General features: G+C 64.9%; 45 protein-coding genes. 21 read left to right on the top strand and 24 right to left on the bottom strand.

The window, feature by feature from the left end:
• The 4 genes from NOF53_RS26000 to NOF53_RS25985 all read right to left on the bottom strand — a co-directional run.
• Positions 1-461 (bottom strand): Hsp70 family protein (locus NOF53_RS26000; RefSeq protein ID WP_255974309.1); only part of this gene is annotated, 461 nt, incomplete at its 3' end.
• A 214-nt stretch (positions 462-675) separates the two neighbouring features.
• On the bottom strand, positions 676-1,395 hold the full coding sequence (locus NOF53_RS25995) for a GAF and ANTAR domain-containing protein (RefSeq protein WP_255974307.1): 720 nt from the start codon (positions 1,393-1,395) through the stop codon (positions 676-678).
• Positions 1,396-1,451: 56 nt separating this feature from the next.
• The gene (locus NOF53_RS25990; protein ID WP_255974305.1) at positions 1,452-3,044 is read right to left on the bottom strand and encodes an FAD-dependent monooxygenase; all 1,593 of its coding nucleotides are present in this window, start codon (positions 3,042-3,044) and stop codon (positions 1,452-1,454) included.
• Between the two features lie 38 nt (positions 3,045-3,082).
• Positions 3,083-4,045: an MBL fold metallo-hydrolase gene (locus NOF53_RS25985; protein WP_255974303.1), complete on the bottom strand. Its 963-nt coding sequence runs from the start codon at positions 4,043-4,045 to the stop codon at positions 3,083-3,085.
• Positions 4,046-4,160: 115 nt separating this feature from the next.
• Here NOF53_RS25985 and NOF53_RS25980 point away from each other — a divergent pair, with 115 nt between their 5' ends.
• From NOF53_RS25980 to NOF53_RS25965, 4 genes are all read left to right on the top strand, one after another.
• Positions 4,161-4,697, top strand: a complete 537-nt coding sequence (locus NOF53_RS25980) for a MarR family winged helix-turn-helix transcriptional regulator (protein ID WP_255974301.1) — start codon at positions 4,161-4,163, stop codon at positions 4,695-4,697.
• A gap of 4 nt (positions 4,698-4,701) precedes the next feature.
• The gene (locus NOF53_RS27810) at positions 4,702-5,637 is read left to right on the top strand and encodes an AraC-like ligand-binding domain-containing protein (RefSeq protein WP_255974299.1); all 936 of its coding nucleotides are present in this window, start codon (positions 4,702-4,704) and stop codon (positions 5,635-5,637) included.
• 89 nt (positions 5,638-5,726) lie between these two features.
• The gene (locus NOF53_RS25970) at positions 5,727-6,173 is read left to right on the top strand and encodes a DUF6114 domain-containing protein (protein WP_308213875.1); all 447 of its coding nucleotides are present in this window, start codon (positions 5,727-5,729) and stop codon (positions 6,171-6,173) included.
• Positions 6,174-6,197: 24 nt separating this feature from the next.
• Positions 6,198-6,845, top strand: coding sequence for a nucleoside/nucleotide kinase family protein (locus NOF53_RS25965; RefSeq protein ID WP_255974297.1), 648 nt, complete (start codon positions 6,198-6,200; stop codon positions 6,843-6,845).
• 53 nt (positions 6,846-6,898) lie between these two features.
• Here the strand turns inward: NOF53_RS25965 and NOF53_RS25960 are convergent, their stop codons facing one another.
• Positions 6,899-7,087 (bottom strand): hypothetical protein, encoded by a 189-nt coding sequence (locus NOF53_RS25960; RefSeq protein ID WP_255974295.1) that lies wholly within the window; start codon positions 7,085-7,087, stop codon positions 6,899-6,901.
• A 539-nt stretch (positions 7,088-7,626) separates the two neighbouring features.
• On the opposite strand from NOF53_RS25960, the gene NOF53_RS25955 reads away from it, so the two are divergent.
• From NOF53_RS25955 to NOF53_RS25950, 3 genes are all read left to right on the top strand, one after another.
• A complete protein-coding gene (locus NOF53_RS25955; protein WP_255974294.1) occupies positions 7,627-8,418 on the top strand; it encodes an SDR family NAD(P)-dependent oxidoreductase in 792 nt (263 codons plus the stop codon).
• 79 nt (positions 8,419-8,497) lie between these two features.
• On the top strand, positions 8,498-8,848 hold the full coding sequence (locus NOF53_RS27995) for a hypothetical protein (protein ID WP_374212675.1): 351 nt from the start codon (positions 8,498-8,500) through the stop codon (positions 8,846-8,848).
• Positions 8,823-10,061: a GAF domain-containing protein gene (locus NOF53_RS25950; RefSeq protein WP_255974313.1), complete on the top strand. Its 1,239-nt coding sequence runs from the start codon at positions 8,823-8,825 to the stop codon at positions 10,059-10,061. Before NOF53_RS27995 ends, NOF53_RS25950 begins: the two co-directional genes overlap by 26 nt.
• Here the strand turns inward: NOF53_RS25950 and NOF53_RS25945 are convergent.
• The 6 genes from NOF53_RS25945 to NOF53_RS25920 form a co-directional block, all read right to left on the bottom strand.
• On the bottom strand, positions 10,040-10,282 hold the full coding sequence (locus tag NOF53_RS25945) for a DUF3263 domain-containing protein (RefSeq protein WP_255974292.1): 243 nt from the start codon (positions 10,280-10,282) through the stop codon (positions 10,040-10,042). The two genes, NOF53_RS25950 and NOF53_RS25945, sit on opposite strands and share 22 nt — an antisense overlap.
• Entirely contained in the window at positions 10,275-11,291 is a 1,017-nt protein-coding gene (gene lipA / locus NOF53_RS25940; protein WP_255974290.1) for a lipoyl synthase, read from the bottom strand. Before lipA ends, NOF53_RS25945 begins: the two co-directional genes overlap by 8 nt.
• 68 nt (positions 11,292-11,359) lie before the next feature.
• A complete protein-coding gene (gene lpdA, locus NOF53_RS25935) occupies positions 11,360-12,769 on the bottom strand; it encodes a dihydrolipoyl dehydrogenase (RefSeq protein ID WP_255974288.1) in 1,410 nt (469 codons plus the stop codon).
• A 9-nt stretch (positions 12,770-12,778) separates the two neighbouring features.
• The gene (locus NOF53_RS25930) at positions 12,779-14,344 is read right to left on the bottom strand and encodes a dihydrolipoamide acetyltransferase family protein (RefSeq protein ID WP_255974286.1); all 1,566 of its coding nucleotides are present in this window, start codon (positions 14,342-14,344) and stop codon (positions 12,779-12,781) included.
• A 1-nt stretch (position 14,345) separates the two neighbouring features.
• A complete protein-coding gene (locus tag NOF53_RS25925; RefSeq protein ID WP_255974284.1) occupies positions 14,346-15,377 on the bottom strand; it encodes an alpha-ketoacid dehydrogenase subunit beta in 1,032 nt (343 codons plus the stop codon).
• A gap of 13 nt (positions 15,378-15,390) precedes the next feature.
• Positions 15,391-16,356 (bottom strand): thiamine pyrophosphate-dependent dehydrogenase E1 component subunit alpha, encoded by a 966-nt coding sequence (locus tag NOF53_RS25920; RefSeq protein WP_255974282.1) that lies wholly within the window; start codon positions 16,354-16,356, stop codon positions 15,391-15,393.
• 223 nt (positions 16,357-16,579) lie between these two features.
• On the opposite strand from NOF53_RS25920, the gene NOF53_RS25915 reads away from it, so the two are divergent.
• Positions 16,580-18,088, top strand: coding sequence for a protein adenylyltransferase SelO (locus NOF53_RS25915; RefSeq protein ID WP_374212674.1), 1,509 nt, complete (start codon positions 16,580-16,582; stop codon positions 18,086-18,088).
• 231 nt (positions 18,089-18,319) lie between these two features.
• On the opposite strand, the gene NOF53_RS25910 is transcribed toward NOF53_RS25915, so the two are convergent.
• A complete protein-coding gene (locus NOF53_RS25910; protein WP_255974311.1) occupies positions 18,320-19,204 on the bottom strand; it encodes an AraC family transcriptional regulator in 885 nt (294 codons plus the stop codon).
• 109 nt (positions 19,205-19,313) lie between these two features.
• Positions 19,314-20,057 (bottom strand): SDR family oxidoreductase, encoded by a 744-nt coding sequence (locus NOF53_RS25905; protein WP_255974278.1) that lies wholly within the window; start codon positions 20,055-20,057, stop codon positions 19,314-19,316.
• 439 nt (positions 20,058-20,496) lie between these two features.
• On the opposite strand from NOF53_RS25905, the gene NOF53_RS25900 reads away from it, so the two are divergent.
• Positions 20,497-20,652: a hypothetical protein gene (locus tag NOF53_RS25900; protein WP_255974276.1), complete on the top strand. Its 156-nt coding sequence runs from the start codon at positions 20,497-20,499 to the stop codon at positions 20,650-20,652.
• A 5-nt stretch (positions 20,653-20,657) separates the two neighbouring features.
• Here NOF53_RS25900 and mddA read toward each other — a convergent pair whose 3' ends face one another.
• Positions 20,658-21,440, bottom strand: a complete 783-nt coding sequence (mddA, locus tag NOF53_RS25895; RefSeq protein ID WP_255974274.1) for a methanethiol S-methyltransferase — start codon at positions 21,438-21,440, stop codon at positions 20,658-20,660.
• 221 nt (positions 21,441-21,661) lie between these two features.
• Here mddA and NOF53_RS25890 point away from each other — a divergent pair, with 221 nt between their 5' ends.
• A complete protein-coding gene (locus NOF53_RS25890) occupies positions 21,662-21,868 on the top strand; it encodes a zinc-ribbon domain-containing protein (protein ID WP_255974272.1) in 207 nt (68 codons plus the stop codon).
• A 138-nt stretch (positions 21,869-22,006) separates the two neighbouring features.
• Here the strand turns inward: NOF53_RS25890 and NOF53_RS25885 are convergent, their stop codons facing one another.
• Entirely contained in the window at positions 22,007-22,447 is a 441-nt protein-coding gene (locus NOF53_RS25885) for a MerR family transcriptional regulator (protein WP_308213873.1), read from the bottom strand.
• Positions 22,448-22,678: 231 nt separating this feature from the next.
• A complete protein-coding gene (locus tag NOF53_RS25880) occupies positions 22,679-23,398 on the bottom strand; it encodes a TetR/AcrR family transcriptional regulator C-terminal domain-containing protein (protein WP_255974268.1) in 720 nt (239 codons plus the stop codon).
• A 116-nt stretch (positions 23,399-23,514) separates the two neighbouring features.
• On the opposite strand from NOF53_RS25880, the gene NOF53_RS25875 reads away from it, so the two are divergent.
• The 5 genes from NOF53_RS25875 to NOF53_RS25855 all read left to right on the top strand — a co-directional run bounded on the left by NOF53_RS25875 (position 23,515) and on the right by NOF53_RS25855 (position 28,198).
• Positions 23,515-23,979, top strand: a complete 465-nt coding sequence (locus NOF53_RS25875; RefSeq protein WP_255974266.1) for a hypothetical protein — start codon at positions 23,515-23,517, stop codon at positions 23,977-23,979.
• Between the two features lie 409 nt (positions 23,980-24,388).
• Positions 24,389-25,648 carry a fatty acid desaturase family protein gene (locus NOF53_RS25870; protein WP_255974264.1) on the top strand — a complete coding sequence of 420 codons (1,260 nt, stop codon included), beginning with the start codon at positions 24,389-24,391 and terminating at the stop codon, positions 25,646-25,648.
• Positions 25,641-26,504, top strand: coding sequence for a DUF1206 domain-containing protein (locus NOF53_RS25865; RefSeq protein ID WP_255974263.1), 864 nt, complete (start codon positions 25,641-25,643; stop codon positions 26,502-26,504). Before NOF53_RS25870 ends, NOF53_RS25865 begins: the two co-directional genes overlap by 8 nt.
• Before the next feature lie 282 nt (positions 26,505-26,786).
• Positions 26,787-27,227: an SRPBCC family protein gene (locus tag NOF53_RS25860; RefSeq protein WP_255974261.1), complete on the top strand. Its 441-nt coding sequence runs from the start codon at positions 26,787-26,789 to the stop codon at positions 27,225-27,227.
• 146 nt (positions 27,228-27,373) lie between these two features.
• Complete coding sequence (locus NOF53_RS25855) at positions 27,374-28,198, top strand: dienelactone hydrolase family protein (protein WP_255974259.1); 825 nt, start codon at positions 27,374-27,376, stop codon at positions 28,196-28,198.
• A gap of 60 nt (positions 28,199-28,258) precedes the next feature.
• On the opposite strand, the gene katG is transcribed toward NOF53_RS25855, so the two are convergent.
• The 3 genes from katG to NOF53_RS25840 form a co-directional block, all read right to left on the bottom strand.
• Positions 28,259-30,490, bottom strand: coding sequence for a catalase/peroxidase HPI (gene katG, locus NOF53_RS25850; protein WP_255974257.1), 2,232 nt, complete (start codon positions 30,488-30,490; stop codon positions 28,259-28,261).
• Between the two features lie 33 nt (positions 30,491-30,523).
• Complete coding sequence (locus NOF53_RS25845) at positions 30,524-30,970, bottom strand: Fur family transcriptional regulator (protein WP_255974255.1); 447 nt, start codon at positions 30,968-30,970, stop codon at positions 30,524-30,526.
• Between the two features lie 202 nt (positions 30,971-31,172).
• Positions 31,173-31,511, bottom strand: a complete 339-nt coding sequence (locus NOF53_RS25840) for a histone-like nucleoid-structuring protein Lsr2 (RefSeq protein WP_255974253.1) — start codon at positions 31,509-31,511, stop codon at positions 31,173-31,175.
• 236 nt (positions 31,512-31,747) lie between these two features.
• Between NOF53_RS25840 and NOF53_RS25835 the strand changes: the two genes are divergently transcribed.
• Complete coding sequence (locus tag NOF53_RS25835; RefSeq protein WP_255974251.1) at positions 31,748-32,230, top strand: carboxymuconolactone decarboxylase family protein; 483 nt, start codon at positions 31,748-31,750, stop codon at positions 32,228-32,230.
• Between the two features lie 4 nt (positions 32,231-32,234).
• Here the strand turns inward: NOF53_RS25835 and NOF53_RS25830 are convergent, their stop codons facing one another.
• From NOF53_RS25830 to NOF53_RS25815, 4 genes are all read right to left on the bottom strand, one after another.
• Complete coding sequence (locus NOF53_RS25830; RefSeq protein ID WP_255974249.1) at positions 32,235-33,128, bottom strand: LysR family transcriptional regulator; 894 nt, start codon at positions 33,126-33,128, stop codon at positions 32,235-32,237.
• Between the two features lie 90 nt (positions 33,129-33,218).
• Positions 33,219-34,490, bottom strand: a complete 1,272-nt coding sequence (locus tag NOF53_RS25825) for a glucarate dehydratase family protein (RefSeq protein ID WP_255974247.1) — start codon at positions 34,488-34,490, stop codon at positions 33,219-33,221.
• Positions 34,490-35,425 carry a 5-dehydro-4-deoxyglucarate dehydratase gene (locus NOF53_RS25820; protein ID WP_255974244.1) on the bottom strand — a complete coding sequence of 312 codons (936 nt, stop codon included), beginning with the start codon at positions 35,423-35,425 and terminating at the stop codon, positions 34,490-34,492. Before NOF53_RS25820 ends, NOF53_RS25825 begins: the two co-directional genes overlap by 1 nt.
• A gap of 26 nt (positions 35,426-35,451) precedes the next feature.
• Positions 35,452-37,047, bottom strand: coding sequence for an aldehyde dehydrogenase (NADP(+)) (locus NOF53_RS25815; RefSeq protein WP_255974242.1), 1,596 nt, complete (start codon positions 37,045-37,047; stop codon positions 35,452-35,454).
• 476 nt (positions 37,048-37,523) lie between these two features.
• Between NOF53_RS25815 and NOF53_RS25810 the strand changes: the two genes are divergently transcribed.
• The 4 genes from NOF53_RS25810 to NOF53_RS25795 all read left to right on the top strand — a co-directional run bounded on the left by NOF53_RS25810 (position 37,524) and on the right by NOF53_RS25795 (position 42,255).
• Complete coding sequence (locus NOF53_RS25810; protein ID WP_255974240.1) at positions 37,524-38,120, top strand: GNAT family N-acetyltransferase; 597 nt, start codon at positions 37,524-37,526, stop codon at positions 38,118-38,120.
• A gap of 104 nt (positions 38,121-38,224) precedes the next feature.
• Positions 38,225-39,535, top strand: coding sequence for an MFS transporter (locus tag NOF53_RS25805; RefSeq protein ID WP_255974238.1), 1,311 nt, complete (start codon positions 38,225-38,227; stop codon positions 39,533-39,535).
• Positions 39,536-39,601: 66 nt separating this feature from the next.
• Complete coding sequence (locus NOF53_RS25800; protein WP_255974236.1) at positions 39,602-41,455, top strand: AMP-dependent synthetase/ligase; 1,854 nt, start codon at positions 39,602-39,604, stop codon at positions 41,453-41,455.
• Between the two features lie 38 nt (positions 41,456-41,493).
• On the top strand, positions 41,494-42,255 hold the full coding sequence (locus NOF53_RS25795; protein ID WP_255974234.1) for a MerR family transcriptional regulator: 762 nt from the start codon (positions 41,494-41,496) through the stop codon (positions 42,253-42,255).
• 62 nt (positions 42,256-42,317) lie between these two features.
• Here the strand turns inward: NOF53_RS25795 and NOF53_RS25790 are convergent, their stop codons facing one another.
• Positions 42,318-42,578, bottom strand: coding sequence for a hypothetical protein (locus tag NOF53_RS25790; RefSeq protein WP_255974232.1), 261 nt, complete (start codon positions 42,576-42,578; stop codon positions 42,318-42,320).
• Between the two features lie 203 nt (positions 42,579-42,781).
• On the opposite strand from NOF53_RS25790, the gene NOF53_RS25785 reads away from it, so the two are divergent.
• Positions 42,782-43,168, top strand: a complete 387-nt coding sequence (locus NOF53_RS25785) for a DUF5313 family protein (RefSeq protein ID WP_255974230.1) — start codon at positions 42,782-42,784, stop codon at positions 43,166-43,168.
• The last annotated feature ends 270 nt before the right edge of the window (positions 43,169-43,438 follow it).

Here is a 43,438-nt window from a genome sequence, read left to right as displayed (position 1 = left end):
GCCAGTGCCGCCGCGGTGGGCTCGTTCACGATGCGCAGCACGTTCAGGCCGGCGATCTGACCGGCTTCCTTCGTGGCCTGACGCTGGGCGTCCTCGAAGTATGCGGGGACGGTGATCACGGCATCGGTGATGTCCTCACCCAGGTATGCCTCGGCGTCACGCTTGAGCTTCATGAGCGTGCGCGCGCTGATTTCCTGAGGGGTGTACTTCTTGCCGTCGATCTCCACAGACCACGGCGTGCCCATCTCACGTTTGACCGATCGCACCGTCCGGCTCACGTTGGTGACCGCCTGGTTCTTCGCGGGCTGGCCGACCAGCACCTCACCGTTCTTCGCGAACGCCACTACCGAGGGCGTGGTCCTTGACCCTTCCGAGTTGGCGATCACCACCGGATCGCCGCCTTCCAACACGGACACGACCGAGTTGGTTGTACCGAGGTCGATACCAACCGTGCGTGCCATCTCATCCTCCTCGAGCTTTGGAGTTGTCAGACTTGAGCCGATTCGACTCAATTTTCCGACTGATACGCTGGTCAGTCAAGGGTTTCCATGACGTCACATCCACAGCCGGGAAAGGTGGCCGGACAGCAAGTTGAGCGCACCACGCTCAACCCGCACGGGCGTAGGAACCGAACTCGACGGCCGCTTAACCGCCTTCAACGCCCGGCACACAGGCTCATCTGGCCCCATTACCGAATTCGTCGGGTGAGAATGTTCGACGAGCGGCGATGATGTCTTCCGCGAGCGCGGTGATCCTGCGCTCTTCGGCGAATGCCATCGCCCGCAGCCGGGAGACCGCATCGGCCGGGGAGATACGCAGCTGGCCTGCCATCATGCCCGCCGCGACGTGCACGTTGCCGTGCGGGAACAGCGCCGGATCGGTCCAGGTCGACGGGTAACGGGTGGGGTCGAGCTCCTCGAGCACAGTCGGGCCGAGGATCGCGGCGCAGTCCTCGGCGGCCCCGCACTGGGCAACGTCGAGAGATCGCGGCTCGGCGCAGTACAGCTCGAGGACACCGACACTTCCCCCGTTCCACGGACCGAGCGGGAGAGCATAGATTCCGCGGACCCCGAGGGCGATCAGCTCCGGCACGAAGACCGGCCACTGCGTAGAGACAGCGGGGTCGGCCACATCGGAGTGAATCTCCGGCCTGTGTGAGCGGTACGCGGCGAGGCAGGGCCCCTCACCGAGGGTGAACTGCAGCTCGTCGATCCGCTCGGCGGTCGAGTCGGTGGCATACACCAGGTCACGGGTTGTGTCGCCGGCGAACACGGCGACCGCCGACCCGTCTACACCTACCGTGTCCAGGCAGTCCTCGCACAGAGTGCGAGTACGGCCGAGCAAGACCAGCGTGGGATCGTCGTTGCGACGAGCGGGATCCTCTCCGGGCGTCATTGCTGCAGCGTGCCCCGGCTAATGGTTTGGCAAACGCGAAGATCGACTACCGGGTTTTACGCACCGCGCCCGGTAACCCGACGTATCGCCGAGCGCAGACCCGCCGCGTCCGCACCGTCGATTACCGCCGAAACGTAGGCGTCGGGGCGGATCAACCACACATCCGTCGAACCGGACGACAACGTCGTGGCCAGTGCGCCGCCGATGTCGTGTACCTGGGTGGGGGCGGCGGTGGCTTCGGCGGCAATACGGCGGACGGATGCGACGTCCACGTCGGGGCCGCACAGCAGGAGAACACCGGACCGTGCCACCTCACGCAGCCGGACAGCCGAGCAATCCGCAAGAGGTATGGGCACATCGGGAATCAGGATGCCCGGCCCGGCGTCGGGGACGAAACCCCGGGCGGGCCGACCCGGGAAGGGCCGCGCGGGGTCGAGAGTGGTCAGTGTCGAGTCGACGTACCAGAACGGTTCCGCCAACCGTCCCGAATCGACCTGTGCCCGCGCCTGCGCATCGTTTACCGCCGCTTCGAGGATCGTGAGGCGACGCCGGCTCTGGGACTCGTTCTGGGGGACGAGAAAGTCCATCGTGGCCGTGGTGATCGCGATGTTCTCGAGTGCGGCGGCGTGGCGCTCGCTGTGATAGCTCTCGAGCAGTTCCTCGTCGGCCCAGCCCTTGATGACGAAGGCGAGCTTCCACGCGGCGTTCTCGGCATCGGCCACCCCCGAGTTCAAACCCCGGGCACCGAACGGGGACACGATATGCGCTGCATCTCCCGCGAGGAGAACCCGCCCCACCCGCATTCGGCTCGCGACCCGCGAGTGGAATCGATAAACCGATTTCCACACGATCGAGTACTCGGTGTCCCCGATGATGCGGCGGATCCGGGTGTCGAGGGCCCCTGATGCCACCTCTTCGTCGAGGTCGTACTCGCCGGGGACCTGCCAGTCGATGCGGAAAGTGGAGTCCGGGCAGGGGTGGATCAGCACTTGCCGGCCCGGGTTCCATTCCGGATCGAAATAGAATCGGCGTTCGTTGGCCCAGCCCGGAATGTCGGCGCGGATGTCACAGATCAAGAACTTGTCGTCGAACGAGCGGCCCTCGAACCTGATACCGAGCTGCTCGCGAATCCGGCCGGCTCGCGAACCGAGTGCGACCACGCTGTAGTCGGCGCGCACCACGACAGGCCCGCCCGGGTTCTCGCAGCCGATGGTGACCCCGTCGTCGTTCTGCTCGACGGCGGTCACACAGTGACCCCACCGCACGTCGATGAGCGGGTTGGACGCGATGCGCTCGTCGAGCAGTTCCTCCGTCCGGGCCTGCGAGATGTTGACGAACGGCGGGAACGCCGAACGTCCCCGATCGACGAAGGTCTGCGCGAACAGTTCCTCACCGCGGTGGAATGTCCGGGCACATTCCCAGGTCACGCCCTCCTCTGCGAGCTGGGAACCCACTCCGATGGCGTCCCAGACATCGAGAACATCACGTTGCTGGCAAATCGCTTTGGAACCGACCGGGTCGCGCTCGGCCCGCGCATCCAGCAGGATCACCCGTATTCCCCAGCGCGCCAGCAACAGCGCTGTCGTCTGACCGACGGGCCCGTTGCCGAGCACGGCGACCGTGCCGGCAGGTGCCTTCTTGGTTGTCATGAAACCCTCTACAAGTGATAGTCGCGACGCCGGCTCTCTCAGTCCTGCAGCTGATTCCAGACCTCACGGTCGCGTTCGGCGGTCCAGATGACCGGACGTTCGATACCCGAGAGCTCGTCCCACACGCGGGAGACGTCGAAGGGCAGGCAGTGCTCGAAGATCGGCCAGTTGCCGTACTGCTCATGCAATGCGGCGTGAGTGGCCTCGAAGGCCTCCTTCAACGTCCCGTCCCGCTCTTGCACGGCGGCGACCTCCCGCAGCATCACCTCGATGAAGTGCCGGGTCTGCTCGATGGCGGCATCGACCTCCTCGCGTCCCCGCGACACAGCGCCCCGACCGCCGACGAGCGCCTCGGCGTTCAACGCCGCGAGGCCGTCCAGGGTCCCTGTCGACCAGTCACGGTGGAATGCATCACCGGTATACAACGCTGCCTGCGCCTCGACGAGGTCGCCGGCGAAGAGAATGCGGTGCTTGGGCAACCACGCCACGATGTCGCCCTCGGTGTGGCCGCGTCCGTGGTACTGCAGCTCCAGCGTGCCCCGGTCCCCACCGAGGTCGATGGACAGAGTGTCGGAGAAGGTCATGGTGGGCCAGGTGAGACCGGGCACGGAGTCGGCACCCTTGGCCAGGCGCGGCATGCGGCCGAATTCGCTTTCCCAGTCCTCTTTTCCGCGCTCGCGGATCAGAGCCAACGTGTTGTCATGGGCGATGATGGTCTCCGCGTCGAACGCGGACGCCCCGAGCACGCGGACGGCGTGGTAGTGCGAGAGCACCAGGTATCGCACCGGCTTGTCGGTGTGCTCGCGCAGCTTCGTCAGCCAGCTCTGCGCAGCCACGGGCGTCGCCAGCGCCTCGAAGCAGACGACGAAGTCCTCGCCCTCGACCGCCCCGATGTTCGGATCGCCCTCGGCGGTCAGCGCGTAGACGCCGTCCGCCAACACTTCGAGGGTCTGTTGCTTGTCCCCCAGGTCGGCCGAGGATGCGAAGGATGTTGTCGCCATGGAAACCACCTCAATAGTCAAAGCATTGATCATCCGGTGCAACCAATGTAACCGCCCTCACAGAAAATGCAAAGCTTTGATCATTACGCGCCAGATCGGCGCTATCGTGACAGCCATGACCTCGACGACTCCGCCCGCCGACGAACTCGACTTTCTGTCCTTCGTCGACTTCGCCGTGAAGCAGACGGCCGCGGAACTGCCCGAGGTCGATCCCATCTCGATGCGCCTGGTCCTCGCGCTCCATCGGGTGACGAGCGCCCTGGTGTACGACCTCGAGTCGAGCGTGCACCGACCCAGTGGGTGGAGTTGGCCCGGCTTCCGAGTGATGTTCGTGTTGTGGCTCGCCGGCCCCTGCGAGTCGAAACGGGTCGCGCAGTTGTCCGGCATGAGCCGTGCGGCCGTGTCCGCCCTGGCGAACACCCTCGAACGGGACGGACTCCTCAGGAGGGAACCATCGATGGCCGACCGGCGAGCGGTCCAGCTGAGCCTCACCGACGCCGGGCACGACGCGATCGTCAGCACCTACACTGTGCACAACCAGCGCGAGCAGCAGTGGACGGACGCGCTCAGCGAGCCCGAGCGCCTCGTGCTCATCGGACTGCTGGAGAAGCTGGCCTCGGGTTCCGCAGCGCGGTCAGCCGTCCGACGGTAAGCAGGTGAGCGGCGCGAGCGAAGTAGTGAAGATAGTCGACCTCGAAGCATTCCGAGCCACGGTGGTCGACAGCTTCGTCCCGCTCGACACGTCGACGGAAGCCGGCGAATTCGAAGGCTCCATCCGGAGGATCGACCTCGGCTCCGTTCAGTTCTCCGAAGTGGTCGCCACGGCCCACACCGTTCGCCGGACCCCTCGAACGATCCGTGCGAGCGACCCCGGTTATTACAAGGTCGGCCTTCAGGTTCGGGGTTACTGCGTACTCACCCAGGACGAACGAGAGGCGGCGCTGACGCCGGGGGACCTCGCGATCTATGACACGACGCGCCCCTACCAGCTCTCGTTCGACGACCGGTTCCGCATGCTCGTCATGATGTTCCCGCGGACACTTCTCCGTGTCCCCGAGTCCGGGATAGCGCAACTGACCGCCCGCAAAATCTCCGGCAGGCAGGGGCTGGCCACCGTCGTCGCACCCTTCCTCCAAGGACTCGGAAGGGACGTCTTCACCACCACACCGTCGGTAGCAGCGCATCTCAACGAAGCCGTTCTCGACTTACTCGCCGCCGCGTTCGCTGAGCAACTCCAACTCACGGACAGCCTGCCGCCCGAGACACGCCATCAGGCAATGCTATTCCGGATCCACTCCTTCATCGAGTCGAACCTCTCCGACCCCGAGCTCAGCGTGGCGCGCATCGCCGCGGCGCATCACGTGTCGACTCGGCAACTACAGAAGCTGTTCGAGGCCGAGAACTCCACCGTCAGCGGGTGGATCCGGCAGCGCCGACTCGAGCAGAGCCGACGCGACCTGAGCGACCCACACTATTCGCACCTCCCCGTGGCGACCATCGGTGCACGGTGGGGATTCACCGAGGCAACGCACTTCTCACGTCTTTTCAAGGCCAATTTCGGCCTCACTCCCGGCAGCTTCCGCACCGAGTGAGACACGTGCGCAAATAGTCAATACTTGTACCGTTCCGGTCAATCGATTACCCCTCGACATCCCGGCATAGTGAGACCCACGTCGCGTGGCTGCCGCTGCTGACACCTGAAGCACCGCTCAACCGACGGGAACGCTTCCGGCAGTGGCGCGGGGTGCGCCCGTTCTGGGGCGCGGTCATGCTCGTGGTCTCCGGTGTCTTCCTCCTGCTCCCGGCTTACACCACCGCAGAGGTCGGTGACCTTCTGATCTCGATCAGCACCATTTCGGGAGTGCCGACGTTGTTCCTCGGTGCGTCGATGCTGGTGTGCGCCGGGTCGGTGCTGGTGGGGCCGAAGACGCGGATTCCGGCAGGGGTGGGCGCCCTGCTCCTCGCTCTCGTCGCCCTGCCTGCGGCCAATTTCGGCGGCTTCGGAGTCGGAACGCTGATGGGCGTTCTGGGTGCCGCCGCTACCCTCGCCTGGGCGGAGCATTCCGGGGATCGGTCACCGGCCGCGACAGCGACACGGAAGCTGCCGACTACTCTTATCGCAGACTGACCGCACGATCAGACGGGCGCCGGCATGGACAACCACGCGATCGCAGACTCGGCGGACCCCGAGAGGCTGGCCCGTCGCGTGCTCGAACTCCGTGTGCCGGGGCAGCGGCTGATCATCGGGGTCACGGGACCTCCCGGCACCGGGAAATCGACGCTGGTCCACCAGGTAGTCGCCGCCCTGCCGGGTCGTGTTCCGACGGTGGTGGTCCCGATGGACGGTTTCCACCTCAGCAACACCGTGTTGCGTGCACTGGGGTTGGAGGATCACAAGGGCGCTATCGCGACCTTCGACGACGCCGGGTACGCGGTGCTTCTGGAGCGGCTGCGCCGCCGCGACGAGGACGTCGTCTACGTACCCGACTTCGACCACGCCGTCGGCGATCCCGTAGCTGCCGCGATCCCGGTGCCCCGCGCGGTCGACGTGGTGTTCACCGAAGGCAACTATCTGCTCGCCGCTTCAGGGGCATGGCCACGCGCACGCACGATGATGGACGAGGTCTGGTACCTCGACACGCCCCGAGAACTCAGGCTGTCTCGTCTGATCGATCGGCACCGGGCGGCCGGCAAATCGGGCCCGGCCGCCCACGCCTGGGCCCACGGCACCGACGAGATCAATGCGTCGATGGTCGCCGAAACGCGGGGACACGCGGACCTGGTCATCGTCAACAGGTAATGGAGATCTCCGCCGGGGTGCTCCCCTCAGAGTTCCCTCATGTCCGACGGCGATCAGTACGCCCGCGTGCTAGTGATCGCTCCACGGTCGTCGACTGTCATGGCGTCGATGGTTTCATCACTTGTTTCCGTTTCTCGGTTGCGGTGCCGGTGCGGTAACTCGGCGAGGTAGCGGTCGACAGTGCCGTACTTCTCGGCGAGCCTAGCGGTGGCGTCGACGAAGCTCCGGTTCATCTCCTGCATGAATGCCACCGCGTCGGTGGCGACTTCAGTTGCGTTACTGCAGCACCCAGGTCACCGGACAGAAGGGGTATGTCGAGGTACCGCGGTCCGGCAGAGAGCCGGTTCGCGGCGGACCTTGCGCATCGAGACATGAAGAGCCTTTCGTCGGGTGTCGCGGAATCCGCCCCGTCCGGCTTGCGCGAAACGTCAGCGGGTAACCACATCACAGTGCCCCGCCGTTTCCCGTGGCTACGAGCTTCTCCGATGACCGGGAGAGCCCGTTCCCGGGGCGGAGACGCCCGCAGCAGACTCGGCCGTCGGCACCGGCGTGCCCGACGAACGAAATTTTCCACGAGACGAGGATGTGAGCTGAGATGGCCGAAATCCCACAGCAAGCAGCAGGTCCTCGACGACGTGGGACGCGCCACCGTCGAAAAGCTGGGCGCACGGGCCCGGTACGTTCCCCTCCGGTGGCTGGGCCGCGGGGCCGGCAGAAAATGTAATGGGCCAACGATTTTTTACCGATCAACACGATCCGACCACAACGAGGAGTGATCGACATGAATCGTTTCGCAGAGCGCCGGGTCCTGGTGACGGGCGCCGCGTCCGGAATCGGGCAGGCCACGGTTCTCCGTCTGCTCGAGGAAGGCGGCACCGTCGTGGCCGCCGACGTCTCCGACGACGGCCTGAAGCGCACCGTGACATTGGCCGCGGCCGCGGGCAGCGCCGAGCGTCTCGACACCACGACCATCGACATCGGTGACGAGGCGTCCGTGATCGACGGCGTGAGTGAGAGCATCGACAAGCTCGGCGGCCTGGACGTGCTCGTGAACGCGGCGGGCATCCTGCGCGCCTCGCACACCCACGACACCTCCCTCGACCTGTGGAACCAGGTGATCGGCATCAACCTGACCGGCACGTTCATCGTCGTCCGCGAATGCCTGCCCGCGCTGCTGCGGTGCGAGCGCAGCGTGGTTGTGAACTTCAGCTCCACCTCCGCCACGTTCGCCCATCCGTACATGGCGGCCTACGCGGCGAGCAAGGGCGGAATCCAGTCGTTCACCCATGCCCTGTCGCTCGAATACGGCAAGCAGGGCCTGCGCGCGGTAAGCGTCGCTCCGGGCAGCATCAAGACCGGAATCACGGATGCCACAGCCGGTTACGTGCCCCCAGACGCCGACTGGACCCTGTTCGCCAAGCTCTCCCCCATCTTGCCCACCACCCTCGAATCCGGTGGCGCCGCCATGGGTGGACCCGAACAGGTAGCCGGCGTCGTCGCCATGCTCGCCTCGGACGACGGCGCCTTCATCACCGGCACCGAGATCCGCATCGACGGCGGCACGCACGCCTGAGCACCGAATTCACGGACGACGGTTGCGGCGCGGTCAGCTTCGTTATCGACTGACGCTCTCCTAATCCAGAGGACTTCCCGTGACGCTCCCCCACCCTCTCGATTTCCGTGGCCAGCGCCGTGGTCGTCACCGGCGGCGCCGACGACGCTGCCACCGTCTCTCACGCTTCGTGGAGAAGATCCTTGCCCTGAACCTGCAGGCGCCGTTCACCGTTGCCGAGGCAGCCAACACTTGTGATGCAGCAGCAGTCGGAGGGCGGCGCCATCATCAACATCGGATGCCTCTCCGCCCACGACCCACAACCCGGCACCGCCGCAAAAGCCGGATTGCTCGTCCTCACCAAAAGCGCTCGCACTCGAATGCGGCTCGAGCCCCGGTGGCGATGTCTCGGTCAGCGGGAGGTGATGGTCGCAGGTACCTTCGGCGGTAGGCTCGGTGGTGTGAGTACGACCAGTTCGAGGCGCGAAAGGCTCCTGGCTGTCGGTCGCGGTGTGGATCTCCCGCGGCACGCACGATTGTTGAGCGAGGTGCGCGACGCGGTACTGTCCGGCCAGAAACCGCCGATGCTTCCACGTGATGTCGTCGCTCGGTCGTGGTCGCGACTGCAGGCCGGTGGTGTCAGCCCCGCCCGCTGTGAGGATGTTGTTCTCGCGGACTGCTCCGAACTCGAGTCTCGCCGTACACGAACCTCTCTCCGCTCGGTTCTTCCGGAACTTCGGAGCACGTTGACCGAGGTAGCAGACGATGCGAATTTCATCGTGGTGATCGCCGACACCGACGGGGTTGTGTTATGGCGAGAGGGTTCCCGTGCTGTGCGCAAGGCAGCTGATGCTCTCGGCTTCGTGGAAGGCGCCCGCTGGTCCGAGGATCTGGTCGGTACCAATTCCGTCGGCACCGCCCTGGTTGAAGAAGCCCCCGTGCAACTATTTTCGGCCGAGCATTATGCGCGGTCACACTACGGCTGGTCGTGCACCGGGTCGCCGGTACACGATCCACGGACCGGCGACGTGATCGGCGTGGTCGATATCAGCGGTTCGGCGATGTCGGTGCATCCGACCACCGTGGCGCTTGTGCAAACTGCGGTGCGATTGGCCGAGTCGACGTTGTGGCGCGAACACACTGTCCAACGCGACAAGATCCGCGCGCAGGCGGCACCGGTGCTCGCCGCGGTGGGTGGGCGCGCACTCGTTGTAGACCGGCACGGCTGGGTCGTGGAAGCCAATGGGGTCGGTGTCCCCGAACGTTTGACACCTCCGTGTGCCGACAAGCCAATGCTGGTGCCGGGGCTGGGCTTATGTGTGCCCGAGCCGCTCGGTGAGGGGTGGTTGGTGTGTCGCCGAGACGAGCGGGCGGTCATCGAACTCGAGCTCGATCTCGGTGGGGCGCCGCGAGCGACGGTGCGGGGAGATGTGGACTGGACGCGGGCTTTGTCGCCGCGGCATGCGCAAATTCTGCGGGTGCTTGCGAGCAGAGCGCCCGCCGGCATCGACGCCGCCTCCATGAGCGAGGCATTGTTCGGTGACCGTGACCACGTGGTCGCCGTCCGCGCCGAGATCTCGCGCCTGCGAAAGACTTTGGGCCCCGTCTTGACCACCCAGCCGTACCGGTTCGCGAACGATGTTCAGGTACGGATGATCGGCTGAAATCCTCGTGCGGTGACGAATTCGCAGAGGTCGGCGCGCAGTTGCGGATCGAGTCGCCAACCGGCGGGACCGTCGAGAATCTCGCGGAGTCGCGCGAGGTAACCGGCGGGTGTCATGCCGAACTCGACGAGAAGGTCACCGGTGTTCCCGCCCCCGTAAGGCAGCCAGCGACGGGCGAACTCGATGACTCGTGCATCTTCGATAACCGAACTGTTATTCATGGGTGAGGCTCCTGGCAGGGGGTGTGGAGGCGAGGTGAGTGAGGCGGTCCGCGAGTTCGCGGTGATGATGCGCCATCGCCTGCGCGTAGAGGCGACCGGCGCGGTACGAGGAACGCACGAGCGGTCCGGCCATGACCCCGGCGAAACCGATCTCCTGTGCAGCGTTCGAGTGCTCGACGAACTCCGCTGGTAGAACCCAGCGTTCGACGGGATGGTGCCTCGGCGACGGACGCAGATATTGGGTGAGGGTGATGATGTCGCAGCCGGCCGCGTGCAGATCGACCATAGCCTGCTGCACCTCCTCGGGGGTCTCACCCAAGCCGAGAATCAGGTTCGACTTCGTGACCAAACCGAAGTCGCGGGCGGCGGTGATCACGGCGAGGGACCGCTCGTATCCAAACCCAGGCCTAATCCGCTTGAAGATCCTTGGCACGGTCTCGAGATTGTGTGCGAGAACCTCGGGGCGGGAGTCGAACACCTCGGCCAGCAGGTCCGGCTTGCCACCGAAGTCCGGGATCAGATTCTCGACACCGGTGCCGGGATTGAGCCGGTGAATCTGCCGCACGGTTTCGGCGTACAGCCAAGCGCCGCCGTCGGGAAGGTCGTCGCGGGCGACACCGGTAATCGTGGAGTACCGCAAGCCCATGGCCTGAACGGACACGGCGACCCGGCGAGGTTCGTCACGGTCGAGATCGTCCGGTTTGCCGGTATCGATCTGGCAGAAGTCGCAGCGACGCGTGCACTGCTCACCGCCGATGAGGAACGTCGCCTCACGGTCTGCCCAGCATTCGTAGATGTTGGGGCAGGCGGCTTCTTCACACACGGTGTGCAAGCCCTCACGTTTGACGAGGTTCGCGAGCTCGGAGAGTTCCGGGCTCATCATTGCTCTCGTCCTGATCCAGTTCGGTTTGCGTTCGATCGGGGTCTCCGCATTTCGGCGCTCCAGTCGAAGCAGCTTCCTGCCGGGTGGAGCCTGCGCGGCGTCGGACGATCCTGGTGTGGCAGTCACGTGTCGAATTCCTGGGGTGATTCCCGCCGAATCGCGGCGCCCGAGGGCACCGCGATTCGGGCGGACGGCTACATGTTGATCGGACGACCCAGCGCCGCGAGCACCGATTCGTGCATGGCCTCGGACAACGTGGGGTGGGCGAACACGACCTCGGCGAGATCGTCACTGGTGGCTTCGAGCGATCGCGCGATTCCGAAGCCTTGGATCTGCTCGGTGACATCGGGACCGACCATGTGCGCGCCGAGAAGCTCACCACTGTCGGCATCGAAGATCGTCTTGACGAACCCGTCGGCCTCGTCGATGGCGAGAGCCTTGCCGGACGCCTGCAGATCGAACTGCCCGATCTGCAGGCGTCGCCCCGTCGCCCGCGCTTGACCTTCGGTAAGACCGAGACTGGCCACCTGCGGGCGGGCGTAAGTGCACCCGGGGACATAGTCCTTGTCCAGCGGTGCCACGTGCGGGGCGCCTGCGAGTTTGTCGACACACAACACGCCCTCATGACTGGCCTTGTGTGCCAGACACGGAGCGCCGGCGACGTCACCGATCGCGTAGATCCCGAAAGTGGTGGTCCGGCACCACTCGTCGGTGGTGACGAATCCGCGGTCGACCTCGACGCCGAGTTCGTCGAGCCCGAGGTTCTCGACGTTGCCCTGGATGCCAGCGGCGACGAGTACCCGGTCGACGATGGCTTCTTCCTCCGTCCCGTCTGCCGACTTCACTGTCACCGCGACAGAATCAGTTCCGACCACCAGTTCGGACACGGAAGCGCCGGTGTGGATTCTGATTCCTCGCTTCTCGAATTGCCGCCGAACGTGGCCTGCGACCGCGGCATCCTCGACTGGCAGGATCTGCGGTGCCAGTTCGACGAGAGTCACCTCGCTGCCGAGGTCACGATAGAGGCTGGCGAACTCGACACCGATGGCACCGGATCCGATGACCAGCAACGACTTCGGAAGCTCCTTCGGGACCAGGGCATCGAAGTAGGTCCAGACCCGATCGCCGTCGGGCGTCACTCCGGGCACCGACCGCGGGCGCGCACCCGTGGCCAGGATGATGTGATCGGCCCGGTACTCCGTGAGCGGCGCCGACTCGTCCTCGGCCGACCTGACGCCGACAACGCCCTTCCCGATCAAGCGGGCGGTGCCGGTGATCACGTCGATGCCGTTCTTCTTCATCAGATAGCCGATGCCGTCGGACAACCGACCCGACACCCCACGGCTGAATTCGACGAGCTGATTGATGTCGAATTCGATTCCGCTGGCGGTAAACCCGAGCGGTCGTAAATTCGCCAGCGTGTGTGCGACATCGGCACCGTGCAGCAGGGCCTTGGTGGGAATGCATCCCCAATTCAGGCAGATGCCGCCGAGTCGGTCCCGTTCGATCATCGCGGTGCGGAGTCCATGTTGAGCGGCGCGGATGGCGGCGACGTAGCCACCAGGACCACTTCCGATCACCAGGACATCGTATTTGTCAGTCATGGATTCTCCCTAGACCAGCATCAATGCGGGTGACTCGACGAAACGCCGCAGCTCTTGCAGGAACGTCGCGCCGAGGGCGCCGTCGATCACCCGGTGGTCACAGGACAATGTGACCGTGAGCATTGTGCGGGGAACCACCTGACCGTCGACGACAACCGCACACTGATGTCCGGCACCGACTGCGAGAATGGCGCCCTGCGGCGGGTTGATGATCGCGTCGAATTCGCGGACCCCGAACATCCCGAGGTTGGACACGGTGAAGGTTCCGCCCTGGAACTCGTCGGGGCTCAGCTTTCCTGCCTTGGCCTTGGTCACCAATGAGAGCACTTCGCTGGAGATCTCCGCGAGGGTCTTGCTCTCTGCGCCCCGGACGATCGGCGTGATCAGACCCGACGGGAGAGCCACGGCCACCGAAATGTCCGCGCTCGCGTACCGCAGCAACGACTGGTTCGCCTCGTCGAACTGAACGTTGACATCGGGCACCTTGCGCAGCGCCGCCGCACAAGCCTTGACGATGAAGTCGTTGACCGACAATTTGACCGCGGGCACGGTCGCGTTGATCTCCTTGCGCAGTGCAAGAAGGTTGTCGATCTGCAGGTCGGCGGTGAGCCGGAAGTGCGGGGCGTTGCGCTTCGAATCCTGCAACCGCTGCCCGATCGCCTTGCGCATTGCGGTGAAGGGAATAGTCTCGTATTCCGGTGCAGTGTCCACGTTTTCCGGGACACCGAGGGATGTGGTTGCCGCCGCATCCGGCAGCAGGCGGAACTTCCGTTCGGCCTCCCGGATGTCCGCTTCACACACCCGGGAGCGGGAACCGGTCGCCCGGCAATCGTGCAGATTGATGCCGAGATGTTTCGCCAGTCGGCGTGCCACGGGGGTGGCGTCGACCGCGCTGTCGTCCTCGGTGGAACGTCCGGGCACACCCGAACGCGCCGGCGCAGGCACTTGCGCGACGGTTCCGCCCGACGCACGGATCGCGTCGTGAACGTCCTGGACGGAGATTCTGCCCTCGCGTCCGGTTCCCTTCACCACACCCAAGTCGATCGACAACTCGTCCGCCAATCGGCGCGCGTGCGGGGTGGAGAACACGTCACCATTCGTCTGACCCCTGAGCGATTGCGGTACGGTCGTCGTCCCGTTCGCCCTCGTAACGGTGTTCGTGCCCGTAGCCGGCACCGATTCCTGTGCCGCCGGCGCGGAAGGGGTCCGCTCGAGGTCGGGTTCCGCGGGTGTGGGCTGCCCACCCGGTGACCGCTCGGACTCGGCGGGCGCCGGGACCTGGGCTGCCCCGCTGCTGGTCAGGAATTTCTCGATCTCGTCATCGGAGACAGCGGCATCGGCCGATACGGCCAGCACCGCACCGACCGGCAAGGTCTCGCCCGGCTTGGCTACGACCCGCCTGAGCACGCCGTCGAACGGTGCCTCCAACTCGTTGGTGATCTTGCTGGTCTCGATCTCGCAGAGCAGGTCGCCCTTCGCGAAGGGCGTTCCCTCCTCGATCAACCACCCCGTCACGGTGCCTTCGTCCATGGACAGGCCCCATTTGGGTACTTCGATCAGTCTGATGTCGCTCATGTCAGGCACTCACGACCTTGCGGATGGCTGCCTCGATGCGCGCCGCGTTCGGCAGCCACGCCTGCTCGAGGACGGGAGAGAACGGCACCGGGGTGTGCGGCGGGGTGACCAGCTCGATCGGGGCCTTCAACGAACCGAACGCTTTCGTCGCAATCAGGGCGGCGACGTCGTGCCCGAACCCGCATCGGGCCGCGGACTCGTCGACGATCACTACCCGGCCGGTTGCGGCGACCGATTCGAGGATCCCCTCCTCGTCCAGCGGTGAGACGGTCCGGGGGTCGACGACCTCGACCGAGATGCCGTCGGTGGCAAGTTTGTCGGCGGCGGCGTTGGCCGCGTTCACCATTGCCGAGAGCGCGACGACCGTGACGTCTGTGCCTTCACGGGTATAGTTGGCGACGCCGAACGGGATCGTGTACGGCGCGTCGGGCACCTCACCCTTGAGGTCGTACAGAGTCTTGTGCTCGCAGAACACGACGGGGTCGTCGTCTCGGATCGCCTGGATCAGAAGACCTTTCGCGTCATACGCGTTGGATGGTGCGACGACCTTCAGACCCGGGACGGCGGCGAACACGTTGTACGGAGACTGCGAATGCTGGGCGGCTGCGGAGAATCCGGCGCCGATCATGCCACGCACCACCAATGGGGTGCGGGCCTTGCCACCGAACATGTACCGGAATTTGGCGGCCTGGTTGTAGAGGGCGTCGTAGCAGACTCCGAAGAAGTCCATGAACATCAACTCCGCGACCGGGCGCAGTCCCGTGAGCGCTGCACCCGCCGCCATGCCGATAATGGCGGACTCGGTGATCGGAGTGTCGATGACACGGTCGGAACCGAACTCCGTCCACAATCCCTTCGTCACCCCCAGCACACCACCGAATGCCTCGACCTTCCCGGACTCGAGTTCGGGGTTGGTGCCGGCCTGGCCACCGCGCAGATCCTCACCGATCTGCACCACCGTCGCATCACGCTCCATTTCCTGAGCGAGTGCGGCCTTGATCGCTTCGCGATATGTCGTCTTCGACGTGGTCATCTTCGTTCTCTCCTCAGTACGACACGTAAACGTCGGTCAACAGGTTCGCCACCGGCGGGTACTCCGCGGCCCGCGCCTTAGCGACGGCATCGTCGACCCGGGCTCGGGCGTCGGCCTCGATTGCGTCGAGTTCCTTCGCCGACACCTTCTTGCTGTCTTCGTGGTTGCGGAAATTCAGCAGCGGATCCTTGGTCTCGCGCAGCTCGGCGACCTGGTCCGCCGTGCGGTAGAGCTGAGCATCGCCCTCGAAGTGCCCATGCCAGCGGTACGCGACGGCCTCGATCGTGGACGGTCCCCCTCCCCTGCGGGCACGCTCGACGGCATCACGGGTTGCCTCGTGCATTGCGAAGAAATCGGTGCCGTCGACGGTGGTCGCCGGCATTCCGAACGACGACGCCCGCCCAGCGATACTCGGTGCGCCGACCGCGTAGTCACGTCCGGTCGCCTCGCCGAAACCGTTGTTCTCGATCACGAACACAATCGGGAGCGAGAGAACGACGGCCATGTTCATCGCCTCGAAGACAGTTCCCTGGTTGGAGCCGCCGTCTCCGGTGAATGACGCTGCCACGCCGCCATTTCCGAGGGTCTTCGCGCTCAACGCGGCGCCGATCGCCAGAGACGGGGCACCGCCGACGATCGCGTTCGCGCCGAGCATGCCCACCGACAGGTCGGCGATATGCATCGACCCGCCCTTGCCGTGGCAGAGGCCGGCGTCCTTACCGAAGATCTCTGCCATCATGCCGTGGAGGTCGCAGCCCTTGGCGATGCAATGACCGTGCCCGCGATGCGTCGACCCGATGTAGTCGGTGTCCTCGAGGTTTTCGCACACCCCGACAGCAATCGCTTCCTGACCGGAGTACAGATGGATGAACCCTGGGATGTCACCCGTGGCGTTCTCCTCGTGCAAACGGTCTTCGAACGCCCGGATTTCCGCCATCTTCCGATACGCGCTCAGTAATGCACTCTTGGTCAGCGCCATTGCTCTCCTCTGTTTTCTCCATTGGGACCTCTGTGCTGGGCCCACCTACGATTACGACGACGGTCCAACCTCTTGTTGCCTCGTGGCTCGTGTGACCCGGGTCATGAATGTAGGGCGATATGACACACGCAATAAAGGTTGCAGCCGATTGCAATCAGTACGCCGCAGCCGGACGACGCGCCGGACCCGAACCTCGAACACCGCCGTTGGTTACCCTCGAATGATGGCTGCAATCCCAGATCCCTCGGTGGGCACGAACACCGCGGTGGCCGGCCTCGAGAGCACTTTTGCCGACGAGCTGGGCGCCCTGACGGTGCCGTGGCAGGGCACTCATGCGCCTGACCCCAAGTTGCTCGTGCTCAACGAGCAGCTCGCGGCGACGCTGAAGTTGGACGCAGCGACACTGCGTAGCGAGGACGGGGTCGGCATCCTGTCCGGATCGACAGCGCCGGCCGGGGCCAAGCCGGTGGCGATGGCGTATGCGGGCCATCAGTTCGGTGGGTACGCACCGCTCCTCGGGGATGGTCGAGCGTTGCTGCTCGGCGAACTGGCGAACAGCGATGGTCAGCGAGTGGATCTGCATCTCAAGGGTTCTGGGCGCACACCCTTCTCGCGGGGCGGCGACGGGTTCGCGGTTGTCGGCCCGATGCTGCGCGAATACCTGGTCAGCGAGGCCATTCATTCCCTCGGCATCCCCACTACGCGCGCGCTGTCGGTGGTCGCGACGGGCCAGCTCGTTCGCCGATACGGCGCCGAGCCCGGTGCCGTCCTCGCACGGGTCGCGGCCAGTCACTTGCGGGTGGGCACCTTCGAATACGCGGTCCGACAGGGCGAGGTCTTACAGCCGCTCGCCGACTACGCGATAGCCCGCCACTACCCGGAGCTGACCGGGCTGCCGGTGAAGCTCGAGAGCGACCGCTACCTGGCGTTCTTCGAGGCGGTGGTCGAGGCGCAGGCGTCACTGGTGGCGAGGTGGATGCTCACCGGTTTCGTGCACGGGGTGATGAACACCGACAACACGACCATTTCCGGGGAGACCATCGACTACGGTCCGTGCGCCTTCCTCGACGCGTTCGACCCGGCCGCAGTGTTCAGTTCGATCGACCACGGCGGCCGCTATGCGTTCGGCAACCAGCCCGCTGCCATGAAGTGGAACCTAGCGCGTTTCGCGGAAACGCTGCTCACACTGATCGATACCACGCCGGATGACGCGATTGCCGCGGTCTCGGCAGTCCTCGATACCTTCGACGAGCGTTACGACAGCCACTACGCGGCCGGTATGTCGGCAAAGCTCGGTGTGGCCGGCAAGCTCATCGATCGAGCACTGGTCGACGACCTGCTGACCCTGATGGAGGAACACGGTGCCGACTGGACGGGTAGCTTCCGTGCTCTCGCGGATGAACTACGCGGAAATTCGACGTCCCTCGACGGCCTCATGCCTCGCGAGCGCATCGAGCCATGGTTGGAACGCTGGCGCGGCACCCTGACGAAGCATGGTCGCGGGGCAGCGGAGACGGCGGACGCGATGGACCGCGTCAACCCGCTGTACATCCCGCGCAATCATCAGCTCGACGCTGCATTGCGCGCCGCGACCGACGGTGAGCTCGCCCCGTTCGAGAAGCTGCTGGAGGTCGTCACGCATCCGTTCGACCGCCGCGACGAGTGGTCCGACTACACCACACCCGCACCGCGCTCATTCGGTACGACCTTCCAAACGTTCTGCGGCACATGAGTTGGGCGCACGATTTCGGGCCCGGCGCGTCGCCCAGGGCCCCTCGGCCCGTCGCCCTCGGTAGACCTCCGTTGCATCCTGCATCCTCCGACGAGCCCCGATGACATCGATGATGCCGTGGCGAGAAGGTCAGCTTCCGAGGAAATCATCGAGTTCTGGCGGATGCACGATAGTGCTGAATTATTCACAGGACCGGAAGTTCTCGGCGGTTTCCAACTGCGGTGCAGCGTGTCACTCGGACCTCGCGAACTTCCTCGGTGAGTTCCCGGTAAGTCGTGTGAAAGCGTTGGTGAATGCGGTTGCCGATTGATATCCGACGCGCCGCGCCACCTCGGTCATCGACAGGCTCTCGGCCCGGAGCATGTCCTTCGCGGCAGTCATGCGCCAATGGAGCAGGTACTGCATGGGCGGCATACCCACTGCGCGGCTGAATCTTTCCGCGAAGACCGCCCGCGAGACGCTCGCCTCCCGCGCGAGGCGCTCGACAGTCCAGCCGTACGCCAGGTCGGCGTGCATTGCGCGCAACGCCGGAGCCAGCGCGGGGTCTGACAGTCCCGCGATCAAACCGCGCTCCGCACCCGGTGCCGGCGCGGTGCGCAGTCGCATCGCCTCGACCAACAGCACTTCGACAAGCCGTTCGAGAATCAAGCCGTTGGGCGCCTCTGAGTCTGCCTCGTCAGCGATGAGCTCGACGATCCGGTGCAGTCGCGTTGCTCTCGGTTCATTCCGGCGAACCAGAACGACGCGCGGCAACAGTGGCGCAAGAAGGGACGCATTCGCAGGCTCGAATCGGAAGTACCCGCCGAGCATGCTCATCGTGACGGTGCCTTCACCGCTGCCGTGGCGCGTTTCCCTGGCCTGCGGCTCCAGTGGCAGGACGGTCGGTTCGACGTCGTGTCCGCTGGCGAGGACGAATCCGGGCATATCGGGAAGGAGAAGGAAATCGCCACGCTGGAGTTCGATCGTGTCGAGTCCGTCGAGCGAAAGCAGGCATGCGCCTTCGAGCATCAGGCAGAATGCCGGATCTGCATACCGCGGTTTGCGCACACTCCATTCGCCGGCTCCGCTGATGATCTTCGACGAGACCGTCCTGGGACGCAGTAGGGAGATCAGCATTTCGACCGGACCCAGGCGGTCGGCGGGGGACGGCTCCACATCCTCGGAGCGGCGTGTCTGCACACCGTCAAGCTACCCAAGACCCGCCACCCCCGCTTCGCGATTTGCCTCAGGCGGACTGGGCCAGCGCCACCGCGTCTTCCCCAGCCGGGAATCTCAACTGTTCGGAGGTGTCGTTCGCAGCCCGTAGGACCACCTCGGCGACGTCTTCCGCGGTTGTGGTCGGCCGGGGTCGGCCGAAGGCGGCGAAGATGGGATCTGCGAACGCCGCGTAGTCATCGGGGACCATCCCCTCCATACGTTGACTCCCGTTCGCGGTGAATTGCGTCGACGGACCATATCCGGGCTCCACGAGCCTGGCCCGGACATTGAAGTAGTCGAGTTCCAGCGCCAGCGATGCGGTGAATCCTTCGATGGCCATCTTGCTCGCGGTATAGACCGCCGCGAGTGGCATTGCGGTCAGCGTCACGCTGGAGGTCACGTTCACGACCACACCCGCGCGCCGTTCGCGCATTTGAGGCACGACCGCCTGGGTCATCGCCATCACGCCGAACGTGTTAGTTTCGAACAATTCTCGCGTGACGGACATCGGCGTTGCCTCGAACGCCCCTACCGCGCCGATACCTGCGTTGTTGACGAGCACGTCGATGGGCCCGCTGGATTCCACCGCGGCCTCGATGCTCGCTGCATTCGTCACATCAAGCGGCACGACGGTCAGTCGGTCGGCCGGCGGCAGCACGTCCTCACGGGGCGTACGCATCGTGGCGATGACATTCCAGCCCTCGCGGTGGAACCGCTGCGCGGTCGCAAGTCCATAGCCTGAGGAGCATCCGGTGATGAGCACTGTTTTCATACGGCAAAGCTATCGTCGCCACACACGGCGCTTCAATGCCGAAGCGTCTGGGATTCTTCATCAATCGTCTGACCGGATCCGAGAACGCAAGAAGGCCCCGTCACGGCCGCGAGGGCGGGCATCAGTTCGCTTCGGCACTGTTCTCGTCGGCCCGTTACACAGGCTCGACGGCAGCGAAGGAGCCGCGGCTCATACGACGCAACGCTGCGCATCCCGTGGGCAGGTGAGCCCGAAATCTCAGGAGAGTCAAGGGTATTTCGGGTCCTGTGGAGATTCTGGCGAGCCCTCGAGCCGGACAGCTGCGGGGAGTGTCCGCCGGGGAGCGGCGTTTGTAGTTTGATCTGCTGTGGTGCCTGTGAGCCTGTCATGGTCAGTTTCGCCTGACCATTTTCGAGGCTGGAGTCACGGTGGAGTCGAAACCAGAATCTGGCCCCGCTGTATGCGGCTCAGATACAGCAACGTGGGCGCAGGCGGCCAGCTGGTTGCACTCTCCGCTGCGCGTCGCGGAAGGCCTGCACTGTCTCGGTGGGATGCGGCCGCGGGAGGAAAGCTCGTAGCCCTGCTCGAGACCATCGACATCGCCGGCTGCCTCTGAGGACGCTACCGCGCTCGCGAGCCGATCCGCGGGACGAGCATCGGCACCCGCGAGCGGTAGGTGCGATAGTCGTCACCGAACGTATCGACGAGGTCATGCTCCTCGAAGCGCACCGCCACCAGGATGAATCCGGTGGTTCCGACAGCGAACAACAATCGGCCCCAGGTCATCGTCGGCGCCACCCAGAACGCGATCACGAAACCGGCGTACAGCGGGTGCCGGATCACCCGGTACAGCATCGGTGTCCGAAAGCGACTGGGAAGAGCCGACTTTCCGCTCTGATTCCGCAGCACCTGGCGCAGCCCGAACAAATCGAAGTGGTCGATGGCGAACGTCGCTGCCAGCACCAGGGCCCATCCGCCGAGTGACACGGCATACAGTGCGACGCGGACCCAGGTGACCTCCACATTCCAGATGTGCCCGGGTAACGGACGCCACTGCCACATCAGCAGCGCCAGCGCCGCCGTGGCGAACAATACGTATGTCGAGCGCTCCATCGACTGGGGGACGATCCTGGTCCATCGTTTCTTGAACCAGGGCCTGGCCATCACCGAATGCTGCATGGCGAAGACCGTCAGTAGCGCCACGTCGATGACCACGGCGATCGCGACGGGAGCGTCGGGACCATCGTTGATCGTGTCAGGCACGACGAGGCCCTCGACCCATCCGATCGCGTACAGGAACACGACCAGGAATGTGGCGTAGACGACCACTCCGTACCCGGTGACCAGGGTGCGGACGACCGCAGGTGTGTGCGGCGCCCGCGGTGCTTCGACCGTCTCGGCCATGGTGTCTTCTCCGATCGCTGGGTTTTCTCCGACGCACCGAAGTCTCCGATCGAGAGAGGAGCGGAACAAGGAACCCTTGGGTGCGACTCACCGCACCCCGAGCGGCGGCGGCACTGTCGCAACGGTCTGCTACGTCGTAGCCGTGCAGCCCGAGGAGTGCCGCAACATCGATCGGGTATTGCCAACCGATGACCGTCTACTGACGATCGCTCTATGCTGGCGTGGTGTTCTTTCTATTCGGCTACGGCACCAAGCGGCAACACCTTGGCTCGGGGCAGACCCGAACGTGCCCGCACTGCCACAACACCACCCAGTGGGCACGGATGCGGGAATTCAAGCAGTTCACATTGTTCTTCGTTCCGCTCGCACGCTGGCAGCGCCGGCAGCTAGAGGAATGTGGCATCTGCGGCACCGCCGTCGAAGTCTGAGCGCCTTAATTCCGGCGACGCAACCCTCCTGACGGAGCGCCGTCGCCATCGCCCGAACAGAAACGACACCTGTCAGACCCCATGAATGCGACCTGGCCGGCGACCTCGATTGGCATTCGGCAAGGGTCGGTGGTGTTTTCAGCCGAGTGCAGGGCCGGGCCCGCCCGTCAACGGGCGGTGGGTGTGCTGGAGTTCGGCGTTGATGCGTCGGGCCTCGGCGAGTTGGTCTTCGAGGATGATGATGCGGCACGCGGAATCGAGTGCCGTGCCCTGGTCGATCAGTTCGCGGGCTCGGGCGGCGAGCCGGAGCTGGTATCGGGAGTAGCGGCGGTGGCCGCCCTCGGAGCGTCCGGGGGTGAGCAGCTTCGCGGCGTCGAGGCTGCGGAGGAATGCCTGTGTCACGCCGAGGATCTCGGCGGCGTGGCCCATGCTGTAGGCCGGGTAGTCCTCGTCGTCGAGCTTCCCGGCCGGGTTGCGGTCGGGTGAATCGTCCTGAATGGGATAACACCTTTCACACGGACAGGGCCCCCGGCGCCGTGAGGCACCGGGGGCCGGAGCGGTTTTCACTTCCTTGTTCACTGCACTTTTTCCGGATGTGCCGGGGCCTCACACACTCACATCAACTCTTGCCCCGTCACGCCCGTGTCTTGCGGTACTTCTCTGCGGGCAGTTCATTCTCTCCCGCACCTCGTGAACTCTTTCCTTGCAACGACAGGAACTCTACAACGGAGATGCCTCAATGTCTACAGCCGCGACTATAGAAATTTTGGAACCGGTTGACCAGGGATTTCAGACGCTATCGGGTTCAGCTCACCGCAGGGGCTGAGCTGCCGAGGTCTGTGTTGCGGTCAGGCCGGAGAAGAGGATGTCGAGGCCGCGTTCGAGTTCGGCGGCGCCGTCGTAGGCGGCCAGGACCGGCGCGAGACCGCGCAAGAGCGGGAAGTCGCCGATAGGTAGCCGGTGCAGTCCCAGGCGCAGCAGGTCGTCGGTTTCATCGGGCTGTTCGACAAGTTCCTGTAGTTCGTTGAGGACATGACCGTGCAGGAAGCCGAACAAGGCCCGATAGACGTGCAGGGCGTCGGCGCCGGTGAAGCCGGCACGGGTGAGCAACCTGAGGATGTTCTCGAGCGGGCGCAGACTTCCCAGCGGCCGCAGCCCGAGGGGCGTCGCCAGAGGCCTTGTGACCAGCAACGGGACGACGTGGGGATGATCGAGCGCCAGACGGCGGAAGCTCCGGGCGACGGTACGTAGTTGGGTTACCCAGTCACCGTCCTCGGTATCGACGACGAGTTGCTCGAGGACGATTTCGGCGATGCCGTCGAGGAGGGCGGCCTTGTTCGGCGCGTGCCTGTACAGGGTCATCGGGTCCCGGCCGAGGGCCTTGCCGAGGCGGCGCATCGTGAGTCCGTCGATGCCGTCGCGGTCGAGAATATCGAGCGCGCACGAAAGGATCAGATCCCTGGTCAGCGAACCACTTTCTGAACCGTTTTCGGCGGGGTCGGCCGTGCGACGAGCGGGCACCTTCGCCATCACAAACTCCTTTTCGCTCTTCCTCTACTGTAGGCCTAAAGCGTAGTCCTACACCGTTGACAACCTGTGCGCTCAGGAGTTGACTGGGTACTACAACGTAGGCCCGGGAGGCCGCCATGATCATCATCTTCGGACTCGTCATTCTGCTCGCCGCCGTGATAATCGGCCTCGCGGGCGTGTTGACCAACAGCGGCGACGGGCACGCGCTGACCGACGATTTCGCCGTGTTCGGGTATCACGTCACCGGCTCCACCGGAACCCTATTTCTCTACGGCATCGTCGTCGGCGCAGTCGGCCTACTCGGACTGAGCCTGCTGCTGGCCGGGGCTCGACGGACCGCCCGTCGCGGCCGCCTCGCTCGCCACGACCTGAAGGATTCTCGTCAGGAGACAGCGGACGCCTACCAGGACCGGGACCGCCTAGCCGAGCAGCGCGACATGGTCGCCACGGACCCGGACACAGGCGACAGGACGCCACACGCAACAAATCCCCGTGACCAGCGGGATGGGCGACGTGACTGGCGGCATCCGTTCGGCCACCGCGCGGATCGAGTTGCCACCAGCCACGGCGTCACACATTGACCGGCGGTTGAAACCGCGATCGTCTTCAACCGACGAGTCCGCGCCGGGCGAGACACCAGAGGAAGAAGAACCCGCCATGAGTATGGGTAAGAAGGTTGCGCATACGGCCGAGGCCGCGAAGGGTTCGGTGAAGAAGGGGCGTTCGGCATAGCCACCCACAACCTCGAAGCCGCAGGCCGGTGTTGATCAGGCCGAGGGCAACCTCGAGCAGTCCGGCGCGAAGATCGCGGACGCGTTCAAACGCTGAACCCTTTCACCCCTGCCGATGTGCCCTGCGCCGCACGGCACATCGCCCCCCATGAGTGCAGTCCCGACGCCGAGGCGTCCGATTAATCATCCTCGCCGTCGTCGGCGTGGTCATCCAGCCGCGCCGGACATGCCCCACACCCGTCAGAATCTGGAGCACACCATGGCGATTTCCGAAATCAAGGAGTACGCGCACCTCACCAGCGAGGACGTCGAAGCGCTCAGTGACGAACTCACCAGAATTCGCCGTGACGTCACCGAGTCGCTCGGCGCCGCCGACGCCACCTACATCCGCCGGGCCATCAGCCTCCAGCGACTACTCGATGCCGCTGCGCGGCTGGTGATCTACGGCAGCAGGAGACCGGCGGGCTGGGTCCTCGGGACGACTGCGCTCGGTGTGGCCAAAAGTGTGGAAAACATGGAGATCGGCCACAACGTCTCCCATGGTCAATGGGACTGGATGAACGACCCCGAAATTCATTCCAGCAACTGGGAATGGGACATGGCCGGCCTGTCATCGCAGTGGCGTTACTCCCACAACTACCGCCACCACGTGTACAGCAACGTCGTCGGAATGGACGAGGACCTCGGCTACGGTGTCCTCCGGATTACCCGCGATCAACCGTGGAAGCCGGAACACCTGCTGCAGCCATTGCGAAACATACTGTTGGCAGCGACGTTCGAATGGGGCATCGCCCTCCATGACCTGTATTCCGAACATGCCCGGGCCGGCACCGCCGCCGAAAGATCTGCCCACTCCCGAGCACTGATCGGGAAGATCACCCGCCAGGCGGGCAAAGACTACCTCCTCTTCCCCGCCCTCAGCGGACACCGATGGCGACGAACCCTGACGGCGAACCTCACCGCGAATCTCCTGCGAAACGTGTGGGCGTACGTGGTGATTTTCTGCGGGCACTTCCCCGACGGTGCCGAGAAGTTCACCCTCGCCGAACTCGAGAACGAAACCCGGCCGGAGTGGTATCTGCGGCAAATGCTCGGCGCGGCCAACTTCCGGGCCGGCCCGGTGTTGGCGTTCCTGAGCGGCAACTTGTGCTATCAGATCGAGCATCACCTGTTTCCCGACCTCCCCAGCAACCGTTACGCGGAAATCTCTACCAAGGTGCAAGCATTGTGCGAAAAATACGACCTGCCGTACACCACCGGCTCCCTCGCCCGGCAGTACCTGCTGACGCTGCGCACCATCCACAAACTCGCACTGCCCGACCGGTTTCTGCGCGCGACCGCCGACGATGCCCCGGAAACGGCCTCCGAACTGAAGTTCCGCGCCTTGCGTGAGCCGGTCGGGGTGGCTCCGGGTTCCCGCATCGGGCTACGGACGGCCCTACGAGCCCTGCCGGCGAACCGTCGCACCCGCCGACGGCGGATTCCACCACTACCAACAAGGGACGATCGCCATGTCTGACACCACCCCTTCCCGTGCACACGCCGCCAACTCTTCGCGGGCGTCGCAGGACAACTCGTCCTCCACCGCAGGCCGACTGGCACAGAACAGCTTCTTCGAACGGTTCGCCCGCGCAGGTTTCGTCGTGAGCGGCATCGTGCACCTGATCATCGGCTACATCGCCATCCGGCTCGCCCTCGGCGGCGCAGCCGGCACCGCCGACCAATCCGGTGCCATGACGGAACTGGCCGCCAAGCCGGGCGGCATCGCAGCACTGTGGGTCGGCGTGGTCGCGTTCACCATCATGGGACTGTGGCGGCTCGCCGAAGCGGCACTCGGCAGTTCGTCCCGGCCGGACGCCGACAGCAAGAAATCGGAAGTGATCGATCGTTTCAAAGCCTTCGCCCTGGCGGTGGTCTACTTCTCGTTCGCCCTCTCCGCGTTCGGATTCGCCCGCGGCAGCGGAAAGTCCAGCAGCGGTCAGAGTGCAGGGATCACGGCCCGACTGATGCAAACCACCGCCGGTACGATCGCCCTCATCGCGGGGGCGCTGGTCATCATCGCGGTCGGCGGATACCACGTCTACAAGGGAGTCAGTCGCAGCTTCCTCGACGACCTCGAAGGAACCACCAGCCCTCTCGTGCGACGACTGGGCATGGTCGGCTACATCGCGAAAGGTCTGGCCATCGCCGCCATCGGGTTGCTGGTGATCCTTGCCGTCAATCAATCCGCCCCGGACAAGGCCTCAGGACTCGACGGTGCCTTCAAAACCATCGGCGCCCAACCCTACGGCGTGGCCCTCCTCATCACGGCCGGCGTCGGCATCATCACCTACGGCCTCTACAGCTTCGCCATGGCCCGCTACGCCAAGATGTAGCCGTGCACAGCGCCGAGCAGCCGCAGCAAGCCGGTTCTCGAGGAGCGTGTCGCGCTCGGGCAATGAGAGCTGCCCAACGCGAAGACCCTAGACGCACAGCCGAAGAGTCCATCTCATTCGGCAGGCATTCTGCCCAAAATCTCCCCTTTCGCCCGCGCCCCATCGTCGAGGCGTGCGTGTCTGCAGGGGTTCCTCAGTGGGGGCATGTCAGGGAAAATACTGGTCACTATCACTCACACCCACTTGATGTCACGACGGTGCCGAGTCGGACAGGAGGCCGTCATGATCGAAGTTGAAGACAGCATTACTATCGCGCGCCCGATCGGCGAAGTGTTCACCTTTGTCGCGGACCAGACCAACGCTCCCCGATGGCAAGAGGGATTGGGGGAGGTGCGCCGGGTTACCGATGGACCGCCGGGGGTGGGTACCAAGCATGTTGTTGTTCGCAAATTTATGGGACGGAAGCTCGAGCTGACGAACGAGTACGTCCACTATGAACCGAACACGAAGATCACCTTCAGTGGGGCTTCGGGACCGAGTCGTTTCGAGGCGACGTACCTGACCGATACGACGGCCGATGGAACCCGAGTGACGTGCCGCATGCAGATGGAGCAGAAAGGCCTCTTCAAACTCGGTGACCCGCTGGTTGCTGCCAGCCTCCGCCGGGAGTTCGCCGTGAACCTCCAGAATCTCGAGGTCCTGCTCGAAACCAGAGCCGATTAACGTGAGGTTCTCCCCAATCTCGTCAGAATCCTCATCGTCGGACGGGTCGATCCCCGGAGAGTGGGTCCCGCTCGGACACTCCCGCTGAATACGGCGAGCGACTTCGGCACTCCCCGCAAGGGCGAGTCCGGATAGCATCACGAACCATGCCGGACGACACCATGCACGATTTCGAGGCCGTCACGTTCACCCACGAGGGAAAGACGCGGACAGTCTTCCGACACGGCACGGGGCCGGCGGTCATCGTGATCGCGGAGATGCCCGGGATCACCCCGAAGGTGCTCGAGTTCGCCCGCCGGATCTCCGCGATTGGATGCACGGCAGTGCTGCCCCACCTGTTCGGCCGACCGGGGCACGCCTATCCGAACCCCGACACCGATGGCGCCGTCCGAGCGGTGAGCAAGTTCGCGTCCTCGATCATTCCGGCGTGCATCAGTCGCGAATTCGTCGTACTGGCAACCGGAAAGACCTCCCCAGTTGTGAAGTGGCTACGTGCACTTGCCGCCGCGGAGCACCGCCGTTGCGGAGGGCCCGGAGTCGGCGCGGTGGGCATGTGCTTCACCGGCGGGTACGCCCTCGCTATGTCCACCGATGACCGACTGCTGGCACCAGTCCTCTCGCAACCCTCGATGCCTGTGGGAATTACCGCGCGGCAACGACGATCCATCGACATCTCGCCCGCTGACCTCGCGAAAGTCAAGCAGCGGTGCGCCAACGGGCTCACCGTCCTCGGGTTGCGATTCGCGGGTGACAAACTCTCCCCCGCGGAACGTTTCGACTTCCTGCGGGCTGAATTGGGCGAGGCCTTCACCGCCGTAGAACTCGACGACACCGCCGCCAACACCGAGGCAACGATCAAACCCCACTCGGTACTCACCGAACACCTCATCGACGAACCGGGGCAGCCGACGCGGGACGCGCTCGATCAGGTTCTCGACCTGTTCCGCACCCGACTGCTCCACGCCGAGTAGCACCCAGAACCCCGCGAGCTGTGCCAGCTCGCGGGGTGCCGTATGCGATTCGGGGTCCGATCAGGCGAGGTCGAACCGGTCGAGGTTCATCACCTTGTTCCATGCAGAGATGAAGTCCTGCACGAACTTCTGCTGACCGTCGCCGCTGCCGTACACCTCGACGATTGCGCGCAACTGCGAGTTCGAGCCGAAGACGAGATCGGCGGCGGTGGCCGTCCACTTGCGCTCACCCGTGGCGCGATCGCGGCCCTCGTAGACGTTTTCAGTCGACTCGGAAGGCTTCCACTCCGTGCCCATGTCGAGGAGGTTGACGAAGAAGTCGTTGGTCAACGTCTCCGGCCGGTCGGTGAAGACACCGTGCTTGGTTTGGCCGAAGTTGGCGTCGAGGGCCCGCAAACCGCCGACGAGAACCGTCATCTCCGGAGCGGTCAGGTTCAACATGTAGGCCCGCTCGACCAGAAGGGCCTCCGCCGGCAACTTCTCTCCGGCACGGAGGTAGTTGCGGAACCCATCGGCCCTCGGTTCGAGCACGGTGAACGTTTCCGCGTCGGTCTGCTCCTGCGAGGCATCCGTGCGCCCCGGTGTGAACGGCACCGTGATGTCGTTGCCGGCGTTCTTCGCCGCTTTCTCGACAGCAGCGGTACCGGCCAGAACGATCACGTCCGCCAGCGAGACCTTCACCCCGCCGGACTGTGACGAGTTGAAGTCCTGCTGGATCTGTTCGAGGGTCTGCAAGATCGTGGACAGCTCCGTGGGGTTGTTCACCTCCCAATCCTTCTGCGGCGCAAGCCGGATCCGCGCTCCGTTGGCGCCTCCCCGCATGTCGGTGCCGCGGAAGGTGGCCGCCGACGCCCAGGCAGTGGACACCAGCTGGGGAATGGACAGCCCCGAATCGAGGATCTTGCTCTTCAGCGCCGCGATCTCGCTGTCACCGATCAGCTGGTGATCGACGGCGGGGACGGGATCCTGCCACAACTGCGCCTCCGGAACCCACGGGCCGAGGTAGCGCGTGACGGGTCCCATGTCGCGGTGCAGCAGCTTGTACCACGCCTTGGCGAACTCCTCGGCGAACTCCTCCGGGTGGTCGAGCCAACGCCGGGTGATCTTCTCGTAGGCGGGGTCGATGCGCAACGAGAGGTCCGTGGTCAGCATCGTGGGGGCGCGCCCCGCCGACGAGTCGAACGGGTCGGGGATCGTGCCCGCGCCTGCGCCGTCCTTGGCGGTCCACTGCCAGGCATCGGCGGGGCTCTTGGTGAGCTCCCACTCGAAGCCGTACAGCGTCTCCAGGAAGCTGTTGTCCCACTTCGTCGGAGTGGGCGTCCACACCACCTCGAGGCCACTGGTGATCGCGTCCTTGCCCACACCGGTGCCGTGGGCACTCTTCCAGCCCAGACCCTGCTGCTCGATCGGGGCGGCTTCCGGTTCGGGGCCGACGAGGTCGGCGTCGCCGGCGCCGTGGGTCTTACCGAAGGTGTGGCCGCCGGCGATCAGCGCGGCGGTCTCCACATCGTTCATCGCCATGCGGGCGAACGTCTCCCGGATGTCGTGGGCGGCAGCCAGCGGATCCGGCTCTCCGTTCGGTCCCTCCGGGTTCACGTAGATCAGACCCATCTGCACGGCCCCGAGCGGACCGGACAGCTCACGCTCGCCGCTGTAGCGTTCGTCGCCGAGCCAGGTGTCCTCCGGACCCCAGAACATCTCCTCGGGCTCCCAGATGTCTTTACGACCGAAGCCGAAGCCGAAGGTCTTGAATCCCATCGACTCGAGGGCACAGTTGCCGGCGAAGACGAGGAGGTCCGCCCATGAAATTTGCTTGCCGTACTTCTGCTTGACCGGCCACAACAGTCGGCGCGCCTTGTCGAGGCTCGCGTTGTCGGGCCAGCTGTTGAGCGGTGCGAAGCGCTGGGCGCCCTGCCCGCCGCCGCCGCGACCGTCGGCGATGCGGTAGGTGCCTGCGGAGTGCCAGCTCATCCGGATGAAGAGTCCACCGTAATGGCCGTAGTCGGCGGGCCACCAGTCCTGAGAGGTCGTCATCAGATCGATGACGTCTCGCTTGAGTGCCTCGACATCGAGCTTGGCGAACTCCTCGGCGTAGTCGAAGTCGCCGCCCATCGGATTGGACTTCGACGAGTGGGCGTGCAACACCGACAGCTCCGGCTGGTTGGGCCACCAGTCGCGGTTCGTCCTCGGACGATGGCCCTTGGCCGTGGGGGACGGGATTGCGGGATTTTCACTTTCACTGGTGCTCTGAGTGTTGTTGCCCTCATGAGCGACCGGGCAGCTATCGGACACAGCATTCCTTCCAGGAGCGAGTAGATCGGGCTGTTATCGCGGTTTTGTTCGCGAGGTATCTGAAGTCGTGCAGTCGGGGCACACGCCCCAATAGATGACCTCGGCCTCCTCTACGAGGAAGCCGTTGTCCTCGGACGCGGTCAGGCAGGGCGCCTCGCCAAGGGCGCAGTCGACGTCGGCGATGGCCCCGCATGACCGGCACACGACGTGGTGGTGATTGTCACCGACACGCAACTCGTAGCGTGCGACGGACCCGGACGGCTCGATCCGCCGCACCAAGCCCACGTCGGTCAGCGCATGCAGAACGTCGTACACGGTTTGCCGGGAAACCCCGGGTAGGCGTGTGCGCACGGCTCCGAAGATCGTCTCCGTGTCGGCGTGCGGATACTCGCGAACGCCATCCAACACCGCCAGGCGAGGGCGAGTCACGCGTAGCCGAGCTGCACGCAACTGCACTTCGTAATCCCGCGTCGAGGGCACCTCACTACTATGACGCACTTTTCTGGAATCAGTCACGATTTTGGATAACCGGCCGCGTAGGCGGCGTGGATTCAACGATCGACTCAGGGGGTAATGCGTTGCCAGACACGTCCGGTGTTCCGGAGTACCAGACATGTCGAGGCCGCGTCGGTTCGGAAGTGAGCCGGCGTGGCCGCCCACTCGGGCGCTCAGGTCGGCAAGGTCAATGCGCTGCGTCGAACGCTTCCTGCACCTCTGCGGGAATGCGGCCGCGGGAGGAAATGTCGTATCCGTTCTCGGCCGCCCACTCCCGAACCGTGCTCGCCCCCGCCGCGGCGCGCGGCGTGGCGCTCGCGGAGGACCGGCCCTTTCGCCTGTCGACCCGGGTGGCGTGTTCGATGTAGAAGTCCATGGTGCGCAGGAACTCCCTGGCATTCTTCGTCTTCAGGTCGATTTCGTAGTCGACACCGTTGACCGAGAAGGTGATGTGCTCGCCCTTCCCGTTCTCGATGAGGCTCCCGTCGATGTCGTCGACCAGCTCCACTACCACTTTCTGCGCCACCCTGAACTCCTTTTGATCTGGTTACAGCCCACAAGACACTACTGCCCTCAGATGGACTCGTGACCCCACGTCGTCCTCGTTGACGGCACCCTCCACGGCTGCGCTCGAGAGCTGGGTGCATCGAGTTCGAGACTACTCAGCGGGGGGCCTTCAGGACGTCGCCGGGACCGACCGAGCCACCTTAGAACTTGTGTCAAATAGACCGTTCGGCGGGAGGTTCGCTGTAGCATTCGGAAATGAGCCGAGTAGGTAGCTACAGCGACGATGACCTGGCCGGCTGGTTGTCGGCTTCCCCGGAGTTGGGTCGGGCGCTGGGTGTTTTCACCGATGCCGTGTACCACCGGAACCGGTTACAGTTGCGAGTGCGCGAGATCGCGCGGATGGCGATCGCCGTCGCCAACGAATGCGCGGTGTGCCGTGGAGCCCGGGACGGGGGCGGGCCGGACGCCGGTATCGACGAGCACTTCTACGACCACGTCCTCGAGTGGGAGTCGTGGCCGGGTTACGACGATCGGGAGCGGACGGCGGCGGAGTTCGCCTACCGGTTTGCCACCGATCACACCGGGCTACGTGACGACGAGGATTTCTGGGACCGGTGTCATGAGCACTTCTCCGACGAACTCCTGACCGACCTTGCCTTGTCGTGCGCATTGTGGCTGGGAACGGGCCGCGTGCTGCGGGTGCTCGACATCGGTCAGACCTGCAAGCTCACGCTCTGATCGTTCAGTTCCATTCATGCTGCGGGAGAACGTCCTTCATCATCCTCTGCAGTGCAGGGTTGCGGTTGTCGGTGCGCCAGGCGGCGTTCATCTGCACAGGCCGATCCCGAACCGAGCTGACCGGCCGGAACACCACACCCTCGGGATGCATTGTCTCCGCAGATTCCGGCACCAGCGCCATTCCCAGACCGGAGCGCACGAGGACGAGCATCGTGTGCACCTGCGTCACGTATTGCACGTACCGTGGCGAGGCGCCGACGATCGTGAAGGTGCTGATCAGCAGTTCGTGGAAGTACCGCGCATCGACGGGTGAGTACATGACCACGGGTTGGTCGTCGAAGTCCTCCACGCTCAGGTGCTCCTGCTCGGCCAGCGGATGCCCATGCGGAAGTGCGGCGACGAGGTTCTCGTGGTGAATGGGGCGGGTTTCGATTCCGGGCCGGGTGAGAATGGGCCGGATCAATCCAAGGTCCATTTCTCCGCTGGTCAGAGCCTCGATCTGCACCGATGTCACCATCTCACGGAGAACGATCTTCACATCCGGAAGCGTGTCGCGGGCTGCCTCGAGCAGTCGCGGTAGCACCGCGTGGGCGGAAGCCCCGGTGAACCCGACGACCACGGTTCCGAGGTCGCCCGCGGGTACCCGTCGCACCGTCAGTACCGCGCTCTCAGACAAGGTAAGGATGCGGCGCGCATCCGGAAGGAACGCCGTTCCTGCGGCGGTCAGCGTCACCGATCGGCTGGTTCGGTCGATCAGCTGCACACCCAGTTCACTTTCGAGCTGTTGAATCTGCCGGCTCAGCGGAGGCTGAGTCATGTGGAGGCGCTCCGCAGCACGACCGAAATGCAACTCCTCCGCGACGGCGATGAAACACGACAGCCGCGTAAGGGAAAACATCGACCCACTCCTCTGCCGTCGAGCCGGGGCGCTCGTTTCGAACAATGTAGCGGACCTGCCGACGCGCGCTCCGGTACCCGGCTACCTACTTCACCAGCGTGGGCAGGTGTTCTCGAAGGTCGGATCGATCGACTGCATGTACCCCGTGTCGTCACGGTCGCGCACCCCGCAGTCGAGGTACTGCTCGTGCAGTGAGCGGAGCGCGTCCTCGTCGATCTCGACGCCCAACCCCGGCGTCGTCGGCACCGCGACCGCGCCGTCGACGAACTTCAGCACACCTGGCTTCACGACGTCCTCGGTCTTCCACGGCCAATGGGTGTCGCAGGCGTACGTGAGGTTCGGTGTGGCCCCGGCGAGGTGCACCATCGCAGCCAGGCTGATGCCGAGATGCGAGTTGGAATGCATCGACAGCCCCATACCGAAGTTGTCGCAGATGCCGGCGAGCAACCGCGACCGCTGTAGGCCACCCCAGTAATGGTGGTCCGACAGCACGACCTGAACGGACTCCTTCAGCACAGCAGGTCTGAGCTGATCGAAGGCGACGACGCACATGTTGGTGGCCAACGGCATCTTCGCCTCACGGGCCACCTCGGCCATGCCGTCGAGACCGGGCGTCGGATCCTCCAAGTACTCGACGATGCCGTCGAGTTCCGACGCCACCCTGACCGACGTGTTCACGGACCAGGCGGCGTTGGGGTCGAGCCGCAGCGGCAGGTCCGGGAATGCGGCGCGCAAGGCCTTGATCCCGGCGATCTCCTCGTCGGGCGAAAACACGCCACCCTTGACTTTGATCGCCTCGAAGCCGTACTCGCCGATCATCTTCTGCGCCTGACGCACCAATCCGTCCGGGTCCAGCGCCTCACCCCACTCGTCCGGGTGGGCACCGGGGTGCCCGGCCCACTTGTAGAACAGGTAGGCGCTGAACGGAACGGCGTCGCGCACCTTGCCGCCGAGCAGATCGGAGACCGGCCGGCCGAGCGCCTTGCCCTGCACGTCGAGGCACGCCACCTCGAATGGGGAGAACACCCGATCGGTGGTACTGGCGGTGGTGATCATTCCGGCGACCCCGTCTCCGCCCGTGATCGACAGGGTGGCAATCTTTGCGTCGATCTCCGCCCGAATTGCGTTCAGGGAGAAGACGTCGAGTCCGGTGATGGCCTCGGCGGCCGCCTGGAGTCGAGCGAGGTGCGCGGTATCGGCGTACGTCTCGCCCAGTCCGACGAGGCCGCTGTCCGTATCGAGTTGGATGATCGCGCGCAGTGCATACGGCTGGTGCACGCCGACCGTGTTGAGCAGCGGCGGATCGACGAAGGCGACCGGTGTGATGCGCGCACCGGTGATGCGGATCGGTTCCGAGGACATCAGCGCACCGCTTGTAAAGCGAGGGCGTCGGCGAGCGCTGCCCGTCCGGCTGCGGTGATCTGTGCCAGTTCCTGCTTGTGCCCCTCGCTCGGCTGCACGAGAGGCGGTCGCACCGGTCCGGCCTCGAGGCCCTCCATCGTGACGCCGAACTTGACCAGGGACACCGCATAGCCCGGCACCTGATCGCGCAGGCGGACCAGAGGATGGAAGAAGCTGCGGAGCAGCGCGTCGGTGAGTTCCTCGTTACCCGATTCGAGCGCGTCGTAGAAACCGAGAGCCAGTTCGGGCGCAAACGCGAATGTGGCCGAGGAATACAGCGTCACACCGATAGCGCGGTACGCCTGCTGAGTGATCTCTGCCGTGGGCATGCCGTTGAAGAACAGGAACGGCTTACCCGACGGTGCGAGCACGTCTTTCACGGCGCGGATGATACGCGCGACCTTGTCCAAGTCGCCGGTACCGTCCTTCAAACCGATGACGGTCGGGAACTGGGCCACCTCCACGGCGGACGCCTCGTCGAAACGGGCGTTGCTGCGGTTGTAGACGATGAGGGGCAGATCGGTGGTGTCGGCGACCGCGCGGGTGTACTCCACCAGTCCGGCCTGCGGCATCGTCACCAGGTACGGCGGGAGCAGCAGGATGCCGTCGGCGCCGTTGGCCTTCGCGCTGGCTGCGAACTCCTTGGCCTGCTGCACCGATCCGCCGGCCCCGGCGAACACGGGGACGCGTCCGGCGACGACCTCGACGGCCTTGGCGACGATCTTGCCGAATTCTTCAAGCCCGAGGGCATGGAATTCGCCGGTGCCACAGGCGATGAAGACGCCACCGGGGCCGGCGTCCACACCCTTCGCGACGTGCTCCGCGAGCCGGCCGTAGTCGACGTCACCGGATTCGGTGAACGGTGTGACGGGAAAGAACAGGACGCCGTCGAGCATGGGGTTCTCCTTCACGAGAGTGGATTTCAGTCTTGGGTGAGGCGGCCGTCGATACGGCGCCACAACTGTTCGGGGTTGCCGTCGGCGACGGCGGTGGGCAGCAACGACGGCGGGACCTCCTGGTAGGCGACGGGACGCAGGAAGCGTTCGATCGCCAGCGATCCCACCGACGTGGTGCGCGAGTCGGACGTCGCAGGGTAGGGCCCACCGTGCACCATCGCGTGGCCGACCTCGACCCCGGTGGGCCAGCCGCCGAACAGGATCCGGCCGGCCTTGAGCTCGAGGACGGTCAGCAGGCGTCCGGCCTCGTCCAGGTCTTCCTCGTCTGCATGGACGGTCGCGGTCAGTTGGCCTTCCAGCTTCGACGCCACGACACGCACCTGCTCGGCGTCGCGGCACTTGACGACCAGACTGGAGGCACCGAACACCTCCTGCTGCAGCACCTCCGAGCCCAGGAATGTGTCGGCGTCGCTGCTGAAGAGTGCGGCCCGACACGAATTGGGGGCGTCGGACTCGATACCACGGGCCTCCGCGGTGGCCGCACTCTCGAGGGCGGCAACCCCATCGGCGTAGGAGCCGGCGATGACCGGGGTGAGCATCGGTGACGGCACCGTCTCGGCGACGGCAGCATTCGCGGCCGCGACGAACTCGGCGAGGCCGGGACCCTCGACGGCGATGACGAGTCCGGGATTCGTGCAGAACTGGCCGGATCCGAGCGTCAGGGACGCGACGAATGCGCGACCGAGGTCGGCGCCGCGGGTAGCGAGTGCGTTCCCCAGAAGAAAGACCGGGTTGATCGAACTCATCTCCGCGTACACCGGGATCGGTTCCGGTCGACCCGCGGCTGCCGCGACCAGAGCGGTTCCACCGGAACGAGATCCGGTGAACCCGACGGCCTTGATGCGGGGGTCCTTCACCAGTGCGGTGCCGAGTTCGGGTCCCGCACCGTAGAGCAGCGAGAACGTCCCCGCCGGCATGCCGGTGCTTACGACGGCGTCGGTGATTGCGCGGCCGACGAGCTCGGATGTGCCGGGATGCGCGTCATGGGCCTTCACGACGACGGGGCAACCCGCCGCCAGCGCGGACGCGGTGTCGCCGCCTGCGACCGAGAAGGCGAGGGGAAAGTTGCTCGCGCCGAACACCGCAACGGGTCCGAGCGGCACCTTCCGTTGACGGATGTCGGCACGGGGAAGGGGCGTCCGGTCGGGCCTCGCGGGGTCGATGCGGGCGCCGTTCCACCCGCCGTCACGCAGGACCCCGGCGAACAGCCGCAGCTGTCCGGACGTGCGGCCCACCTCACCGGTAATGCGGCCCTGGGGAAGTCCGGATTCGGCACACGCCCGTTCGACGAGCGTCTCGCCGAGAGCCTTGATGTTGTCGGCGATCGCCTCGAGGAACTGGGCGCGCTCCTCGCTGCTCGTGGCGCGGTACGGCGCGAACGCCTCGTCGGCGGCGGCGCAGGCGGCCTCGACGTCCCCTTCGTCACCGTGCGCGAAACCTGGTTCGAGCCGCTCCCCGGTGGTGGGGTCGATGCCGTGGATCGCCGCACCGGAACCCTGGACGCGCCTCCCTGCGATGATCATCTGTCCGGTCACGTCGGTCCGATTTACCGTTGCTGTCATCATTCTTTCCTCGAGTTCTCGTCTGCGTTTCGTATGTGCCGGTGTGAGGTCACTTGGCTGCTGCGGTGGTCTTGTCGGCGTCCACCTCTGCCAGGTCGCGACATCGTCGATGTCTTCCTTGTCTCGCCGGAAGTACGTCACCGCCGCAGACTTCTGCCGTCCGTCTGGGCGTAGCCGATGTTCGACCGGTTTAGCTGATTGCAGATCAGCATGACGATGAACAGCGGCACGACGCGGCGGAAAATCTTCGATCCGCGCTGTCGACCGCCGGCGAGACGGCAAGGGGGAGGGTCATCGATGACTCCTCTCGGGTTCTGGTGCGACTAGGCGACCCGGCGCACGCGGTCCCACTGCGTGACCTGAGTCATAAAGCCACGCTAGAGCCGCGTTCTATACATGTCCAAGTCAAAAAATGTCGTGATTGATGCTTACATTGAACTGATCCGATGTGAGTCTTCCTTGGTAGCGTCGCCTGCGTGTCCGTCGACGACTTCGAGTTTCTCCGTACGACCCGGGACCATTTCCCTCAGCTGCAGAAGTGGCTCCGTGAACCCCACGTCGCACGTTTCTGGAACCACGAGACGTCGGACGCCGATATCGAGCGGGACTTCGGCGGAAGCATCGACGGCACCGAACCGTGCGAGGATTTCGTCGTCTTGCGTGGTGGCCGCCCCCTCGGTTTCATCCAGCGGTATCGCCTCGCCGACTACCCGGAAGACGTCGAACTGCTCACGGCGCTTGTCGAAGTCCCGGAAGGCAGCATGTCGATCGACTACTTCATCGGCGACCCGCAGTGCACCGGCCGCGGCGTGGGCACAGCCATGATCAGCGCATTCGTGGAAAAGTGCCGCGCAGACGCACCCAACGCGAGCGCAATCATCGTTCCCGTCGTCGTACCGAATCGTGCGTCCTGGCGAGCACTCGAGAAGGCTGGCTTCCGCCGCGTCGGTGAGGGCTTCCTCCCGCCCGACAACCCCATAGACGACGGAACCCACTACATCAGCAGGCTCGATTTCCGGAACGGACCGTCGCGCAACATTCGCGCAGACGTTTGCGAGCCGCACACGCAATAGCGTCGGCATCCAACCCATCCTTCGGCCACGGTGGCAAGAATCAGTCGGATATTGTCGATCCTGCCACTTTCCTGGCTCGGTTCCGGTCGAGCAGACTAGCGGACGTGACTTCCGAGATCGCCCCACCCGCATCTACCGGGCCGTCGACAGCCACGCGTCCACCGCGCATCCATTACGCCTGGCTGGTGGCGGCGGTCGCTTTCCTCGCTCTGGTGGGAGCGGCAAGTTTCCGAGCTGCGCCGTCCATCCTCATCGACCCGCTGCACGAAGACTTCGGCTGGTCACGAGCAAGTATTTCCTCGGCGGTGTCAATCAACCTCGTGCTGTACGGATTGACGTCACCGTTCGCCGCAGCCCTGATGGAGCGGTTCGGCATGCGCCGGGTGGTGACGGCGGCGCTGCTGCTGGTCTCCGCGGGCAGTGGACTCACCGTCTTCATGACCGCCACCTGGCAACTGGTGTTGCTGTGGGGTGTCCTCGTCGGTGTGGGAACCGGTTCGATGGCGCTGGCGTTCGTCGCCACCGTCGTCGACCGCTGGTTCGTGGCGCGGCGCGGTCTGGTCACGGGCATTCTGACCGCGGGCAGCGCGGCGGGACAGCTGGTGTTCCTGCCGATCCTCGCCGTGCTCGCCGAGCGATACAACTGGCAGACGGTGGCGCTGACGGTGTCGTTCGCGGCCCTCGCCGTCGTCCCGCTGGTGCTGATGTTTCTCCGCAACCGGCCATCGGATGTCGGTACGGTGCCGTACGGAGCAGGGCCCGACTACCTCGCGGAACCACCCGCACCGACCGGACGCGGTGGCGCTGCGGGCCGGGCCGTCACCGTGTTGTTCTCCGCGGCCCGCACTCGGGTCTTCTGGCTGTTGGCCGGTACCTTCGCGATTTGCGGCGCAAGCACCAACGGATTGGTCGGCACCCATTTCGTACCCGCCGCGCACGACCACGGCATGCCGATCACCGCGGCGGCGAGCCTGCTCGCCGTCATCGGAGTTTTCGACGTCGTCGGCACCATCGCGTCGGGGTGGTTCACCGACCGGTTCGATTCGCGCAAGCTGCTCGGCATCTACTACCTGCTGCGCGGCATCTCACTGCTCCTGTTGCCGATCCTTTTCTCGGACACCGTTCACCCGCCCATGATCGCGTTCGTCGTCTTCTACGGCCTCGACTGGGTGGCAACTGTTCCCCCGACAGTTGCTCTCTGCCGCAAGCACTTCGGAGCCGATGCGCCGATCGTGTTCGGCTGGGTGCTGGCCTCGCACCAGATCGGGGCCGGCATCGTGGCGTTTCTCGCGGGGCTGGTGCGCGACGAATTCGGTCACTACGACGCCGCGTTCTTCGTGGCCGGTGGTCTGTGCGCAATCGCCGCTGTCATGTCGCTTGCCATCGTCGCGAAGGCGCCACGCGCGATTTCCTGAGGTCACGGTTGCGCGGCCTCGGCGAAACCACCTCCCCGAAGCCGCGACGCTTCCTAAGATCCATATATGGCAGCTCAACACGCGTCGGACGAGATCATCGACCAGTCCAAGATCGAGAATCAGGCCCCGTCGGTAGCGGCGATGTTCGTGGATCGGGTGGTGAAATCGCCCGGCCACGAGGCGTTCCGCTACGTCCGTCCGGGAGACGACGGGGAGTGGGTCAGCGTCACCTGGTCGGAGGCCGGCGATCGTGTGCGCAACCTCGCCGCCGGCCTGATTTCGCTCGGGGTCCAAGGCGAGCAGCGGGTGGCGCTGGCTTCGGCCACCCGCTACGAGTGGGTGCTGGCCGACCTTGCGGTGATGTGCGCCGGGGCTGCTACCACCACGGTGTACCCCACGACGGCTGCTCCCGACGTGGCCTACATCGTCGCGAATTCCGGGAGCCGAGTCGTCATCGCCGAGGACGACGCACAGTTGGCCAAGCTACGGGAAAAGCGCGACGAGCTCACCGACGTCGAAAAGGTCGTCCTGATCGACGGCACACCCGACGAGGGTGACAACTGGGTGCTCACCTTCGAGCAATTACATGACCTCGGCGCCGAGTTGCTGGCAGAGAAACCGGATGCGGTGACCAAGCGGATCGACGCGATCCAGCCGGACGATCTGGCCACCCTCATCTACACGTCGGGAACCACAGGAAAACCCAAAGGCGTACGTCTACCCCATTCGGCGTGGACCTACGAGGCGGCCGCCATCGACTCCACCGGCCTGCTCGATCCCGACGACCTGCAGTATATGTGGCTGCCTCTGTCGCACGTCTTCGGGAAGGTGCTGCTCGTTCTGCCGCTGCAGATCGGGTTCGCCACCGCGGTCGACGGACGGGTCGACAAGATCGTCGAGAACCTTGCGGTCGTACGCCCGACCTTCATGGGCGCGGCCCCCCGGATCTTCGAGAAGGCGTATGCCCGCATCGTCTCCACCGTCCGCGAAGAGGGCGGGGTGAAAGCGAAGATCTTCGACTGGGCCATCGGGGTCGGGCTCGCTGTGTCCAAGGCCAAGCAGGCAGGAAAGAGCCCCTCCCTTCTGCAGTCGGCGCAGCACGTCCTCGCAGACAGGTTGGTATACAGCACGATTCGCGAGCGGTTCGGTGGACGCCTGAAGTTCTTCATCTCCGGATCCGCAGCGCTCAATCGTGATGTCGCACAATGGTTCGACGCGGTGGGCATCGTGGTCCTCGAGGGTTACGGACTCAGCGAGACCAGCGCGGCATCCTTCGTCAACCGGCCGTCCGCCTACCGTTTCGGAACCGTGGGCTGGGCCATCCCCGGAACCGAGACGAAGATCGGCGAAGACGGCGAGATTCTGGTCAAGGGCCCCGGAGTAATGAGCGGCTACCACGAAAACCCGGAGGCGACTGCGGAGGCGTTGACCGAGGACGGCTGGTTCCGCACCGGCGACATCGGTGAGATCGACGAAGACGGCTATCTGCGGATCACCGACCGCAAGAAAGACATGTTCAAGACGTCCAACGGCAAGTACGTAGCACCTTCCGCGGTGGCCTCCACGTTCAAGGGCATCTGCCCGTATGTCGGTGAGCTGATCGTCGACGGCGAGGGCAAGTCGTACTGTGTCGCGCTCATCTCCCTCGACGCCGAGTCCATCGGCGACTGGGCGAAACAGCACGGCATGGGCGATAAGTCGTTCTCCGAGATCGCAACTGCCCAAGAGACGCGCAACCTGATCGGCGGTTACGTCGAAGAGCTCAACGCCGGACTCAACCGGTGGGAACAGATCAAGAAGTTCCGCATCCTCGATCGAGAACTGACCGTCGACAACGGCGAAATCACACCGAGCATGAAACTCAAGCGCAAGGTTGTGATGAACAACTTCTCCGACGAACTGCAGGATCTCTACAGCTGACTTGACCCTCACCCGACGTCAGGCTCCAAAGTAGAGACGTGAGCGAGAAACACACGGTAGGTGTCGTCGCCAGGCTGGTCGGAGTGAGCGTGCGCACGCTGCATCACTACGACGAGATCGGCCTGGTGACGCCATCGGACCGCACACCGAGCGGGTACCGCAGCTATTCGGATGTGGACGTAGAACGTCTTCACCGCGTACTGACGTACCGCGAGCTGGGGTTCCCTCTCGAGGAGATCGCAGCCCTTCTCGACGACCCGGACGTGGATGCCATGGCGCATCTGCGGCGACAGCACGAATTGCTGAGCGAACGGATCGATCGCTTGCACGAGATGGCTGCAGCCGTGGAGAAAATGATGGAGGCGAGAAGCATGGGCATTCAGCTCACCCCTGAAGAACAGAACGAAATCTTCGGCGACGACTGGCCGGGCGAGGAGTACGCCGCTGAGGCCGAGGAACGATGGGGCGACACCGACGCGTGGAAGCAATCACAGCAGCGTTCGGCCAAGTTCGACAAGAAGGACTGGCAACGCATCAAGGCCGAGGGCGACGCCCTCGAGGCGAAGCTGGCCGAAGCGATGGCGGACGGCGTCGAACCCGGCTCTGAGCGTGCCAACTCGTTGGCGGAGGAACACCGCGCCGGGATCGCGAAGTTTTACGACTGCGACCACGCGATGCACGTGAATCTCGCCGAGATGTACCTCGCCGACGATCGCTTTCGTCAGCACTACGACGACATCGCGCCTGGGTTGGCGCAATTCGTCCGCGACGTCATCGTCGCAAACGCCGAGCAGCAGTGAGGGGACGGGGTGCGTTTCACGCACCCTAGGGCATCTAGTTCCGAATGCGATTGGAGCCCAATCTAAACGGGCCCCACAACCCGACCCCGGAGGTATCGCATGTCCCACTCGAAGATCCGTACCGCAGTCGCCGTCGCCGCGGCGGCACTCGCTGTCACAGCTGCGGCGGCAGGACCTGCCTTCGCGGCCGGCTCCGTGTCCCAGGCAAGCCCCGCCCACACCTTGCCGATTGCCCCGCAACCACAGCCGCAGCCGAAGCCGGACTGTCCGCCGGTAGTCAGGGCTGCCGTGCCGCTGGCCAGCTCCGCACCGAACACCGGCACCGGTCCGACAGTGCCGAAGCCCTGCCCTGGTCGTCCCGGGGGCGGAACAGGTGGCGGAACGGGAACCGGCGGTGGGACAGGCGGCGGGACCGGCGGAGGTGGAGGGCCCAAGTAACACACGCAGCTGACGGACCGAACGTAGCGAACTCGACGGCACACTGCCGTCGAGTTCGTTTCCGCATGTCGGCACTATCCTGGAACTCATGGCCGATCCGCAGCGCCCCAGTCCCACCCAGTACGTCGGGTATCTGTTCGGTCGCACGCTTCCGGACTCCATGCAGGAATGGGTCCGCAACGACCTGGTGGGTCCCGGCGCCTCCGTCCGCTACGTCCTCCGCTTCATGCTACCGGTGGTCGCAGTACTGCTGCTGTTCCTCCTCATACCCGGCCCGATCTGGGTTCCCTTGGCGATGATGGCGCTGCTCCTGCTGCCTTTGCTGTACTTTGCGGTCGCGTTGATGAACATCTACCGCCGGCATCGACTTCTCAGCCACGGACTCGACCCCGACCTGCTCACGGTGAAGGCTCAGCGCCGGGCCGACTGGACCCGCGAAGACTATGAAAGGCGCCACGGCCGCGGGGATGAGTGATACAGCACACATGAGCGATCGATAAGTAGTGCGATAAAGTGGCGGTGTCCGAGTGGTAGCCCCACGAACCGCGTACCCGTCTGGGTGACCGCAGGTTCCGACATCCTCGACGGGAAGAGCAGTTCTAGATGACAGTCACAGATTCGGCGGTCACGCCCGATATTCACACGACCGCGGGAAAGCTCGCCGACCTGCGTAATCGTCAGGCCGAGGCGCAGCACCCCAGCGGTGAAGCAGCGGTCGACAAGGTCCACGCCAAGGGCAAGCTCA

The sequence above is a fragment of the Rhodococcus tibetensis genome (genome assembly GCF_024438035.1).
Lineage (GTDB): Bacteria > Actinomycetota > Actinomycetes > Mycobacteriales > Mycobacteriaceae > Rhodococcus_F > Rhodococcus_F tibetensis.
Note: the sequence above shows the minus strand (reverse complement) of the source record. Positions and strands in the feature narration are given on the sequence as shown.

Excerpts from the sequence above, each read along its gene's own strand:
- lpdA (WP_255974288.1), bottom strand. The coding sequence starts at position 12,769 with ATGACTGACAAATACGATGTCCTGGTGATCGGAAGTGGTCCTGGTGGC.
- NOF53_RS25960 (WP_255974295.1), bottom strand. The coding sequence starts at position 7,087 with ATGCAGGAGATGAACCGGAGCTTCGTCGACGCCACCGCTAGGCTCGCC.
- NOF53_RS25985 (WP_255974303.1), bottom strand. The coding sequence starts at position 4,045 with ATGGCGACAACATCCTTCGCATCCTCGGCCGACCTGGGGGACAAGCAA.
- NOF53_RS25815 (WP_255974242.1), bottom strand. The coding sequence starts at position 37,047 with ATGACAGCAACGGTAAATCGGACCGACGTGACCGGACAGATGATCATC.
- NOF53_RS25835 (WP_255974251.1), top strand. The coding sequence starts at position 31,748 with ATGAGCCGAGTAGGTAGCTACAGCGACGATGACCTGGCCGGCTGGTTG.
- NOF53_RS25950 (WP_255974313.1), top strand. The coding sequence starts at position 8,823 with ATGGTCGCAGGTACCTTCGGCGGTAGGCTCGGTGGTGTGAGTACGACC.
- NOF53_RS25830 (WP_255974249.1), bottom strand. The coding sequence starts at position 33,128 with ATGTTTTCCCTTACGCGGCTGTCGTGTTTCATCGCCGTCGCGGAGGAG.
- NOF53_RS25865 (WP_255974263.1), top strand. The coding sequence starts at position 25,641 with ATGTCTGACACCACCCCTTCCCGTGCACACGCCGCCAACTCTTCGCGG.
- NOF53_RS25905 (WP_255974278.1), bottom strand. The coding sequence starts at position 20,057 with ATGAAAACAGTGCTCATCACCGGATGCTCCTCAGGCTATGGACTTGCG.
- NOF53_RS25875 (WP_255974266.1), top strand. The coding sequence starts at position 23,515 with ATGATCATCATCTTCGGACTCGTCATTCTGCTCGCCGCCGTGATAATC.
- NOF53_RS25925 (WP_255974284.1), bottom strand. The coding sequence starts at position 15,377 with ATGACCACGTCGAAGACGACATATCGCGAAGCGATCAAGGCCGCACTC.
- NOF53_RS25915 (WP_374212674.1), top strand. The coding sequence starts at position 16,580 with ATGGCTGCAATCCCAGATCCCTCGGTGGGCACGAACACCGCGGTGGCC.
- NOF53_RS25800 (WP_255974236.1), top strand. The coding sequence starts at position 39,602 with ATGGCAGCTCAACACGCGTCGGACGAGATCATCGACCAGTCCAAGATC.
- NOF53_RS25900 (WP_255974276.1), top strand. The coding sequence starts at position 20,497 with ATGCGGCTCAGATACAGCAACGTGGGCGCAGGCGGCCAGCTGGTTGCA.
- NOF53_RS25855 (WP_255974259.1), top strand. The coding sequence starts at position 27,374 with ATGCCGGACGACACCATGCACGATTTCGAGGCCGTCACGTTCACCCAC.
- NOF53_RS25995 (WP_255974307.1), bottom strand. The coding sequence starts at position 1,395 with ATGACGCCCGGAGAGGATCCCGCTCGTCGCAACGACGATCCCACGCTG.
- NOF53_RS25785 (WP_255974230.1), top strand. The coding sequence starts at position 42,782 with ATGGCCGATCCGCAGCGCCCCAGTCCCACCCAGTACGTCGGGTATCTG.
- NOF53_RS25860 (WP_255974261.1), top strand. The coding sequence starts at position 26,787 with ATGATCGAAGTTGAAGACAGCATTACTATCGCGCGCCCGATCGGCGAA.
- mddA (WP_255974274.1), bottom strand. The coding sequence starts at position 21,440 with ATGGCCGAGACGGTCGAAGCACCGCGGGCGCCGCACACACCTGCGGTC.
- NOF53_RS25820 (WP_255974244.1), bottom strand. The coding sequence starts at position 35,425 with ATGCTCGACGGCGTCCTGTTCTTTCCCGTCACACCGTTCACCGAATCC.
- NOF53_RS25920 (WP_255974282.1), bottom strand. The coding sequence starts at position 16,356 with ATGGCGCTGACCAAGAGTGCATTACTGAGCGCGTATCGGAAGATGGCG.
- NOF53_RS25910 (WP_255974311.1), bottom strand. The coding sequence starts at position 19,204 with ATGCTGATCTCCCTACTGCGTCCCAGGACGGTCTCGTCGAAGATCATC.
- NOF53_RS25945 (WP_255974292.1), bottom strand. The coding sequence starts at position 10,282 with ATGAATAACAGTTCGGTTATCGAAGATGCACGAGTCATCGAGTTCGCC.
- NOF53_RS25980 (WP_255974301.1), top strand. The coding sequence starts at position 4,161 with ATGACCTCGACGACTCCGCCCGCCGACGAACTCGACTTTCTGTCCTTC.
- NOF53_RS25825 (WP_255974247.1), bottom strand. The coding sequence starts at position 34,490 with ATGTCCTCGGAACCGATCCGCATCACCGGTGCGCGCATCACACCGGTC.
- NOF53_RS25965 (WP_255974297.1), top strand. The coding sequence starts at position 6,198 with ATGGACAACCACGCGATCGCAGACTCGGCGGACCCCGAGAGGCTGGCC.
- NOF53_RS25990 (WP_255974305.1), bottom strand. The coding sequence starts at position 3,044 with ATGACAACCAAGAAGGCACCTGCCGGCACGGTCGCCGTGCTCGGCAAC.
- NOF53_RS25880 (WP_255974268.1), bottom strand. The coding sequence starts at position 23,398 with ATGGCGAAGGTGCCCGCTCGTCGCACGGCCGACCCCGCCGAAAACGGT.
- NOF53_RS25930 (WP_255974286.1), bottom strand. The coding sequence starts at position 14,344 with ATGAGCGACATCAGACTGATCGAAGTACCCAAATGGGGCCTGTCCATG.
- NOF53_RS25955 (WP_255974294.1), top strand. The coding sequence starts at position 7,627 with ATGAATCGTTTCGCAGAGCGCCGGGTCCTGGTGACGGGCGCCGCGTCC.
- NOF53_RS25870 (WP_255974264.1), top strand. The coding sequence starts at position 24,389 with ATGGCGATTTCCGAAATCAAGGAGTACGCGCACCTCACCAGCGAGGAC.